Genomic DNA, 57,671 nt, shown 5'->3' on the forward strand with positions numbered 1-57,671 from the left:
CACATGCTGCTGCCAATCCAGCTCCACCACCAAAAGCGGCACCTTGAACCATGGCGATAGTAGGTTTTGGGCTTTGACTGAGGCTATACATTAAATTACCTAATACCAGACTGTCTTCCAGGTTTTCTTCTTCAGTAAAGTTAGCCATGCTTTGCATCCAGGTCAAATCAGCACCAGCTGAAAAATGCTTTCCATTCGCTTTAAGTACTATGACGCGAACGTTAGTATCATTTATTGCGGAGTCAAGTCGTATTCTCATTTCAGTCAGCAGTTGATTATCGAACGCATTATGCTTGCTAATTCGATTCATAGTAAGTAAACCTACTTTATCTTGAATTTCATATAATAAATCACTCATGCCTATTGTTCCTTTCCTTTTACATGCGAAATACACCGAAACGAGTATCCTCAATCGGTGCGTTTAAGGCTGCAGATAATCCAAGTCCGAGTATTTTGCGTGTATCCTGAGGCGCGATGACCCCATCATCCCAAAGCCTGGCACTGGCATAGTAAGGATTTCCCTGAGTTTCATACTGACTTCTCATTTGAGTTTTAAATTGTTCTTCTTCTTCGAGTGACCATTCTTTTCCTTGCTTTGCATATTTCTCTCTGGTGATTTGCGCGAGAACATTCGCTGCTTGTTCACCGCCCATAACTGAGATGCGTGCATTAGGCCAGGCCCATAGGAAACGAGGAGCATATGCCCGGCCACACATGGCATAATTACCTGCTCCAAAACTTCCACCAACAATGATGGTAAATTTGGGTACATTAGCATTGGCAACTGCTGTCACCATTTTGGCTCCATGTTTTGCAATACCTGATGCTTCGTATTTGGAGCCCACCATAAATCCTGTAATATTTTGCAGGAATACAAGTGGTATTTTACGTTGACAGCACAGCTCTATGAAATGGCTGCCCTTTTGCGCACTTTCACTAAAAAGTATGCCATTATTAGCAATAATCCCTATAGGATATCCATATAGGCGAGCAAAACCGCAAACCAGGGTTGTTCCAAAAAGTGCTTTGAATTCATCAAACTCTGAACCATCTACCACTCGAGCAATAATTTCTCTTATATCAAAAGGCTTTCTAGGGTCAGTGGGAATTATTCCGGTAAGATCTTCGCTATCATAAAGAGGAGGAACTGTATCCACTCTATGAATGGAATCTGGTTTTTTACGATTTAAATTGCTAATGGCGACTCGCGCTAAATAAAGCGCGTGAGCGTCATTTTCCGCATAATGATCAGATACTCCTGAGTGGCGACAGTGAACTTCGGCTCCTCCTAATTCTTCCGCACTGATTACTTCTCCTGTTGCTGCTTTAACGAGAGGAGGGCCTCCAAGGAATATGGTTGCCTGATTCTTGACCATAATAGATTCATCAGCCATGGCTGGTACATAGGCTCCTCCCGCCGTACAAGATCCCATAACCACGGCTATTTGAGGAATATTTAATGCTGACATTTGCGCTTGATTATAAAAAACACGTCCAAAATGTTCTTTATCGGCAAAGACCTGATCTTGAAGCGGTAGAAAGGCACCTCCTGAATCCACCAGATAGATGCATGGAAGATGGTTTATCAATGCAATTTCTTGTGCCCTTAAGTGTTTTTTTACGGTCAGAGGATAATATGTTCCACCTTTAACAGTGGCATCGTTGACCACAATCACACATTCGTTTCCTGCCACTCTTCCAATGCCAGTGATTATTCCTGCAGCGGGTATTGTGTCTTCATAGACTTGGTAGGCAGCAAGTTGAGATAGCTCAAGAAAAGGACTACCTGGATCCAGCAACTGGTGTAAGCGTTCTCTCGGAAGTAGTTTGCCTTGTTGTTGATGTTTGGTACGTGCTTTTTCATCTCCACCCAGAGAGATTTGATGTATTTTTTCTCTTAAATCAGTAACCAATGCTTGCATATTCGCCTGATTATTTTTGAATTCCTGACTGCTGGTATTGATTTGAGTAGTTAACTTAGCCATTTTTTATCCTTACCGAATCAAAATATCACTCAAGACTATGATGGTCCATATTATCCAGACAATCGCAATAAAATGGGGCATGTCTTTTCCTTTGAGTGCCCGGTAAATTAGCGCTGGGATTCCTGCGATGATTATGGGTAATAACATAAGGACTAGAATTTTCCTGATAATCAGTCCCCAACCTGTTTGGCTGAATATAGGTGTTAATTTTAAATTAACGTAAGTGAAAAACATATCGATGTAAACTACGATAAGATGGGCATATTTTGCAAATACGACAATAAGAATACTTAGTAGAAGGTAAATGAGACTATGTCTTAGCATGTACATCCTTTATTATTGTTATAACCAAGTTGGTTTTGATAGGTAAAACATTATCTGGTCGCAAATAAAAATAGCAACCAGTTTTAATATAAAAACCTGGGTAAAAATAAAGGTTTTACCCAGGTCATCTTTAACCGTTAAATTAGCTCAATTGCCATAGCTGTTGCTTCACCACCGCCTATACATAAAGAAGCTATTCCGCGTTTTTTACCCTGGTGTTTTAGCGCATGCATTAAAGTAACCAGAATGCGAGCTCCCGAAGCACCAATGGGATGCCCTAAAGCGCATGCCCCGCCATGTATATTGACTTGTTCCGGGTTCAATTCAAGCTGAGTAATTGCTGCCATCGCTACTACTGCAAACGCTTCATTAATCTCAAAAAGATCCACATCATCTTGTTTCCATGACGCTTTGTTCATTACCTTACGGATTGCATCAACAGGAGCGGTTGTGAACCATTGTGGGGCTTGGGAATGGCTGGCATGTGCTATGATTTTTGCCAAGGGCTTAATGCCACGTTTTTCTGCGTTTGAGGCACTCATTAAAATTAAACTGGCCGCGCCATCTGAAATAGAACTTGAATTGGCTGCTGTGACTGTACCATCTGCTTGAAAGGCTGGTTTTAACTGAGGTATTTTGGCAAGTTTGGCTGTCTCAGGCCCTTCATCGACGTCAACCGTGATATCTCCTTTGCGGGTAGTTAAGGTGACAGGCGCGATTTCTTCTCGAAAGGCACCATTCTCTATTGCTTTTAGCGCTTTGGTCATTGAGCGTAAGGCATATTCGTCTTGTTGTTCTCTGCTGAAATTAAAGTGTTTTGCAGTTGTTTCAGCGAAACACCCCATTAATTGTCCTTTATCATAGGCATCTTCTAATCCATCAAGGAACATATGATCTTTCAGTTCACCATGACCCAGTCTATATCCTGCTCGTGCTTTGGATAATAAATAGGGGGCATTGCTCATACTTTCCATACCGCTAGCCAAAATTACATTAGCTGTACCTGCCTTAATTAAATCATGCGCAAGCATCACAGCCTTCATGCCCGAACCACACATTTTATTAATGGTCGTGGCTCCTGTCGAATTAGGTATGCCTGCTTTTATTGCTGCCTGTCTGGCAGGAGCTTGACCAATACCAGCTTGTAATACACAACCACTGATCACTTCATCGATTTCTGCCGGAGCAATACCTGATTGAGACAACGCTGCCATATGCGCTACTGCCCCTAACTCTGGGGAGGAAAGTGCAGATAAATTGCCTAGCATAGCTCCCATTGGTGTTCTTTTTGCTGCGACTATCACGACATCATTATGTTCCATTGTCTCATTCCTTATGCTGTTTCTTTAAAAAGTTCACGACCAATTAGCATTCTTCTTATTTCAGAAGTGCCTGCCCCAATTTCATACAACTTCGCATCCCTTAATAAACGTCCTGTAGGATATTCATTAATATAACCATTTCCTCCAAGAATCTGTATTGACTGTAAAGCCATTTGTGTTGCTTTTTCTGCAGTATATAAAATAACTCCTGCAGCATCTTTACGACTAACCCTACCGTTGTCACAAGCCTTGGCAACGGCATACAGATAAGCTCTGCAAGCATTCAAATCAGTGTACATATCAGCAAGTTTGCCTTGAATAAATTGAAACTCACCTATCGCCTGATTAAATTGCTTGCGTTCATGGACATAGGGTAATACAACATCCATACAAGCTTGCATAATTCCAACTGGTCCGGCAGCAAGGATTGTGCGTTCATAATCCAAGCCGCTCATTAATACCTTGACCCCTTGATTTACTGTTCCCAGAACATTTTCAGAAGGCACTTCACATTGATCAAATACCAATTCACATGTGTTTGACCCACGCATACCAAGCTTGTCTAGTTTTTGTGCTGTTTTAAATCCGGACATTCCTTTTTCGATAATAAAGGCAGTAATCCCTTTGCTTCCAGCCTGCTTGTCTGTTTTAGCATAGACAACCAAAACATTCGCGTCAGGACCATTGGTTATCCACATTTTTGTGCCGTCAAGAATATATTTGTCTCCAGCAGTACGGGCTTGTAATTGCATACTGACTACATCGGACCCTGAGTTGGACTCACTCATTGCCAAAGCACCAATATATTCACCGCTTATAAGTTTAGGCAAATATTTTTGCTTTTGCTCATTATTTCCGTTTAAAAAGATTTGATTGACACACAAATTAGAGTGCGCGCCATAACTTAAACCAACTGATGCAGAGGCTCTGGAAATTTCTTCCATTGCTATGGCATGCGCGAGGTATCCCATATTGGCACCACCATATTCTTCACTTACTGTGATGCCAAGTAATCCCATTTCTCCCAGTTTTCTCCAGAGATGGTTAGGAAAAGTATTTTTCTCATCGATTTGTGCAGCTAAAGGAGCTATTTCAGTTTGGGCAAATTGGTTGACGCTGTCTCGTAACATGTCATACGTTTCGCCCAGTTGAAAGTCTAAGCCTGTGTACATGAGTGACATCCTGTTATGTTGATAAATACGCTAGACTATACCCAAATGAAGCGTACTTGTCACCTTCCTGTTTATTTCCAAGACAATCTTTTTAACCCACTGATACATTTGATAATATACGGATGTCTTATTGCGAAAAATTGAAAGAATTTGAATGGTAAATATTCATTTGTTCAATCGCAAGGTGGCTTTTCTCTCCAAACTTTTTAAATTTTTGTCTTAAAAACACCTTTAGCCCGGCCAGTGGTTAAAATGATTCTTTACCTGGGTAAAAAAATCACCTAATCTTTAGCCATAGTGTAATCCAAATGGATTTAGAAGAGGAGTATTTCTAATGAGAAAACTGGTATTATGGGGGCATGGAATTGAAGACTATCGTGAGATGTTTGATTTACCCCAGGGAGTAGAGAATTTACGACTATTAGAATACGGTTGCGGTCCTAGCGCTGTTAATTACCAGCAAACTCAAGTGAAAAAAAAAGGAGTAGTGAGTTGTGACCCTTTATTCGTATTGGATAAAGATACGCTGCTTGCCAAAGCAAAAATGATTTTTGCGAATATGGCTGAAGAGGTTAGGCAGCATCAGGATCAATTTGACTTTAGCCGTAATGGTAGTTTGGACAAATTGCTTCAGGAAAGACAAGAAGGAATGAAGCAGTTTTTTGCGGATTATGAACAAGGCAAGGCTGATGGAAGGTACCTCGGGCTTACCGATTATCATTTACCGTTTGCCGATTTTACCTTTGATTTTGCTCTGAGTTCTCATTATTTTTTTGCAGATCTTGACGATCAAACGGTTGATTTTCACCTGATTGCAATTCGTGAATTAGCAAGGGTAGCTAAAGAAGTAAGAATTTTTCCATTGATTGATAGAGAAGGTAACACTTCACAATTTCTAGGGCCGGTTTTATTAGGCTTGCAACAGGAGAACTATGGAGTGGAGGTTAGGGAGGCTGCTTTTCATTTGCATAAATCAGGTAATGCAATGCTCAGAGTTTGGGCGCAACAATGTGTTGTTTAATTGAGACTTTTTTAAAGTAAGTGACAGGTATACAGGGAGGAAAAAATGGCAGTATCAAACAAGAAAAACAGTGAGTTTACACCTTCCTTAAGATCTCACATGATTGCTGCGTTATTAAGTGTGGGAGCAGCTGCAATTATCTTATGGTTGGCCTCGGGGATGACATTAGCTGCTGTTATCGTTGACTCCTTCAGTTTGGGTTTTTACATAGGGTTTATGCTCCTTATGAGCGCCGCCCCGGCTGTGTTGACTTCACCAGTTATTTTACCTGGTTTACTGCTTGTTGTATCAGGGTTGTTTCTTGGAGGGGTTGCTGCAACGTTTGCACATCGGTTAAAAAATAATCCCAGTTTGCCACAAAACAATAATGGAAATGGTCTGATCAATGAATTAACAAAAGATAAATCTGAGTTGCTGATTAGCCATGATGATTTACGGTGTCAATCCAACTCTTTGGAAGGTGGAAACACTTTATCACAACAGAATGAGGATAATGTTCCCGGGAAAAAATTTGGTTTCATGAAATTTTGGGGGAGCTTGGGTTTGACTTCGTTTGCTAGTTCAGGAGCGACTGCTTTATTGGGTTGGTTTGCTACAGATTTTGTAGTTTCTCTCTCTATAATTCCTGTGTTTTTGCTAGGAATGACTCTAGCCATCGTTTTAGTTCCATTGTCAATTGGATTATCCGGGATTTTTGCGTTACCTGCGGCTACTGCGCTTATGTTTGCATTGGGAGGCTTTGCTACAGGAGTGTTTGCTGCTACCCTGGCTGCATATGTTATATCTGATAATCAGGTGCAAGATCATCCTGTTGAGCCAATAATCGGAAGCTCGATGGAGAAGCAATGCGAAGATCAGGGTTCTCATCAAAAAATTCTAAATGGATTAAAAAAAGATAAATTGAGTGCTAATGAAGAAGTGACTAATTCTGATTTAAACGATCAAAAATCAAGAGGCCCAAAAATATCAAAGAGTGATACTGGTGTTAAGGAAGAACATATTAATACAGCAGAGGAATACAGTTTTTGTGGTTTAAGATTCTAACTTTATTATGATTGAACCAATGATTAATAGAGACGCGCCTATGATTTTCCCTTTTAGACAGGGAGAATAGCCTATCAGCAGAATAATCTCGTTTATGTAACAGGACTATTTGCAATCGTAATGAGCAAGTCATTTCGCTATTTATCTGGGCAGATGCATAAAAAATTATTTGAATTAATTTTATTTCGCTTCCTATTAATCGTCACTACGAAAGTCACCGCGAAAAATGTTATCATACCTCAATTGTTCTTTATTAATGTTTCTCCCTGCTTTAGGAGTAATTTTATGTATTCACTGCTGCGCCCTTTACTTTTCAGATTGGATGCAGAAAAAGCCCATTCATTAACATTATCCTTGTTGCATTACCTCCCTGATTTTTATTTTCGGAAAATGGCCGGCCAACCTGTTCATGCTATGGGTCTTGTATTCCCTCATCAAGTTGGACTGGCTGCTGGTTTAGATAAAAATGGCGAACATTTGGATGCATTAGCCAAATTGGGATTTTCATTCATTGAATTAGGGACAGTAACACCTAGGGGGCAAGCAGGTAATCCCAAACCAAGGCTTTTTCGTATTGCAGAGGCAAATGCGATTATCAACAGGATGGGTTTTAACAATTCGGGAGTTGATGTACTGGTAGAAAATGTAAAAAGTGCAAATTATAAAGGAATATTAGGGATAAATATTGGAAAAAATAAAGAAACTAATTTAAATCAAGCTGCAGAGGACTATCTTTATTGCTTCCGTAAAGTATATGCTCATGCTTCCTATGTCACTATCAATATTTCCTCTCCCAATACCCCTGATTTACGCCAGTTACAACAAGGAGATTATTTTGCTGAATTACTCACCCAGTTACAAAAAGAACAGATAAAATTAGCAGATCAATATGGACGCCATGTGCCTTTAGTGGTGAAAGTATCTCCGGATGAAACAGATGAAACACTAAAACAAATGACAGATATCATTTTACAGTATGGAATCGAGGGTATTATTGCAACGAATACCACCTGTTCTCGGGAAATGGTAAAAAATTTGCCTTGTTCTGAAGAACAGGGCGGATTAAGTGGTAGGCCACTGATGGAGTTATCTACTCGCTGCTTGCGCTTGTTGAAACAATATGTTGGTAATGATGTGACATTGATAGGAGTGGGTGGTATTGACAGTTTGGAGAGTGCCAAAGACAAGATCAATGCAGGAGCTTCGTTATTACAAGTATACAGTGGTTTAGTTTATAAGGGACCGGAGTTGATTCACGATATTGTTTCAGGTTTAAATGCTATCTGATCCTGGTGGTGAGGAAATCGATGTATATTACTAAGGAATTGGCTGTTCGCATGGAAGGGTGTATCAAGCAGAGTCACATTGAGGTGACAAAGCGGTACTCACAAGGAAAAATTCTGGAAATCAACGGCGGAGCAGCTTGTTTTTCTGGTTTTGAGTCATTTCTATCCCAGGTAGTAGGCTGGGGATTTAAAACAGAGCCTAACCAATATAAAGCTGAAATAGAAGCTATAGAAAATTTTTATAAATCGTTAGGCCATAATCGTGTCGATATTGAGTTATGTCCTTTTGTGGGAAATCATTTAATTAATTTTTTAAGCCAAAGAGGTTACTACATAACTGAGTTAAATAATGTTTCAGTTCTTGATTTAAAGAGTTACCATCTGGTTGCTCACTCCAAGGATGATGGGTTTATTATAAGAGAAGTGAAGCAGTCTGAATTGGAAGAGTGGGCAAAAAGAGTAGCTATTGGATTTGGTTTTCTTGAGGCTCAGGAACAATTTTACCAATATGCCAGTGCAAAAGGAGTTTTAGCATTTGCAGCATATGATCATGGTAATTTGGTTGCTGGCGCCACAATAGCAATTCATGGTGATGCTTGTGATTTGGGCGTTACCAGCACATTACCTCTTTATCGAGGGAAAGGCCTTCAGAAAAAATTATTGTTTGCTCGTCTGAATCTGGCCAAGCAGTATGGTTTGGAATTCGCCACCGTAACTACTCAACCAGGTACAGTTTCAGATTTGAACGTTCAAAAGGCTGGATTTCGTTGTGCCTACACCAGAATAAAACTAACTATGGAATAGGTGGACTTCATGATAGAACATTGGCGCTTAGACAGAATAAGAGTTACAATTCATAACATTTGCGTACAAGATTAACTTCTAAATTAATGAAAAATAACCTCCCTATTAAATCCCGTCTGCTATACAAACGCTTGTTAAGCTATGTAAAACCTTTTTGGCCAGTTTTATTATTAGGAGTATTGGCGAATATCCTATATTCGGGCATTGACGCCGGCTTTACCTATATGACCAAGCTTTTTTTGGATAAAAGCTTTATTACTATTGATCTGAATTTTGTTAAACAAATCCCGCTGATTGTTTTAATCGGTATTACTCTGAGAGGATTGGTCAGTTCTTTAGGCAGTTATTGTATGACATGGGTGGCTCGCTCAGTAGTTAAAGTATTAAGGCAGACCGTATTTTCTCATATTATTCACTTACCGGCGGATTATTATGACGAAGCCACATCAGGTCAGCTTCTTTCAAAAATTTTGTACGATGTTGAGCAAGTGGCACAAGTCAGTGCGGATGCCCTAACAGATTTTATTCAAAATATATGTCTGGTCATCGGTTTGCTGACCGTTATGATGGTTATATGTTGGCAGCTGTCTTTGATGTTTTTATTAACTATCCCCTTTGTGGGAATCATTGTTAATTATACTAATAAAAGAGTAAGACGAATTAGTCACAAAGTCCAAAAAACCATGGGCGAAGTCACAGAAATTGCCAGTGAGGCAATCGAGGGTTATCGAGTGGTTCGCATCTTTGGTGGTGAACGGTATGAAATAACAAAATTTAATAAAGCAACAGAATATTCACGCAAAAACGATATGAAAGTTGCCATAAGCAAGGCGATTAATGTTTCAGGCGTTCAATTGGTGATCGCTATCGGGATTGCCACGATTATTATGGCTGCCATTCATTTATCTACTGTCATTACTATCAGTGCCGGTTCTTTTTTGGCAATTATCGCAGCCATGTTGCAATTAATAAAACCTATGAAAACTCTGACTACTCTTAACGCAACCATACAAAGAGGCTTGGCTGGTGCAGAAAGTGTATTTAATTTGCTTGATTTGCCTTTGGAAAGAAACAATGGTTTGATATTAAAAGAAAAGATACGTGGTGAAATTGAGTTTAAGCATGTATACCACGCATACCGACAGGGTCAAAATATTTTACATGATGTCAATTTTGTAATTGAAGCAGGAACGTCTGTTGCTCTGGTTGGGCATTCAGGAAGTGGTAAAACGACCATAGCCAGTTTATTACCCCGCTTTTATGAATTGAGTCAAGGTATGATTACTTTAGATGGCATGCCCATTCAACAGCTTAGTCTGGAAAGTTTACGCAAGCAGATGTCCTTGGTCAGTCAAAACGTGACACTTTTTAATGATACTTTGGCTAACAACATAGCCTATGGTCGTTTTGATGCGAGCCGAGAGCAAATTATTACTGCGGCTAAACTGGCCTATGCTGATGAGTTTATTAAGCAATTACCTGATGGCTATGATACCAGGGTCGGAGAAAATGGGGTGTTGTTGTCAGGCGGACAAAGGCAAAGAATAGCGATAGCCAGGGCAATTTTGAAAGATGCTCCAATTTTAATACTCGATGAGGCGACTTCAGCTCTGGATAGTGAGTCTGAGCATTATATTCAGGCGGCTTTGGAGCAAGTGATGAAAGGTAGAACTACTTTAATCATTGCGCACCGATTGTCGACTATTAAGCATGCTCACAAGATTATCGTATTGCAACATGGTCGTATTGTTGAGCAAGGTAGTCATCAAGAATTACTTGATATGGATGGTCATTACGCTCAGTTGTATAAAGTGCAACAATTTGGCAGGATTAATGAGGAAGTGGTAGCTTAATGTCATTTTTTGTGAACAGGATATGGTATGGTAACCATTTTTTACAGTGGATACTGGTTCCATTTTCCTGGTTATACAGAATTGTTATACGAACCAGACGATGGTATTTACAGCGTTTCTGCCAACAGCTGTACCCTATACCAATTATTGTAGTGGGAAACGTGACCGTAGGAGGAGTAGGCAAGACGCCTCTGGTCATTGAAATTGCTAAAAAAATACAGCAAAAAGGCTTAAAAGTAGGGATTGTAAGCCGTGGTTACAAAGCAGCAATAAAACATTTTCCATACGAAGTAAAATTAAATGATTCAGCTGAATTAGTAGGCGATGAGCCGCTCATGATGGCAAGAAAAATTAATTGCCCAGTGGTTATTGCGCCTAAGCGCAATGAAGCAGTAAGGTACCTTTTAGACAAGCACTCGGTTGAAATTATTATCAGTGATGATGGCTTGCAACATTATAAAATGGGGCGATCTATTGAAATTGTAGTAATAGATGGGATGCGAAAACTGGGTAATGGTTTTTGTCTACCCGCTGGACCATTAAGGGAACCTGATTCACGATTAAAACAAGTTGATTTTGTTATTGTTAATCAAGGTGCTGCAGAAGGTACTTATTCTATGGAATTAATTCCTAAAAACATAGTTCGATTGTCAACTCAGGAAGAAGTCAGTAATGATTTGTTTACTTCTGAAGTAGCAGCTGTAGCAGGAATTGGTAACCCGCAACGATTCTATTCTACTTTAAGTCAATTAGGTATAAAATTTAATCCATATTCTTATCCCGATCATCATCAATTTAAACCTCATGATTTAAATGATATCGATCTACCAGTTATAATGACAGAAAAGGATGCTGTAAAATGTTATTCATTTAGTTCAGATAAATTATATTATTTACCCGTTGAAGCAAAGTTGAATGATTCCTTTTGGGAAGCATTTTGGTCACATCAACAATTACAAGGTTATTACTAATATGATGCCAAAACGAATTTGGTTATTGCTATTATCCATGTTTTTATTTTTAAGTGGCAGTGTTTTTGCAGTGGAAGAGCCAGAGGAAGACAAAGTAGCCCAAACGAATGAACCAACCGTTGGAAGTTGGGTATTTACAGGTATGGTCACCAATGAAAGCGGTGATCGATACGGCTATTTTTTTCAGATGCAAAGGCAAGGTACTGATTTTTATGCTAAAACCGCATTAATTGACGGCCAAACCAACCAGTTAATTCTGTTTTATGAGGCCAACGAAAAAATAGATAGCTCCACTCAGTTGAACTGGCAAGTTGGGCGCTCATTTTTGCGCTACAATCCGATCAATGACAGTTGGATTTTTGGCGTGAAAGTCGAAAATGCAAAAGGATTTAATTTTAAAGTAGATATGTTAAAACAGGATAATAAAGATGTTGAAACACAGGTATTAAGACCTGGGGTAGAGTTGCAAGCGGTACAGACCAGTCGATTAAATGGGCACGTGCAAACGGGAGTAGATAATAAAGAACAGTTTGTAACAGGTAATAAGGCATGGTTCAGCAAATTATGGTTTAGCAAGGATCAAAATTCCCCTCATGATATAAGCACTATTTTTTGCAGATTAAGTAATGATAATGGTTTTTATTCTGCAAATCTCAAGGAACCTGATGCAACGGGGGCTGCGGTAGCAGGTTGGCGAGACCCTTCAGGAAATAATGTCAAAATGTCTCAATTTGTTTCCATTAAAACCCTAACCGATAATCAATGTTTACTTAGCGTGGGTTTGCCCAGGTTGAAGTTAAAATTAGTCAATACCATAAAACAAGAGGATGATTTTCCTCTAACAGTTGCAGGCTTTTCTGAAGAAAATCCAAAAGGATTTTGTTTTATATCCAAACAAACTTTTAAGCAAATCAAGGAGTCAGCAGTACAAGCGGTTACTAATTTGGGATAGTCTAATTTGATTTTTCTGGCAGGAGGCAAGTAAATAAGCTTGCCAATAGCATGGCAAAAGGAACAATCAAAAGGGCCAGTTGGTAGTCAGCCAGGCTGTATTGGCTTTTATGGTTACTGAGTACATCTAAAAAAAATCCAACGAGTGGTTGAAGTAAGGGAGCCGAGAGCATTGCCAAGGTATTGGTGAAGCCAGTACAAGTGGACAAGAATTCAGGTGGGGCCAATTCATTAGAAATTGAATAGGCTAGCATATAAGCACCACAGGTTAACCCCATAGAAAACATTAAAATACCTATCAATAGCTTATTTTGAGTTGGTAAATATAAAACAAGTATTAATAATAACGCAGTTGACAGACAAGAAGCATGAATCAGCGGTTTTCGTCTATTGAGATGTACCGAAATTTGACCCAATAAAGGACAGCTTAAGCCAGCACCCAGTAAGACCATTGAAGTTAGTATACTGGCTGTTTTGATAGTGCAATCCAGTTTTAATTGTAAAAAAGGAACAGCCCACATGGCGGCAAAGACAGTAATGACTGAGAATTCCAGACAAACAAAAAGGCCATTAAACCAGGCTAATTTATTTTTTAGAATGGGGATAATTTGTTGTTTATATTGATGTGGAAAAGAAACGACTGGCTTGCTATTGGGGATACACAACCAGCATAAACTGGCGATCAGGAATCCAATGATTCCTGCTATGTTAATAAAATAACGCCATCCAAAATGGCTGATCACAGAACCCATGCCAATCATTCCTAATACTGTAACAGTAAATCCCAACGTTTCTGATAGGCCTATCATAAAAGCGTATTGTTTTAAGGGAAAATGTTGGCGTAACAAATGGCTTAAACCAATAAAGGCAAAGGCTGAGCCAGCGCCAATAATTAACCGCCCAAGGAAAAGAGTCGGGAGGTTATGTCCCGAGGCAAATACAAAACATCCGATGGCACAAAGAGTTGCATTGACCGATAACAAATATCGGGTATTGTAGCGATCAAAAAGAATCCCGACAGGAATTTGAAAAGAAGTATAGACATAGTAAAAGGCGCTACTTAAAAGTCCTGCGCTGAGTGCGGAAATATGTTCTTCGTGCATTATTGCGCCTACAATGATCCCCGAGGATAGTTGCAAGAAGAATTGGAATAATAAAAAAAATACTCCTACCAACCAAATGGTGATTTTTGATTTCTTAATAGCCGATAAATTGTTCAAAGTAGTTTGTATTATGTTGAAATTGATGGAATATATAGCATTGTTATGTTTGTGTAAATTTATAATCTGCAATACCTTTTATTTCTTCATGAATTATATTTGCTATTACATTGGAATCAATAATTCTGTATGTATTTTGTAAAATTTGAAAAATGATTTCTATACTGCAGATTTGTAATTTATGTCACAATAGATTTTTTATTATTGAGAAATTATGAATTTAAGAGATTTACATTATTTTGTCATCCTGGCAGATGTAAAGCATTTTGGTGAAGCCGCTAAGAGGTGTTTTGTAAGTCAACCCACTTTGAGTATGCAAATAAAAAAGCTGGAAGAAGAATTAGGTGTTGTGTTATTTGAGCGTACCAACAAACAGGTTTTACTGACTGATCAAGGCTCCAAATTATTAGATCGAACTAGAAAAATATTAATCCTGATTGATGAAATGAAAGAACTTGCTCGTCAGTCGGAAGATCTATTTACAGGTGAATTGCGTTTGGGGGTTATACCTACCGTATCGCCTTACATGTTGCCCTTGGTAATGCCCGAACTTAAAAATGAGTACCCTCGCCTGAAAGTTTGGTTAATAGAGGATCAAACTCATAGGCTAATTACTAAATTGGAGCAAGGAGAACTGGATGTTGCTATCATGGCACTTCCAATAGATAAGCGTTTTTCATGTCAAACTTTATATGAAGAAAAGTTCTATTTTGCTTGCGCAAATACTCATCCTTTGGCCCAAGCCAAATCAGTTAATATCAATGATTTAAAAAATCAGCCGATTATGTTGCTAGAAGAAGGGCATTGCCTGAGGGAGCAAGCCATGGCCGTATGCCAATCAGCGAAAGCTGACGACATTGCAGATTTTACTGCCACCAGTTTGGAAACCTTGAGATTAATGGTACAAGCTGGAATGGGCGTCACTTTACTGCCCGCTTTGTCTACACTAACTGCCTCAACTAATCATTTAAAATGTATTCCTTTTTCTGAGCCGGCACCCTCTCGTATCTTGGGGTTATTTTGGCGAGCAGGAACGCCGCGACAAGTTTGTTTTAATGCAATTGCTGAATTAATAACAAAAAATGTTCAATCCAAATTAGCATAGAAATTATTATAAATTATACGTAAATTCCTGCTTAGCTGGATGAGCTTTCATGAAGCTATTTTATGAATTTTAACTAGCATTCCTAACTGAGGATGATCAAGATAATAAATTGTGCTTCCTTTTAAGCGTTGTTTTTGCGAAACAGTAAAAGAAGTCTCCTGATTACCTGGAGACAAACACTGCAGGTCAGCATCAAATAGATAGTAATTACTTTGACGCACTTTGAGGGTACCTTGAATTTGCCATCCATTATGGTTGATTTTAGGTAGCGCAACCAAACTGTCACTTTTCGCTGGTTGTCTCCAGGAATAATGACCCAGGATTTGAAATTGGGATTTACGGCTTAAAAGATAATGTTGATCACTTAGTTTTGATTGCGATCGCGGTAGAAGAGTGTAAGGCATATGTTTTTTATTATTATCCGAATGCAGTTGAATAGCATTTGGACTGACAGGAATGAGGGGAACAGGCGAATCTGATTTTATGCTTTTAACACCGTTTTGTGGTTGTGCAAAGAGTATTAAATCAATTTGGTAACTTGATTTGGCTATCGTAAGTCCCGAACATAATACACTGATTGTTATTATTAATAATCTAATCATGACATTTTTATTTTTGTTTTTTGTGAGCTTGGTTATCTTTGAGGTGGCAAACTCAATTTTTATGTATTATATACTCATCTGAAGGGAATAATACATAGTAGAGAAGCTATTACTTCTATTCCACAACTATCTTTGGAAATCTGTCAGCATAGTTTATGGGTTTCTTGCTGAGCTCAATTGCAGTTCGCATCGCTGTTTTAATAAAGGTGTCAGTTAATTGATTTGATGAATGTGTTGCCGTGGGAACTCCCTCATCGCAATGTCTACGTACATGGCTGTCCAGCGGCAGTTGACCTAATAATGTACATTGATATGCGTCACACAGCGCAGCTGCACCACCTCTACCAAAGATTGCTTCTTGATGACCACAATGGCTACAAATGTGGGTGGACATATTTTCTATTATTCCAAGTACGTCAATGCCTGTTCTGGAAAACATGGTTATTGCCTTTTGGGCATCTAAAGTTGCGACATTTTGAGGAGTAGTAACTACTATGGCAGAGGTTAAAGGAATTTTTTGTACCAAAGTGAGTTGAATATCTCCAGTGCCAGGTGGTAGATCTATGAATAAATAATCCAATTCATTCCAAAGAGTGATGTCTAACATTTGGATTAAAGACTTGGCGAGCATAGGACCTCTCCAAATTAATGCCTGGTTTGTATCGGTCAAGTAGCCAATAGACATGGCCTGCATGCCATGAGCTTCAACCGGTATGTAGCAATTATCTTTTACTTGTACAGGTTTTGTTTCACCAAGCATCAATGGTATGCTTGGTCCATAAATATCCGCATCCAAAATGCCGACTCGAGCGCCCAGTTTTGCCAATGCTGCTGCAAGATTTACTGTGACAGTAGACTTTCCGACCCCTCCTTTGCCAGAGGCCACTGCGATAGTATTCTTTACTCCTCGCAGGGCTTTGCCTGTCAACTGAGTTTTATGCGCTTTTATGAACTGCTGAATAGAAATAGTAACTTGGTAATTGGGGAATTCATCTTGAACTATTTTCTGTACTATTGGTTTATAGCTCGTTTCTAACAAAGAGGTAGGATATCCGGCAGTCAAGACAACATGCATAGCCTGGTTGCTAGTTGTTATTTTGTACTGTAGATTCATTTCTTTGCCAGTAAGATCAAGCAAAGGATCCTTTAATGAGCCAATTAACTTAATTACTGTATCTTCAATAGTCATTTTTTAGCCTGGTATGAAAATAAATAGGTAATGATAACTTAGGTCTCGGCTAATCACTAGTACCATTACTATTCGTTTTTGCTGGGTTGATGAATGCATCTACTTGAGAGAAATGTATTTTGGGTATAGCTTTTCTGATGAGTAAGACGAATAGCTTAAGATAATGTCATTTGATTTTATTGGGCAATTGCATAGCTGCTGTGTTTTTAAGCGCTCATTTTATACTGCCAATCAATCCAATGTCCATTTGCAAGATAATACAATCCACATCGAATTGGGAATTTTGTGCAATCTGACAGATAGCGCCCGTACTCATTTAATTGTTGGCGATGCTTCTGTAAGGTGTTTATATCTTCTTTCCCGGTTTTAAAATCAATGATCCATTGTGTGCCATTTTCAGTAAAAGTACGATCGATAATACGGGTAACCAATTTATTTTCATACTCAACCAGAAGCTCATATTCATTTTGTTCATTTTCATGTCTGGATAAAATCCAGAGGCCAATTTTATTTTCATACATTTGAGAAATTTGGATTTTTATCATTGATAGAGCAGTTTGTTGGGCTTCCTGGTTTAATCCTAATGCTTTAAGTTCATTATGTACCAAGTTCCATGGCACATGATTAATTGTTTGGGGATGGTTATCACAAATCCATTGTAATAGTTGATGGGACACAATGCCTATTAGCCGAGGAATACCCGAAGATATCTCTGGGCATGAACTCTCTTGAGATTGAACTAAACTGGGAATCTGTTTTTGATAATACTCTATAGGTAGTTTGACTAATTTCGGCAGAGGGAATTCTTGTTCTTCATGTTGGGCTTCGTCAGGATCTGCAATGAATTCCTGGTATTTTAATAAGTTTCGAAAGGAAGATTTATAGGATTTTGCCGAATGATCAAGCAAATATAATCTTGATTTTGCCCGGGTAACAGCAACATAAAGTAATCTTTGCGCCTCATAGGCGGATTTTTCTTCATCCAATTGATCCAGATAATCGTACAAAGGGCAATTATCCTGGTTTGCACTTTTTATGGGTGATACCAGTAACAAGTTGCCATGGTCTTGGGTAGGCAGCTTAAGCCAGCGCAACATGGGAGATTCACCACGATTTGCTTGTGACCCAAGGCCAGGTAGAATAACCGTATCGAATTCCAGTCCTTTGGATTTATGAATAGTCATGATTTGTAACCGGGAAGGGGTGGTTTGTTGGGCATACAATTTATTGAATTCATTTAAAAATTCGTTCATATCAGGAATTCGACCTTCTTTTTCATATTGGTCTAATAACATCCATAATTGCTCCAGATCATTTAACTGAGCTTTATCAAGGATCTTTTCTACATGAAGATTTTTTAAGGTATCCGCTATCCAATCAGATAGACGACTATGTGATCGACATAACAAAGCCTGGTTCATGATTTGAATAAAAAAATTGGCTCTAATCCTGCCTTCTTCACTTATATCCTGAATTTTATCTAAATGGAGCAAATTGTGATAAATTGATTTTCTTGAATTATATTGGGCTATGCAGTGGATGTCAGATAATCCCAATCCAACATAAGGGCTGTGGAGTATCGATAACCAGGACAATCGATTTCCTGGGAAAAGCAGGGCATGAGCAAGTGACCAGACGTCACGTAAATGCACTAAATTGGCTAGTAAATCGATGTCTGTTCCCTGATAAGGGATATTATTTTGGCGAAGTAGGCTAATGATTTCAGGGAGTTGCGTTCTTGTCCTCACTAAAACTGCGATAGTTTGTTCAGGGTTGCGGTTTAATTCACTATTAATTATTTCAATTAAATGCCTTGCTTCCTGTTCACGATTTTTAAATTGCACGGCCTGAATAGTGCTTGATTCATTCTTCTCGATGACATGAACAGAAGGATGGAAAGATACTGCTCCTGATTCGATATCAACTTGTTGAGAAAATATTTTACTGAAATGATCATTTACCCAATTAACTATTGTTTCTGTCGAACGGAAATTACATCTTAGTTCCAATGATTTGAGGCGAACTGGTCCTATGCCATGCTCTTTCGCCTGAAAAAACAATCCAACTTCAGCCTGTCTGAAACGGTAGATGGATTGCATAGGATCGCCTACAAGGAATAAGGTTTTTCCCTCTCCAGGTAACCATCCTTGGACTAACTTGGTAAGTAATTCAAATTGTGTAATGGAGGTATCTTGAAACTCATCTATTAGAAGATGATGAATTGAATGATCCAGATAGAGTGCCAAATCAGTCGGATTATCCAAATCACCCAAAGCTGCCAAGGCTTGTTGAGAGATGGCAGTAAAATCAACTTCGTTATGTTCACCAAATGAAACTTGTAAATGTCCAACCAATAATGGCAGTAACAAAAAGAGTGCTTGCAAAACGTCCCATTGCTCTTTGTCGTATTCAGGAGTTGGTAATTGATTGACCTTAAGGAGCGCGTCCAGGAAATCAGGACAATCTTGAAGTTTAGCAAACAAATCTGAACTGGCTGTTTTTATTCTGGTAAATTCATTTGGTGCACAATTTTTTTTAACTAATCCCACATGATGATCAAACGATTTACGCAATTGATTGTCACTAGTTAAGAGTAATTTGCTTAAAGCACCTGCAATTTGCTGATCGCATTTTTGAAACTCATACCATTCTCTTAATATAAATCGTGGTGAATCAGGTTTGTTTTCTATAACGGCTAATTCACGCGACAAAAGCACTAGTTCTTGAGCCAAGTCCGATGGCAGGCTATTTCTTAGACGAGAGAGTTCATGCTGTTCAATAAGGCGTAAAGCTTGCTCAAAAGTTGACTTTTCTTGTTCACGTGCCAGAAATAATGTCGGCAACCATTGATCTCTTTGGCTAAGAAGTGCCTGGAATAATTGAATTAATCGTTCCTGTTTATTATCAACATGAAGAAGCAAGGTTTTAATTGCTTCCTGGTACTCTGGCGTAGCAATAGCATACTGGATACAACAACGTGCAGCACTAATATAATGAGAATCGGGTGTCTCGGAAATGTCTGGATAAGCCACCTGTTTTTCCAATAAAGGAATTGCCCTGTTAATGCTTTGGCACAATGAATCAATGGTTATGATTTTTAAGCGATTTGGTTGCTCAAGTAAATCCCACTGATATTGATTATTTCGCTGTAAAGCCTGTTTTGCAAAATTTAAAGTGCTTTGTTGATGAGCGCTGACAGCCGGTTGATTTGACGCGGCCATATGTAATGCCTGAACGATTCGTTCTCTCATTTCACTTGCTGCTTTGCGGGTAAAAGTCAAGGCGATAATTTGTTCAGGAGACTGCACAGTGCTTAGCAAACGTAAAAAGCGTTGGGTAAGAATCTCTGTTTTTCCTGACCCGGCAGGAGCCTGGACTATAAATGATTCAGCAGGATCTGTCGCTTGGCTCCTTTGTTCACTATCAATTAACCGCATGCCATTATTCCAGAACTATTTCCTGAGCAGGTGGTCTTAAATTGTAGTGTGAACTCATACAGTGACCATAGGCTCCAGTGTTTGCAATTAATATCACATCGCCTTCTCTGGTAACTGGTAATAAGCGGTCATAACCCAATGTATCTCCCGACTCACAGATTGGGCCAACTATATGAGCAAACCCGGCCTTTTCTTCATGTAGTCGAGTTAAATTGACAATTTCATGATACGCACCATATAAGGAAGGCCTTATCAATGAGTTCATTCCTGTTTCAATACCAATAAATTTTACTTTTCCTTTTTCTTTGCATTGCGTTACTTTGGCAAGAATGACACCACTTTCAGCTACAAAGAAGCGACCTGGTTCAAGCCAGATTGCTAATCCTGGATATTGAGATTTTACTGCCATTAATTGCGCGTCAAGCGCAGCAAAATCAATGGGATGTTGGCCCGGTTTTTCTACAATACCTAGACCGCCACCTAAATTAATTGAACGCACTTCAGGAAATTGATCGGTTAGGGAGGCAAGCATCACGGCAGTTTGTTGCCATAAATCCGTTGAGAGTATGCCGCTACCAGAATGAGCATGTAAGCCTATGACCTTAATGTGGTTGACTTTGGTAAGTGATAGAATCTTGCTTATGTCATTTTGTGTTATACCAAATTTGGATTCATTTCCACCAGTAGAAACGTGCTTGTGATGGCCAGCTCCTGTACCAGGATCTATGCGAACGATTACTTCGCGGTCTTTAAACAAGTCAGGCCAATTTTCCAAAGGGTATAAGCTATCAATAGTCACATAACAGCCCGTTTGCAAAGCAAATTCATACTCGGATTTGGGAGCGAAATTGGGTGTGAATAAAATTCTTTCTTTTTTAATATTGGGAAACAGTTTTAACACCAATTCCAATTCCTGAATAGAAACGCATTCAAAACCTATCCCTTCTTTTTCCAGAGTTTTTAAAATGGTTGGGAATGGATTCGCTTTAATAGCGTAAAACAAGCTATCAATTGATTCCAGAGCAGATAATTGTCTTGCACGAGTTGCCTGGGTGGGACTATGGTAAACATAACAAGGAGAATGTATTGCGCTGGTTGTAAGCAAGCGGTCTCTTTCAATTTCCCACCAAGGTGTTGGGCGAACATTGGGTTTGCCAAATTCTTCATGCCAGCTTTTGGAGTAATAAAAGATTTGAGGATTACTTTCGATTAGTAGATGATGCAATCTTTGGCATAATTTATCGGCATGTGATTCATCAACAACAAAAGTCAAATTAAGGTCATTCGAGGCCAGAGACATCAGGTATACTTGTTTTGCCTCAAATACTTCCAAAGCCGGGCCAAGATGAGGTAATACAGTTCGGATGTGATGTCCTACCAAACTGACAGCACTACAGGGTTCTATCAGTTTGGCGCGTCCAAATTGGTTTAAATCGTCGAGCAAGGCATTAATTGCTGGTCTATCATGTATTTTGGCATTAACATCCAGGGATAGGGTGACATTGAATTCAGAAGAAGAAAGCAAATCAACTGAAAACCCATGCTTTTTAAAGGCGGCAAATACATCAGCCAGAAATCCTACTTGTTGCCACATATTCAAAGTGTCTATAGAAATTAGCAGTATGCTGTGCTTAACCTGGATGGATTTTATTAAGGGTGCCGATTCATCAATGTCTTTGGTAATCAATGTTCCTGAATGTTCAGGCAGGTGAGTGTATTTGACTACCATAGGGATATTGGCTTTTCGAACAGGTGGTATGCAATTGGGGTGTAAAACTTTGGCCCCCATTGAGGCAATTTCCTGAGCTTCATCATAATTTAATTGCTTTAATAATCGGGCGTGGGGTAATTGATGCGGGTTGGCGGTATAAATGCCTGGGACATCAGTCCATATTTCACAAGAAGCGGCCTGTAGTTTTCCCGCAAGTAGTGCTGCTGAAGTATCAGAGCCTCCTCGACCAAGCAAAACGGTTTCACCATGAGGATTGGCAGCAAAAAAACCTTGGGTAATAATGGCTTGAGCCCCACTGGAGAGAAATTTTTCTACCAATGCCGAGTCGTATTCACTCTCACAACGGGCAGAGAGATAGTTCATTGTTTCTCCACCAAGGGTTGGTGTGCTTGTTAACAATTCTCTGGCATCATACCATTTTACTTTAATCCCTTGTTTTTCAAGAAAGGCATGGCCCAGGCGGGTCATCATCAGCTCACCCAAACTTAAAATTTGCGCATGTGTTTTTGCAGGTGCTTGTTTGAGTAAGGAGATCCCGGTTAGCCATTGCTGTAATTGGTGCAAATCATTAGCAATTAATTGATGGTTTACTTCTAATTGTTCTGCCAGATTCAGGTGACTGCTCTGAATGTCATTGAAAAGGCTATGATGCTCGTCAAGAAGGGCTGCCTCTATGGCTTTTTCAAGTTTGTTGGAAATTTGAGTTAAAGCAGAACAGACTATAACGGGCTGAACACCTGTGTTCAGATGTTTTTGGGTAATTGCAGCAATATTATTCCAAGTGGCTCTGGTTGAAACACTAGTGCCGCCAAATTTGATGACTACTTGTTGCATGATTAGTATTCCGCTCAAAATTAATACACCTTAGCATGGACTAAAGTATTTGTACAAGTAGATTAAGCCCCAATTTAAAAAAGATTTTTCTCAAGACAACCCAAGTCACGAGTTGAGTCTACAAAGCATGGGTTGGGAAAGGTAGGCTCGAATAAAAATTTATCATATGCCTTTGATTTTACCATAATTAACTTGATTAACTCATTATGATTAAAACTTTTATAAAAATTTAAGAAAATAGGAAATAATTTTTTTTTACCGTTTTAAATCATTATAAATTCATTTATTATCATTTTTATTACCATGAATTGGGATGTTATTAAACGAAAGGAGTGTGGAGTGAAAATTAGGCACAAACCCTTAAGAACGCTAGTGAGTACTGCTGTTCTCGGAGTTCTAGCTACTGGTACATTAAACGCAGGTGGATTTTCTTTGTATACCGAAGGAGCTGGATATACAACAGGTAACTTCGCTGCCGGTGTGGCTGCTGAAGCAGCGGATGCTTCTACAGGTTGGTATAATCCAGCAGGTTTGGTATTAATCCGCGATCAGCAAGCTGTATTTGCAGGTGTCGGTGTATTCCCAACTGCCAAGTTAAGCGGAGTTAGTACTTACTCAACAATTAATCCGCCCCCTTTCCCTTCTTTTGTTTATTCTGAGGTTTTCAATAATATCAATGGGGCTGAGGATGCTTTTGTGCCCTCGTTTCATTATGCCTTGCCATTGGGTGAAAATGCTACGTTTGGGTTAAGTGTTGTATCACCATTTGGATTGGCAACAGATTGGGGCCCAGATTCTCCAGTGCGCTATCAAGCCACTTTTACTGAGTTAATTACCACCAATATATCACCCGAAATTGGTGGTAGATTAACAGAGCACGTTGCTTTGGGGGCTGGTTTGGATTTGCAATATGCTAGAGTTAAATACAATCGTATACTTGGAGTACCTAACATACTGAATGTTTTGCCACCTTTTAACCCCATGTTAGCCGATTCACTGACTTACAATAAAGGACACTCTTTTGGAGTAGGTTTTCATGTGGGTGTTCTGGGCATGTTTAACGATAATCATACTCGTCTCGGTGCAAACTATCAGTCATCAATGCGGCATGAATTCTATGGCTACAGTCGTCTAACAGGGCCATTGGCAAGTCCAGGTAATATATTAGCGCCATTTTTGTTCCCGGCACCTGGCATATTTCAAAGCGATGATTTATTTAGTAACTCAATTGATTTTCCTGATGTAGTGACTATTAGTGCTTATCATGATGTCAATGACAAACTTGCACTGTTAGGCTCTTTAGTTTATACTGCATGGAGTAGTTATAAAACAGTACAACTCTCTAATGCAGCTGCCGGAAGACCAGCGGATAATGGAAATGTTTCCCAAGCCAAGGCGATAAGCATATCACCGCAGAATTATAACGATACTTTGCGGGTAGCGATTGGTGCCAATTATCATGTTAATGATAAATTAATGCTTCGTGTGGGCGGTGGTTATGATCCAACACCTACGAACAATATTGACAGAGACGTGCGTTTACCGGATACAGATCGTTGGGCTTTATCTGCTGGCGCTCATTATCAGGCAACGAATAATATCGGTCTCGATATCGGATATACCCATTTATTTACTTCAAGTGATCCAGTTATTAACAGGACTGATGCGTTTACTGCAACAACCAGATATAACGTTACAGCATCTGGAACTGCAGGTGCCAATTTAGTAGGTGTGCAAGCAACTTGGACTATTGATAAAGAACCTCCAGCACCGACTAAATAAAGCTTTCTCTTGACCTTGTTAGAAGCCACGTGATATGCGTGGCTTTTTTATTAGTCAGAACTTATGAAAAATCCCAATCTCTTCGCTAAAATTAGGAAATATTTTTTGCACTGACCTTGGGGTTTTGTATAAGCCCTGTTAGTTTTATGTGTGTCGGGATAAATAACGTTTAGATAATCGTGTGCTGAGATAATTAATCTTAATTAAGATAAACGTAAGTATTTACATGTATTGATTATGTAGGTTGTATTAGCGTTCAACCTACATAAGCTATTCAAAACAAATGGAGACAATTGACTAGTTTTTAGTAATTTCAGCCTCTCCAGGTCCTATTACTCTCAGCGAATAGCCTTTAGCCGATAGCGTCTTGGGAGTAATATCGCCAGTATTCAGATCCATGGTAACGTATCCGATATCAATTGGGTTAGCTGTATTGGTTGCCATTTTAATTAAGGCAGGGCATTGACCATTAGTTGTATGTCCATAGCAAGCCAATCTCACTAAATTCCAATACACTTGATTGGTAGAGTAAGCTGCTGTTGGGTAAAGAGAGGGGATGCTGCCTGCTATGTAGGCATTGGATTCTTCACCAGTTCTGTTATGGGTTGTTAAATAAGCTGGAGCTGCAAAAGTTGTTGCAGCACCGAGACTAATTGCTAAGGCCGATAAACCTTTAAGCATTAAATTCATTGATTTCTCCTTCTAGATTGTAGTTGATTAGGCAATGCCAATCCCATTTACTATATGAGATTTGTTATAGATGAGGCAAGTCTTTCTCTTTATATAGTCGTTTTATAGTTCTTGATTTGATTTATTTGACTCATAATTAAATAAAATTTTGAGAGTTTAATAACTCAGCCATGCCTTTAGCAAAATAAGAAATAATAAAATCAGCGCCAGCACGTTTAATCGCAATGAGACTTTCAGTCATTGCTTGTTCTTCATTGATTAGATTATTTTTTGCTGCATTTTTTATCATCGAATATTCACCGCTGACCTGATAGGCACAAAGCGGTACATCAGCAAAATGTTGTTTAAGTTTATAAATAATATCAAGATAAAAACCGGCTGGTTTAACCATAATCATATCTGCGCCTTCTTCCAGATCTAATCGGGTTTCCCTTACAGCTTCCTCACTATTTGCCGGATCCATTTGATACGCTTTCCTATCGCCAAACTGTGGTGCACCCTGCGCTGCCTCTCTAAAAGGCCCATAAAGGCACGAGCAATATTTGGCACTGTAACTTAAAATAGGAATATCATGAAATGAGGCAGTATCCAATGCCTGGCGTATAGCCAAAACCATTCCGTCTGTCATGCCACTGGGAGCAACCCAGTCAGCACCTGCTTCAGCATGACTTACCGCTTGTTTTCCTAATAATTCTAAGGTAGCAGCAATATTAATTTGAGTACCATCCAGAATCCCGCAATGACCATGATCGGTATATTCGCAAAAACAAAGATCAGTAATCACTAACATGTCACTATTCACTGATTTAATTTTTTTAATAGCTTGTTGGATGATTCCATTATTATTCATTGATTCACTGCCACAAGCATCTTTTTGCTTAGGGATGCCGAATAAGAGGACTGCAGGGATGCCTAATTTTGATAAAGCTTCAATTTCCTCAGGTATACAATTGAGGCCTAGTTGAAATTGGCCTGGCATAGCGCTGATTTCTTTTGCTTCAGTTAAATATTCGCTAATAAACAATGGAGCAATTAGTTGTTGTGTATGCAGCCTCGTCTCTCTTACTAATGCTCTTGACATGGCATTTTTTCTTAAACGAGATAATCTTAAAGGCAAATTATATTCATTCATTTATTACATCCTTCGACAGTATGGATTAAGATTTTATTTGTCAGGTTTTGCTTTTTCTGGTGATGATGTGCTTTTAGTATATAGAATATCGACGCCATTACCCGAATCACTGCTGCTTACCTGAATGCTTAAAAATTTATTTAGTATATATTTTAATGTTAATACGTTAGGGTCAGTTTGAGACAAACCGACGTTATAACTTAAATAAATTCGATCTGAAAGAGATTTTCCAACCACAACACCAGTTGATTCACTAATTTTATTGGTTTGTTGATTAAAATTAGTGGTTGTCTGTACGTTAAAATCGAATCCTAATTTTTGCTTTAATTGCTCCAACAGTTGGGTTCCATTAGTTCCTGTACCTAAATTCATCGAGGAGATAGCTGTTAAAAGTAATTGGCCTTTTGCCTTATCTGCTTGATTGGCTGGGCGGCCTATTACAAGAAAAGATAGGATATCTGCTTGAGAAAGTGTTGGAGGATTAGAGAATAATTGAATTTTAGGTGATTGTAATCGTCCAGTTACTTCGACTCCAACATTAAAATTGTTACCAACGTTGAGGTTATTATAATTGTTAAAATTAAACAGTTCGGATGAGCCTGATACACTCCCAAATGAATTGGATATGTTCTTGGATGCCTTTAAATTAATTCCAGGATTATCAATTCGGCCGCCTGTAAAAATTAATTGTCCTTGTTCAATAGATAAATCTTGCCCATAGGCTTTATATTCTCCTTTTTTGACGGTTAACTCACCATTTGCCGTTATGGGTCCTTGTGATAATTGATTGATTGTAACTATACCCGCCAAATAAGCATGCAATCCTTTAAAGGTCAGCTCAACTTCTTCTCCCATTTCAACTCGTACTGACATATTGGTATTAAATAAGGGGGTTATAGGTTGGGCATTCTTACTCGCAAATACAATATCATCTGTAGCCACAAGACTATTGGTAAATGTTTGGGGTTTTATATGAGCATTAGGAATTTGGATAATTCCAGTGATTTGACATAGCGATGGAGTGAAGCGCACCTGTAACTGTGGAGATATATTAACCTGGAATTCCTTATTATTTGCAATGGGAAAATTGGAACCTTCTATTGAAACAGTCCCACCAAGCTCTTTATTGAAAATCCCTTGTCCTTTTAAGGTCAGTTTTTTTTCAGATGAATGAATAGAGCCAGTCGCTTCCCATCCATCTTTTTTGCTAAAAACCGCTAATACCATATCAGTTATATTGAGACCTAAAGCGGGGATATTAAATGAGCCTTTGTTTAAAGCGAGTTTACTTTCAATTATTGGTTTATTTAAAGTGCCCTTTGCATGAATGGAGGCGAGAAATTGTCCCTTGGGATTTATTAAATAAGGACTGGCATTTTGCAAAAAATCCAGAGAGTTAAAAAGAATGGATAGTTTCGCATCAATTGTTTGTTGTGCTATATCTTGGTAGACATTAAACTCCGGGAATTTAAAATTAAAATTCACTTTTTTATATGCATCCAGAAAGAGAACTCCTTGTCCACTGAATTGTTTTTGGGAAAGAGAGCCTTTAATATTGCCGCCAGTAAACTGAATTAACGGCATCAGATTGTTTTCTGTTATTTGATAATGACCTGGAGCAATGGTGATCAGAAAGTCGGCATGATGGTCATTTTGAGTTTCCATTTTCAAAGCAAATTTTGTATATAAACCATCAAGTTTTGATGAGAAATCTAATGGTTGAGAGAACGTAGCATCGACATTCCATTGCCAAGGCAGCTTGCCCTTAATCGAAGCGTTCATTTGCCAATTTTTTAATTGATCTATGTCAAGTTTGGATTTTAAGTCGATAGCTAAATTTGGAATTGTTCCCGATACTTCAATTCTTCCTTGCGAGCTTTTTAAATTGTTATTTTTATTGTCTTGCCAATGTAAGTCGCGCCATTTTATGACTTGCTTTATTTGTTTTAACTGTTGAAGACTGCCGTTAATTGTTATTTTTCCAGGACCTTCAAATTCTCCTCCCCATTGAATTTGATTCCGATTACCACCAATGTCTATCCCTCCTGAGAATATATTCTTATTTGTAGAATGTGGGTTTAAACGAATTTTTCCTGAAAATACATGAGGAAATGAGTTGCTAAGTTCTAATTGGCTGGTAATCAATTGATTCCAATAATTAAATTGCAGTGTATTCAGTTTAATTGATTGTTGATTTAAATAACCGCTTAATTTGATATTTTTTAGTATCAGCATGGGCGTCTTTTGATTTATTTCAATCATTTCAGCACTCATGCTATCAATAGGCAATTTTTTGTGAAGCAATGAGCTGAAACGCCAGTTAACCGCCAGGTTAAAAATTTTTATTTTAGTGCCTTGATGTTGATATTCCATTTCACCAATAGAAAATTGATCAAGTAATTGTCCTTTAAGATGGTGTATTTTAAGAGTGCCAGGAAGATATAAATGAGTTAATTTAATTACTGCATATAGCCCCGGGGTAGTTGAAATCAAAAAGATAACCAAACTAACCAGACATATTGCTGTTATTAAGCAGTAGTAAAATCCTTTTTTGATAAATTTTAATATCATCATAAGTCTGGTCCCATACTGATAACCAATCTTGGATTGTGTCCTATTCTCTCCATCTTATTATCGACTGATTGGGCTAATCCAACTTTAATTGGCCCAATAGGGGAAACCCACATCAGACCGCCTCCAATATCGTATTGAATGTTTTTAACGGATGGATTGTAAACATCTCCAGCATCGTAAAATCCAACAAGATACCAGTTTTTTTTGAATTCTTTTTGAATTTCAAAGCCACCATAAGTGATAATTTTTCCTGGTCCGATAGAGTTAAAACTATAGGCTTTAAGGTTGTCAGTTCCTCCCAGAAGTAATGCCAGGGAAAGCGGTAATTCATTGATATCATTGATTGCTGTAATACCTTGGATGGTATGCCCATACAGGCGCAAATGCAGTGAATCCAATGTGAGCGCGGCTTTGGCATCCAGTGAAAGTTGTCCAAAGTTCAGATGGGAGAGGACAGCCTTATTCGCCCCAAGCGCGTTAAAAGTAATATTATACCCTGATGGCGAAAACAAGAGATTTTTAGTTTTACTGAAAGTGATATTGGCTTTGGGGTAGAGCAAAAACTGATCCGTATTGGGTTGTAGAGAGTAATGAAAACTTTCATACAGAGCATTCAGTGAAAGCGCTCTTTGAAATTGATTCACATTATGCAATTGGCTCAGGGATAAGAGAGTAGCATTACTATAACCTGCATTATAGTTTAAATTTGAAAAATTACCGGTCAAGGCATATTGATCGGTAACAGGGTTTTTTCCGGGGATTACATATTGGGCTTGTAAGGCGTTTTGCCTGAAAGAGCCTTGCGCTACGGCATTAAACTTATGTCCTTGGCGATTGACTGGAATCACATGAAGAGCTGCTTTTCCACGCACTCCTGTGTCTGTTCCATAGCCAAGGCCAAATGAATAGGAATATTTAGGTACAGGTTGCAAATGAACAATGACCGGTACTGTTTGGGCGTCAGTAATTTGGGGTTTTACCAGTACAGAACTAAAGTAACCGCTGTTCGATAAATAATCATTCAATTTCAAAACTTGATCTGTGGCATAAGGTTGGCCAGGATCAAATGGTACGAAACGATGTAATAGCTGAGGAGAAATATAGGTTGGGTCAAATTGCACCTGGCCAAAATAGTATTGGGGCCCCGTATCAAAAATCAGGGTGATTTGAGCCGATTTTTTGTGTTCATCTATCAATATTTCAGCTTTTTTAAATACGCCGTGTAAATATCCCATATTTTCTGCGGTATTTATAATATTTTGTTTTGCTTTTTCGTATTGTTCTGAAAACAGAGGATCTCCAATATGCAGAGGTAACTCTTTCAGAGTTTTTCGTAATAATGGATTTTGTGCTCCCTCTCCTGTTAGCATCGCTTTAATGGAGGCAATACGAATTTGAGACCCAGGTTGAACTTTTATTATTATTTTATTGTTGAGGTTATTAATACTGGTTTCCGCATTGAAATATCCAAATGGTTGAATGGCTTTATTAATTTGGTCTTGAAGTTCAGTTGGGGTAAATTGGCTTAAAGGTTTAATTTGGCTCAATTCACCTAAACGAGTTTCCACATTAGCAAGAACTTTTCCTTTTATACCATCAATCTCAAGCAGCCCGGCCTTTTTGTCCTGAGCAAACAATGGAAAATACAAAATGATTAGTATGATTAAATATGCAAACCTATTCATGTAATAACTACATCAATTGATGCTCTCGGCACACTCCAGGTGTTTTAACTTATAAATTAAATCCAACGCTTCTTTGGCAGTTAATCTATCTGGATCAATTTTTTTTAGTTCAGTTAAAACTGGAGATGTGGGAGGCTTTATAATTTGAGTCTGGACCAGGATAGATTGAGTATCTTGTATCTGATTCAGATGTTCATGAGCCAGCTTTAGCACTTCTTTAGGTATGCCAGCTAATTCTGCGACTTCTAATCCGTAACTACGATTTGCGCAACCTTCTTCGACACGGTACAAGAAAACAATTTGTCCTGTCTTGATGGATGCTTGCAAATGCACGTTGCGAATACAAGAGAATTCTTTGGGTAATTCAGTCAACTCCAGGTAATGAGTAGAAAACAAAGTATAGGCTTTTATTGTTGACGCAAGAAAGGCACAGCTTGCATAAGCTAATGCCATTCCATCATAGGTACTGGTACCACGACCAATTTCATCGATTAATACGAGGCTTTGGCTGGTTGCCTGCCTTAATATTTGAGCTGTTTCAGTCATTTCCACCATAAAAGTGGAACGTCCAGAGGATAAATCATCACTGGCCCCAATGCGAGTAAAGATTCGGTCTAATGGACCTAATGTCACTTTATCAGCAGGTACAAAACTTCCAATATGTGCCAACAGAACGATTAAGGCGGTTTGCCTCATGTAGGTCGATTTGCCGCCCATGTTGGGCCCAGTGATTAGTAACATATTTTGATTTGGTTTAAGTTCCAAATCATTAGCGATAAACCGTTCTTGTAATAATGGCTCAATGACAGGATGTCGTCCGGCTTGTATCATAATGCCTGATTCAGGAACGAGATTCGGGCAATTCCAATTTAAACTTTGTGCTCTTTCAGCAAGAGTGACCAATACGTCCAATTGCGCCAGAGATTTTGCAAGATCCGATAACTCAGGTATGTATTGCTGAATTTCTTCAAGCAAATTGTCATATAGCCATTTTTCGCGAGCCAATGCTTTGGATTGAGCTGAAAGCACCTTGTCTTCGAACAGCTTTAGTTCGGGAGTAATATAACGTTCCACATTTTTTAAAGTTTGCTTTCTGTGAAAATGGGGCGGCGCATTTTGAGCTTGTGCCTTTGACAGTTCAATATAAAATCCCTGAACGCTATTGTAACCTAGTTTTAGAGTGGATAATCCTGTGCGATTTTTTTCTTCCTGTTCAAGTTTTACTAATGTTTCATGAGCATTGCTACTTAAATTACGCAACTCATCCAGTTCTTCATCAAATCCTGGAGCAATGACTCCACCATCCCTAATTAGCATTGGCGGGTTGTCTATAATGGCTGTTTCAAGCAGTTGCTGCAGCAGTGGGAGAGGGCTTATTTCTTTCTTGATTTCATTGATTAACAAGCTCTTGTTTTCTTGTAATTCGTCATGGATTGCTGGAAGCAGTGTCAGAGTTTGCAATAAGGAAACCAAATCACGTGGGCGCGCTGATTTTAAAGCAATACGTGATACTATGCGCTCCACATCGGCGCATTGTTTAATCAGCTGATGAAGTGAAACGTCTTGTTGAAGAAAAATAATTTCCTTAATGGCTTGTTGTCTTGTTTGAATGATTGCATGTTGTTTTAATGGTTTTCCCAGCCAACGTTTGAGTAAACGGCTTCCCATCGCACAAGCTGTTTTATCTAATATGGAAAGCAAACAGTGCTCACCACCACCATGTATATTTTCAAAAAGCTCCAAGTGCTTTTGAGTCGATGCGTCCAGTTGCAGGTAATCCTCGGATTGCTCAAGAGTAAGTGTTGTAAGATGTGGTAATGACTGTTTTTGAGTGGTTTTTAAATAAGCTAATAAAGCGCCTGCTGCAATCAAGGCAGTGGGGTAATTTTGTTCGCCAAAGGCCGAAAGATCAGTCACGGAGAATTGTTCACACAATAATTTATGTGCGTTGCTTGCATCAAACTCCCATCCTGGTCTGAATTTAACAGCAAAGTTAGAACAAAATGAAGGAAGCGGCGTGGATTCTTTGCAGAGGAGTTCTGCTGGTTGCAGGCGCACTAACTCTGCATTTAACTGATGTTCTTCTGTTAATTCCTGCAAATGAAAACGACCGCCACCTAAATCAACCCATGCAATACCAATTTTTTGTTTTTGGGTGTGTATGGCCAACAAAATATTATCTTTTCTGGCATCTAATAATGCTTCATCTGTTACTGTACCAGGAGTAATGATTCGCGTTACTTGTCTTTCTACTGGTCCTTTGCTGGTAGCTGGATCTCCGATTTGTTCACAGATGGCTACGGATTCCCCTTTTTTTAATAATCGTGCCAAATAGTTTTCTACCGCATGATAAGGAACGCCGGCCATGGGAATAGGTTTGTCAGCAGATTGTCCTCTATGTGTCAGAGTTAAATCCAAAAGTTGTGACGCGCGTTTGGCATCATCAAAAAACAACTCATAAAAATCACCCATGCGATAAAATAAGAGCATGTCGGGATAGTCTGTTTTAATGCGCAAATATTGCTGCATCATTGGTGTGTGAGAGCTAGACATAGTGATTGAGCCGATTGAAATGCCTCAATTTTAACAAAAGTGTTGTGTGAAGTCAGTAAGGCATGTTGGTGGTATTGGTTTTTATGAAAACAATAAAGACAATGTGATCAAAAAACCTTAAGTATAACCTTGATGTGTCTAAAAAATAAGTATGATTTTTAAAATCTGCAAATTACTATAGAATTTGCCAAAATGATTACTAAGGCATGGTTTATGTCATTTAATTTAACATACTGCAATAAAATATAAATTTTATTTTTTAAGTTCAGGAGATAAGTTCTTCACTTAATGAGAATATTTGCTAGAATTAACGTGATATTACAAAAAATAAATAGGGAGAGTGATTATGAATCGTTTAGCTATGATTGCTGCTGCTAGTTGTCTAGCGTTATTTTTAACTGGATGCGGTGAGGGCTCGAAGCCTGCAGATACAAAGACTGATCAACAACAGCAGCAACAACAACCAACTGATCAGCAACAACAAGGTGGTGAAAATACTGGAAATAACCAAGCCCAACCTTCTACTGAAGGCCAAGGCCAGTAAGATTAATTTCAGTGTTATTTATAAATTATCAAAAAACCCCATAGATGTTTTATGGGGTTTTTTATAGGTGAAAGGTATGGGTCATTTCTCAATACTGGTTGAAGAAATAGCTGCCTATTTAAAAAAAGCAAAATGGCAATTAGTGACTGCGGAATCTTGTACAGGAGGTTTAATTGCTGCTTGCCTTACGGAAATACCTGGAAGCTCAAATTGGTTTGAGCGTGGTTTTGTTACTTATAGTAATTTAGCTAAAGAGGAAATGCTTTCTGTTGCTCACGAGCTAATACAAACTCATGGGGCAGTCAGTGAAGAAGTGGCTTTGGCTATGGCTGCTGGTGCGTTACAACATAGTATGGGTAATATCGCTGTATCAGTTACTGGCATCGCAGGTCCAGAAGGAGGCAGTATTGAAAAACCAGTAGGTACTGTATGCTTTGCCTGGGCAGTTCACCATCAATTTCAACAAACATCAAGACAACAATTCACTGGAAGTCGGCAAGAAATACGTTTGTCTGCCTGTCAATATGCTTTAAATGGAGTTCTTTCTACTCTTAAAAAAGTCTGTGGCTAACCGAATGGTTTTTTAAAAACATAGTTTAATAAAACATCAATAGTCTATATTTTTTCAATTCTATTATTTGGTCTCAAATTCTTGTTTTTACCACTCAGCTAATAAAAATTACAATAAACCTCTTGCATAAACAGTGTCTTTTGTTTTATAGCTGTAACGCAAATAGTTCGTAGAATGGATTTATACAATGAAAATCTACGGATCCTCGAAAATGTGTTTCTTGTTTTAAACTGAATAACAAAAGTTGCACAAGAAGTATAATAATTTATTTGATTTAAAAAATAGGAAAAAATATGAGTCAATATACAAGGTTGTTTGAGTTTTTATGTGATCTGATTGATATCCAGATTAAAAAATATGTTGAGCTCGCAAAACTTAAAGTAGGTGAAGATGCGATAATAAACGCCGCTCTCATATACGAAGAAGTGAATGAATTATTAGGATTCGCGGAGAAGTTATTAAAGGAAATAGAAGCCAATTCAAAATCTGACTCAATGGATATGACCATTTTTGATCATGTTTTTGAGCAAGTAAAATTTTATGTGGAGCAAGAATATCTGAGATCCTATGCAGAATGGCTGCTTATTGAAAATAACTCTAAAGACACAGTCTACAATAGAACAAAAGAGCAATTACTCAGGCTTTCAGAAATTAAGAGTTTTGATGATAAAGGTTTTTCACAACCAAGCACTGAAATTCAACAGCAATGTCAACATGATAGTGTTCAGATAGTTTATTCCATTTTAAATTTGGCAAGAGAGGTAAGAAAAAATCCGGATATGGGGTTTGATGATAGCATCCCACATAACAAGCTCAATGTATTAAGAAGAAATGCAACTACCAGATATGTTGAATTCGGAAATGAAATAGACAAATTGCATCAGCATAGTGAAGAATTTTTGCAACAGTCGAGTCTTGGAGTTTTCGACGCCGAATTAGCCTATGAATCGGCACTATCAAAGGCAAAAGACCATGATCTTAAATTAAATACTTTGTTTGGTCGTTATAAAGAAAATAAGGAAACCGCTTCTGTTCCTCAATCTCTCTCTTTGGTCAATAAGGTAGATGAGGAAAATATTATGACAGAAAAAAAACCTTCAACTGAAGTGTCTGATAATAAGACCCCTTTCTTTTCAACAAGCAATTTATTATTTTTCGGTGGTATAGTTTTAGCTGCTGTTATTTTTGTTCCCAGGTTGCTTACTCATCTCAAGGTCAATAAATTATGACACAGCATTATGAGTAGTTAACATTTTCGTTATTTTGATTGTAAAACCTTGGTTTTTATGTCGGATTGTCTATATATTTTTATATTGCCCCGTTATCAAGCTAAAAATCAAGGTTTGAAGTTCAAACTGACAACACCTTCACTTTTGAACAAATGGTTATTCCACGTAGCTTATAATAAAAGACTAATCATCAGCCACCGTATGCTACTTTTATTTAGTAATACACTAAGATTACTGTTTGCTGCTCGCTCACATCTGTGTGATAATTTTGTTCTTGCACACATTATAATCTGGAATAAATTATGGAAGAGAATAAACAAAAAGCACTATCAGCGGCGCTTTCGCAAATTGAACGCCAATTTGGTAAAGGGTCTGTAATGCGTATGGGAGATAGCACGGTATCACGGGATATTGAAGCAATCTCTACAGGTTCATTAGGTCTTGATATTGCCTTAGGGATAGGCGGTTTGCCAAAAGGCCGTATTGTTGAAATTTATGGCCCTGAGTCTTCTGGTAAAACCACGCTCACTCTTCAAGTGATCGCTGAATGTCAAAAAATGGGTGGTACAGCAGCATTTATCGATGCGGAACATGCTCTGGATCCAAGCTATGCTCAGAAACTTGGTGTGAAGGTGGATGAGCTTTTGGTTTCTCAGCCGGATACAGGCGAGCAAGCTCTGGAAATTACTGATATGCTGGTGCGTTCTGCAGCAGTTGATGTCGTAATAATTGACTCGGTTGCTGCCTTGACTCCCAAAGCAGAAATTGAGGGAGAAATGGGCGATTCCCATGTTGGTTTACAGGCAAGATTGATGTCGCAAGCCCTGCGTAAATTGACCGCTAACATTAAACGCTCGAACACACTGGTTATTTTTATTAATCAAATACGTATGAAAATTGGCGTGATGTTTGGTAGCCCTGAAACCACTACAGGGGGTAATGCTTTGAAATTTTATGCTTCGGTTCGTTTGGATATTCGCCGTATTGGTTCAATTAAAAAGGGCGAAGAAATATTAGGCAGTGAAACCCGAGTTAAAGTAGTTAAAAATAAGGTGGCGCCACCGTTTAAAATGACTGAGTTTGATATTTTATATAACGAGGGTATATCTCGTGAGAGTGAAATTATTAATCTGGGTGTTCAATTGAATTTAATTGAAAAATCAGGTGCCTGGTATAGCTACAAACAGGAAAAAATCGGGCAGGGCAAAGAAAATGTCAGATTATATTTGAAAGAAAATCCCCAAGTCGCTGCAGAGCTTGAACAACAAATCCGTACTGAGCTCTTGGAAAAAAAGTTGTCTGTGTTGGCTAGTTCATCAGAAGATCTTTTTGAGACTATAGATGACTAAAGCATTCGATAGCGCCTTGCGTCTGTTAACCAGGCGCGAGTATAGCGCTATGGAGTTATGTGATAAACTGAAGCAGAAAGGATTTAGCACCAATGATGTTCAAAATGCTTTGTATGAATGCCAACGTCTTGGGTATCAAAGCGATGTGCGTTTTGTAGAAAATTATATCAGAGTACGAATTCATCAAGGCTATGGCCCTTTAAAGATCAGGCAGGAATTAAAAAACAAGGGAATAGATCCAGATCTCATTCAAAGTGTGCTGCATCAAGAAAAAGACAATTGGGTCAATTATGCTTTGCGGGCATGGGAGAAAAAATTTAAGAGACAGGATGATTTCTCTTATAGTGAAATACAAAAACAGCAACGGTTTTTGCTGTATCGAGGGTTTGATAGGGATGTTATTTCAAAGGTATTTAAAGAGGTTAAATCTTCTTACTTAATTTAACTGGTAAATATTAAAAAATGAAAAGTTCTGAAATTAGACAAGCATTCCTTAACTATTTTGTTCAACGCGGTCATCAAATAGTAGCTTCTAGCTCATTGGTCCCTTCAAATGATCCCACTTTACTATTTACCAATGCAGGTATGGTGCAATTCAAGGATCTTTTTTTAGGTCTTGAAACTCGTTCATATCAGCGTGCTGCTACAGCACAGCGCTGTGTGCGTGCAGGTGGTAAACATAATGATCTGGAAAATGTTGGTTATACGGCGAGACATCATACATTTTTTGAAATGTTGGGTAATTTTAGTTTTGGTGATTATTTTAAACGCGAAGCTATTCAATATGCTTGGGAATTCCTAACAGAAGTTTTACACATACCGGCAGAACGGCTATGGGTTACTGTCTATAAAGAGGATTTGGAAGCAGAAGACATATGGCTAAAGGAAATGAAGGTATCTCCCGAGCGATTCTCTCGATGTGGGGAAAAAGATAATTTCTGGTCAATGGGGGATACGGGTCCATGTGGTCCTTGCACAGAAATTTTTTATGATCATGGTCCTGAAGTAGCAGGCGGTCCCCCGGGCAGTCCAGATGAAGATGGAGATCGTTATATAGAAATATGGAATCTGGTATTCATGCAGTTTAACAGGGACAGAGAGGGACATTTACACCTCTTGCCAAAGCCTTCTGTGGATACCGGTATGGGATTGGAACGATTAGCCGCGGTTATCCAAGGTGTCCATAGTAATTATGAAATTGATAGTTTTCAGTATTTGATTAAAGCAATAGCACAATTGGGCCAGAATATTGATTTAAATCATACTTCCTTAAAAGTGATCGCAGATCATATTCGTTCCTGCTCTTTTTTGATAGTTGATGGAGTTTTGCCTAGTAATGAAGGCAGAGGATATGTATTAAGAAGGATTATCCGCAGAGCAGTCAGGCATGGGAATAAATTAGGTTTACCCAGTCCATTTTTTTTCAAACTTGTTCAGCCTTTGATTGATGTCATGGGAGATGCTTATCCCGAGCTAATCAATTCGAAAGCGCATATCGAAAGGATCTTGCAACAAGAAGAAAATCAGTTTACCCGTACTTTGGAACAAGGATTGCGTTTATTACAAGATCATATTAAAAATTTGAAAGGCCAGGAACTATCAGGAGAAGTGGCATTCAAGTTGTATGATACTTATGGTTTCCCTATCGATTTGACAGCAGACATCATTCGTGAACAAGGTTTACATATTGATATGGAAGCATTTAATCAATTGATGCAACAGCAAAGAGAACAGTCTCAAGCCGCCAGTCAGTTTACTACAGATTATCATGCCGTGTCTCAATTGGATCATCAGTCTGAATTTCATGGGTATGAAAAAGAATCCATGGAAGCAAAGATTATTGGATTACTTCAAGAAGGTAATGAAGTGAAATCTATTAATAAGGGAGCAAAAGGGGCTGTAATTCTTGACCATACCCCATTTTATGCTGAAAGTGGTGGTCAGGTAGGAGATAAAGGATTACTCATAGGAAAAAACTGTTCTTTTCAAGTTGATGATACACAAAAAGTAGGGCAAGCCGTCGTACATTATGGAGAAGTAATTAAAGGTGAGCTCACTTTAGATTTATCAATCCATGCGCAGGTAGATCACATAAGACGGGATGCAATTCGACTGAATCATACCGCAACTCATTTGTTACATGCTGCTCTTAAAAAAATTGTAGGACAACATGTTCAACAGCGAGGATCTCTGGTGGATGCTGAACGGGCACGTTTTGACTTTTCTCATTTCGAGGCATTGAATCCTCAACAAATCCAGCAAATTGAAGAGGTAGTTAATGCACAGATCCGGGCTAATAATGAAGTAATAACTCAAGTAATGGACATTGAATCAGCCAAGCAAAGTGGTGCTGTTGCTTTATTCGGGGAAAAATACTCCGACGCAGTACGCGTATTATCCATGGGCGATTTTTCCAAGGAGCTTTGTGGAGGAACTCATGCACGACGTACTGGTGATATAGGTCTTTTCAAAATCGTAGCAGAATATGGTATTGCTAGCGGTATTAGGCGGATTGAGATGGTTACGGGTCGTTATGCGTTAGCCTGGGTCAATGAACAGCTGGGATTTATGAATAATCTGGCAGCTACCCTTAAAACAACACCTAATAGTCTACAGGAAAAAATTTCTCAATTATTGCTTGATAATAAAAATCAAGAAAAAATGATTGCAAAACTTTTAAGTGAAAAAGCACAAAAATCTGGAGCAGATATTCTTGGTGAGATCGAGGAGATCAAGGGTATTAATTTATTGATTAAGCAGTTAGAGGGTATGGATAGCCAAACCATGCGCCATACCATGGATCAATTAAAATCAAGAATTGATTCAGCGGTGATCATATTATTTACTATTGAACAGAATAAAATGAATGTCATTGCCGGGGTAAGTAAGAATATTATTGGCAAAACGCCAAGTGCTGCTCAATTAGTAAGACATCTTTGTGGTAAAGGAGGTGGCCGAGATGATATGGCTCAAGGTGGTGGGAACGTTCCTGAAGATTTGAACAGTAAGATCAAAGAAATAAGGGAAATGATTGAAAAAATTTAATATTTCCAGATTTTTCTTTTCGACTGCAGAAAAGCAAGTTGTTTTTGGATTTGCTATAATATAGACACTGGTTTACTAATGAGCACTATTATGAATGACTTGCTGAATTTAATCGCAGTGATAGTGGTTTTTGGTGTAGGCCTATGGTTAATTAATGTCTTTATACCTATGCCCGGGGCTATTAAAAGTCTGTTAAATGTATTGGTATTAATTATTTTAATCATTTATATTTTGCAATTTTTTGGGGTAATAAAAACAATATTGCCAATGATTAAAATTTTAAAGTGATTTTTGCTTCCTCAAATTAATCAGGAACGGCCTATTCTATTAGGCCGTTCCTGATTAGACAATCATGATTTTATTCTGGAACATAAATTTCATCGCAAGTAACACTTGAGATGAATTCAATTAATCCAAAAGACATTAATGTGGCTGGAAAAATTCAGGTTCGTATTTCATTAACAATAATTGATTTAGTTTTGATCCCATGATATTTTGTTCAAAATTTAATCGGGGAATTTGTTATGCCACCACCATATAGTACTCATGTGATTGTCAATGTATTTCGATGTGTTGCCCAATTAGTGTCACAAAACCCAGAGCTATTAAACTGGCCAGGAGTATTTCGACTGGCCGGATCAAGAGAAGAATCTGAAAAGTTGCTTGAGAAAATCATTGATGAGAATTTTAATGTACAGAATTTGGCGGATTATATCGTAGAAGATCGCCAGATAAATAATTTACATCTGAATAATGTTTTGGGAATGTTACCTCTAGTTCTTAAAGAAAGTGTATTGTTGAAAACCGGAGATCCATTGCTCAAGCATTTTACGACAGAATTAAAAAATCTATTGGGTTCTGACAAGAGTGATGTTGAAAATACTGATGTAATAGTACAGTTGCTGGATAATTTTATTGATTCTTTATTACTTTCAAAAATACTTGACCATCAACGGGTTGGAGAAATTCTTTATCATTATTGTTACCTAATGCATACGGCAGGAGGCTTTCATGAAACCAATCTAATGACATGGGAAAATCTTGCAATTATTATGGCTCCTCATTTCACCAACGAGTTTGGTTTATACCCTGCAGAAGATTTGTTGGGATTAATACAATTTACTAATCAGTTGAAACCCATCCTGGAATGTTTTATTGCGCATCCTGATAGCGGAGTTCCTTTTAAAGAAAGGCATGCTGACAAGTTAGAGCACTTGGCTAATACTCGACATAATATCATTGAAAAATTAACGCATATGGGAAGTGAATCCAGAAGAATAGTTGTCGTTCCTATGAAAAGTTTGATGCTGCAAGCATCTATGTTGAGATCTCAGATTGATGCTGTAGAAACTCAATTGAAGGACTCCTCTCTTAAAAAGAAGAATAAAAAAGAATTAAATAAACAGTTAGGGGAATTAACAGAAGAATTAGAAAAACTGAACATAGAAATTTCTGAATTAACAAGCAAAATTAAAAAAATGAACCATGGTCATGCGAAGCTAAAAGAAGAAATTAGAGTAATATCGCGCTCTGAAGATGCTGTAAGTACTCATGCTACCCGACTATCAGGAGCATCATCAAGCAGCAGTAACTCAGTCAGAATTCAGTTAGGAATTTTTGGTAACAATAGTTCTTCATCTGCCTATTTGAAAGAGGAACAGGGAGAAGGCGAAGTTACTGAAAATGAATACAGTGACTTAGATAGACCAATATTTAGCAGTAACTGAGGCTTTTTTTATCTGTGCCAGTACTGCTAATTAACTCATGGCTCAGATAAACCATCTGCCGAACATAAGACAATAATTGTTCTCCTTTATCAGTTAGCTCAGTCCTTAATCCTGAAGAAATAAAAAGTTGGGTATTCCACTCCGACTCAAGTTTTCTAATTCTTTTACTTAAAGCAGGCTGAGTAATATGCAATTTTTTGGCAGCTAAAGAGATAGAGTGGAGTTCTAAAACTGCAAGAAAAGATTGCAAATCGGCAATATTCATTATTTTAAAACCAATCATAATATTACTTAAATTAATACTAGGATAGTTTTTATCATAATACAAAAGCCTATAACCGTGCGTTATAACGTATAAAAACAAATCATTGCGATAATAATACTTATATTTTTCCCATTCTTTTATAAATAAAAAAAGGGAGTTTTGTAATAATAGCCATGACCACTCTCCAGAAATAAGGATAGTAAAATAATCTTTTATTATGATTTATTTTTTCCCAACATGCCTTTGCACAGTCTTGAGGTTGAGCTGCGTAAAAAACTCCAGGTAGTCCATACGTTTGTTTTGTATCAATGTATCCAAGGCGAACGATTAAGATATGTTGATGTGGAGTTGCTTTTTGTTGCAGACCTTCGAGAAATATTTCAATTGCTGCTTTACTGGCACCATAAAGACTATTTTTGGCACGGCCGCGGCAGGAAGCAACGGAGCTTAAATAAACGATACGATGTTTTTCTTGTTGTGATTGTAAATAGGTATTAATCAGGATTACTGTAGATGAGATATTGGTATCAATTAAATGTTTAATCGATTGCGGATTTAAATGGTTATTATCGGTAAAATCACAATGCGCAATAAATAAATCCAATTCTCTTTCTCTGGTTTCTAAAATGGTAAGCAATTGCTCGTTAGACTCGGATAAATTGATAGTTATCGCGTCACAAGGGATTTTATATCGCAATTGAATATCTTTTGAGATTAAGGCTAATTGTTCGGAATTGCGTGCTACCAAACATAAATGGTTACCGGCATGCGCAGCAAGATGTGCGAATTGTTCGGCAATAACTGAAGTAGCTCCTAAAACAACCCATTTCCTCTGCATCATTTTATGATTCCTAAACGTGTCGCAAGATCTGAACGCATGGGGCATCGATATTTTGTAAGTATTTGAGCAAATTTCGATTGATTTTTGTACATTGTAAAATATTGTTCTGGATTTAGTAATAAATCCTTAGCCAAATAAACACATCCATCGTTTTCTGAAATGAATTGATTCATCGCGCTTATTGCTTTTTTGGCGTGAGGATTATTAATAAAATCAATAGCCAGAGTAAATCCAGGCCGACAAAACGAAAGCAAACCTAATCCAGGCTGTGTAAATACTTTAAGGACAGTGAGGGTTGGAGTAGCACTATGAGCCCTAATAATCTCCAATATATGATTAATAATTTGCCTGGCCTTATCTTTATCAAATACGGCTTGAAACTGTATTAGTCCTCTAGGTCCGTAGAGTCGGTTCCAATGTGATATTTTATCCAGAGGGTTATTGTATTGGGTGAGACTCATCATTTCATTTTCTTTTTGTCTGGAATAAAAATATTGATTAAATACTTTCATGTTCCATTTTTTGATAAGTCCAAATGGTAATTTAGGCAGGCTATCAATTTTTAATTTTTTATCAGGATAGTTTGGAGATTCACAATAATTTGCTGTTGATAAAATGGCTCTGGGTTCTGAGTATAACAAGTCTAACCAGGCTACTTGGTAATCTTGCTGAAGACCATAAGTCGCCATTTCAGCAATTAATTCCTGGATAGATGGAAATGGTTTATTTTTTATTGTCAGATGGCGTGGTGCTTTTTTAAGACGAATAGCGACTTGTGTAATAATGCCTGTTAAACCTAAACCCGCTATAGTTGCGAAAAATAGATCACTGTTTTTTTCGCGGCTACAATGCATGATTTGATCACCTATCAATAAATCAAACCAAGAAATATGATGTCCAAAGCTTCCCGCTGAATGGTTATTTTTACCATGAACATCATGGGCTACTCCACCTGCTACAGTGGCAAATGCTGTGCCTGGGAGAACTGGGGGAATGAATTCATCATGAAGTAAAAACAGATCCTTAAATGGTGTTCCACCCTGACATACTACGATGCCTGTTTCGGCATCAAAATCGATGAAATGATTAAAGCGACTAGTATCAATTACCAGGCCGTCTTGATTTAGACAGCTATCACTGTAACTCAATCCTGCACCCCTGGTTAGCATGTTTTTAGGCTGATTTTGTGCAATATAGTGAATAAGTTCTTTTTCTGTGTCTGGCCTTATACAACAGGACTCACTATAAATTGCACGGGTAAAATTAGTTAATAAGATTCTTTTGCTACGCATATCAGAAATTTTTAAATAGACAGATGAGTGAGTGTCGCATGATTTTTTTATTATGGAAACAGGAACAAAGGCTATAGGATGTCTATAATTAAATCAAATATCAATGGAAGGTATTCTAATGAACAAAACATTCAATCTTGCCAGCATAGCCTGCTTTTTATTTTTTTCCTTGGTAGCATTTGCCGCGGATATTCCTGGTCTGGATGATGGTACTGATAAATTAAACTTGGAAGAATGTGTTGGGGAAAATTATCAGCAATGTCTGGATGATGTGTGTTTAACCTCTGATGAAATAGATTGTAACTCTAATTGTCAAAGTTTAGCAGAAGATAAATGCGAGCAACAAGCAGTAGATTAAATGGGAGATTTTCTAAGCATTTGTTTTTGAAGTGATTACACTACCATTAAGGAATACTCACAATTTCAGATATTGTGCACAAGACTTACGAAAAATCCCAATCTCTATGTTAAAAAATGTTTTTAATTCAGTTAGTTAGTTAGTTTATCTAAATTCCCTCACCAAAACATTTTTTACCTCGACCTTGGAGTTTTTCGTAAGCCCTATCAATATAAACCGTATGATTTTTTATGCCAAAACATTGACAGAGTCGAATTAAAAGAGCTAATCAATGGTTGATTATTACACTATCTATTTGATTTATTCATATATTTCCTGGATGGCACGGGCTTTGCATAAACATAACCATTCTATAGTTGTTACTGATTAATTGGTCTAATTTTAAACTAATCAACACTTCAATTTTAAAATAACTTTGAAAATCTGGTTGAGATGCGAATGGATTGCTTATGACTGAGAAAGATGTGTTATCACAAGAAGAGATCGATGCATTACTGGATTCAGTAGATGAGTCAATTGATGATGAAACGAATGATGAAGAATTGAATTCAAGGGAGCAGCCAGCTCGTAAAAAACCAGAAGATACTACCAGCCAGGAATTAAACTCCACTTTTGATTCTGATAAAAATGTAGCGGAAGAAAGAGTCAAAACACTTAATTTTACCGGACAAGAGCGTATTGTTAAAGGACAGCTTCCGGTATTAGACAAAATTTATGACAGGGCAGTTCGTCTGTTTGCAGCAGATATTTATCATTTAACGGCTAGAGATTTTGAAATTAAACAAGATCCGCTACTTATTACAAAGCATAAGGAGTTTATGAAGAGTTTACCTAATCCTAGCCTGATAGGTATCTACAAATTCAAACCTCTTCGTGGTAAAGGAATTATTTTGTTTGATAGTACCTTTGTGTATGACTTGGTCGATTATTATTTTGGCGGAAATAGCCAATTTGGTGCTCAAAAGGATAAAACAGATTTTACTGCAACTGAACTTCGTGTTATGGAAGTCGTCACTAAAAAACTGGTAGCTAATTTAATCCATGCCTGGGAACCAATAATTCAACTGGATATAACAAAATTCAATGACGAAACAAACCCCCAATTAGTTAATATTGCTGAGCCAGAAGAAATGTTGCTTGTGGCGCAGTTCATCTTGAATTTTGGTAAGGAAACAGGGGCTTTTTACTTTATTTTACCATACTCCATGCTTGAACCTATCAAGCAGCAATTGGAGCTAGGGGCATCAAGACCTGATGATGAAATTGATCCTAACTGGATTAATTCTCTGAAAGAAGAGCTCATGGATGTTGAATTGTCAGTGAGTGCTTCAATGGCGGAAACAGTCAGTACTCTGGGTCAGGTAATGTCATGGAAAGTAGGAGATTTTGTGCCTTTGGAAATAAATGAAGAAGTAACCTTGGACATAGAAGGGACACCAAGCTTTACTGCAACCTTAGGCAGTACCAATGAAAAGCGAGCTTTGAAAATTATTAAAATAATACGTTATTAGGGGATAAGGATGACTCAAGTGAACGAAACCAGCGCAGAGCAATTAAATCAAAATCAAGGGAATCCACAGAATCCAGACTCTGGCAATGAGAAACTGGAGTTAATTTTAGATATTCCTGTGTCAGTTACTGTTGAAATCGGTCGTACCAAAATGACTATTCGTAATTTACTGCAATTAAATCAGGGAGGAATCGTAGCTCTTGATAGGCTGGCTGGTGATCCCCTTGATGTGCTAGTCAATGGTACTTTAGTCGCACATGGTGAAGTCGTTGTAGTTAACGATAAATTTGGTGTCAGATTAACTGATATCGTTAGCAAGGCTGAACGAATAAAACGTCTCAAATGAAAAGCAAAGTACTCTGTCTGGCATTTTTGGGTCTTTCTCTAATCAGTTCGGTCGGTTGGTCATCTACTTTAAGCCCAAACGCGATCAGCCATGGCGAACTAATTAGAATCATTTCGGGACTCTTATTTGTATTATTCATTATTATTTTTTTATCTTGGATAGTGAAACGTATGCATAGAGTAAGCTTTACTGTATCTAAAGGATTCCAAACTGTTGCAAGTATTATTTTAGGTCCAAAGGAAAAGATTGTATTGCTGAAAATTGGGGAAAGATATTTATTAGTAGGTGTAGGGTCATATTCCATTAATCTCATATGTGATTTTGGCAATCAACTTCCTGAAGGGTTTGATGCTGATCAAAAATCGTCTTTTGCTGATGTGCTGAAATCAGCAATAGGGAAGTCATAAATGAAAATTAAAAGTTGGTTACTGATTTTGATATTACTTCTTTTATTACCCGTTGCAGGTTACACAGACCCTTTATCTTTTCCCGTTGTTACAATGCAACCTGGAACTAATGGTTCGCAATCTTATAGCATCAATCTGCAAATTTTAATTTTTATGACTTTATTGACCGTATTGCCAGGGTTGCTGATGGCAATGACGTCATTTACAAGGATAATTATTGTTCTGTCAATTTTACGGCAGGCAATAGGGATGGCTCAGACGCCTACCAATCAAATATTAATAGGAATTGCTCTATTTATGACTTATTTTGTTATGTCACCTGTATTCAACAAAATTAATGAAACAGCAATACAGCCCTATATGAATGAAAGGATTGATTTTTCTCTGGCATTATCCAATGCGCAAAAGCCGCTTCGTCAGTTTATGCTAAATCAAACGAGAAAAAATGATTTATCTTTATTTGAAAAATTTGCTCACAATGTACCAAAAACTTTAGATGAGATTCCTATGAGTGTTCTCATTCCGGCTTTCATTACTAGCGAGTTAAAAACCGCATTTCAAATAGGCTTTATTCTTTTTTTACCCTTTTTAATTATTGATCTTGTTGTGTCCAGCCTTTTGATGGCTATGGGGATGATGATGCTTTCACCCTTGATTATTTCACTACCTTTTAAAATCATGTTGTTTGTGATGGTTGATGGATGGACTTTGGTTTTGGGTTCACTTGCTTCAAGTTTTGCTCTTGCCTAGGAGGCTATATGACCCCTGAATCAGTCGTTTCGTTGTTTAGTGATAGTGTTTATATCATTCTGCTATTACTGTCAGTGTTGATATTGCCGGGATTAATTGTTGGACTAATTATATCGATGTTTCAGGCTGCGACTCAAATTAATGAGGCAAGTTTAAGTTTTATACCCAAGTTATTCGTTACCTTTTTGGTTCTAATTTTAGCAGGGCCTTGGTTATTAAAGACATTGATAAATTATACAGATACTTTGATAAACAATATTCCTTATTTGATTGGATAAAAAATGAGTCTCGATTATCAAACTATGATTCGCTTAATGAGCCAATTTATTTGGCCCATGGTGCGTATTGGTGGTTTGATGCTTACGGTGCCAGTTTTATCGTCAGCACTATTGCCAGCTCGCATTAAAATTCTCTTTGTTTTTACTTTAAGCTGTGTGTGTTTTACCTATGTGCCTTATAACTTGTCTTTCGAAAATTTTAATGGTCTTTATCCTGTTTATCTCGTACAAGAATTATTATTGGGTTTGTTAATGGGATTTGTGTTGCAAATAGTATTTCAAGTATTCATTCTTGGGGGGCAAATTATATCCATGCAGGCGGGTTTGGGATTTGCAGTAATGGTTGATCCAACCAGCAATGCCAGTGTGCCTTTAATCAGTCAATTGTATTTAATGGTGACCACATTAATATTTTTGGCATTGAATGGCCATTTAGCTATTCTTGAAACTCTAATCGAGAGTTTTAGAATAATGCCAATCGGTAAATCTTCTCTGGATCCATCAATTGTCTGGAGTACGATTATGTTTTCAGGTTGGATGTTCAAAGAAGCGGTATTGATTTCAATTCCTGCGATTTTATCTTTGCTTATTGTAAGCTTGTCTTTTGGAGTTATGGCTCGGGTTGCTCCGCAATTAAACCTTTTCTCTTTAGGTTTTCCGATTACGCTATTGATGGGGTTTGTCATCATTAAAATAGGTTTGCCCACTGTCGGGACAGAAATGGTAGAGAGCATTAAGCATGGAATCCAATTTATAACAGGAATATTGCGCTAATGGCCGATGAAGAACAATCACAAGAAAAAACGGAACAGCCTTCTTCCAAGCGATTAAAAGAATCACGAAAAAAAGGGCAGGTTGCACGTTCTAAAGATTTTAATGCAACGGTCATTTTATTATTTACCGGACTTGGTTTCTTTATTTTTGGGAAACAATTATCACTGCAAATTACCAGTATAATGCAACAGGCGTTTGATTTCGATCGTGACATTCTTGTTACCGGGAATAATTCTTTAGAAAATTTGTTTCAATTGACAAAATCCGGGCTTTGGTCTGTTGTTCCACTTTTGCTCGTTATTTTTATTTTATCTTTGCTAGCACCATTGCTTATGGGGGGATGGGTTTTTAGTGGACAGTCTATACAGCCAAAATTTTCTCGATTAAATATACTTAAAGGTTTTAAGCGCATGATTTCTCTCAAAGGATTTGTTGAGATGCTTAAGGCTTTTTTAAAATTTGTCCTGGTGGCGAGCGCATCTATTCTAGTGCTTAGATCGCAAGTACCCTTGTTGCTTGAATTGGGGAAAGCACCATTAGAAATAGCAATCACTAGTGGGGTAATGATCCTTTTAAAATCTTTTGTGCTGATTACTGCGAGTCTGATATTAATTGCGGCAATAGATGTTCCATTCCAATTATATGAACATAGCAAATCGATTAAGATGACTAAACAGGAATTAAAAGATGAATACAAAGAGACGGAAGGCAAACCTGAGGTAAAAAGTGCTATACGTCGCGCACAGCTGGAGGTTGCAAGACGACGGATGATGAGTGAAGTACCTAAAGCCGACGTTATATTGACTAATCCTACGCACTATGCAGTTGCTCTTAGTTACCAAAAGAAAGGAAAAAAGGCTCCAGTGGTGATTGCCAAGGGTAAAAACCTGGTTGCTTTTCAGATATCCAAGGTTGCTAAAGAATATAAGATCCCTATTATTTCAGTTCCTGCGTTAGCTCGCGCTATTTATTTTTCAACAAAACTGAATGCAGAAATTCCCAGAGGGTTATATGTTGCTGTGGCTCAGGTGCTAGCCTATATTTTTCAGCTACGTGACAGGCAACGTTATGATTATAAGCCTGAAATTTTACAAAATGTCCCTATTCCACCTGAACTGGCTCGCGAAGCAGAGGAGGAGATTGAATGAACAATGTTATGAATTATATAGAATATTGGATGCGCCAAGGGTTTGGTACTCCATTAATACTGATTGTCATGATCAGCATGATGATGTTACCTCTGCCTCCTTTCCTACTGGATATATTTTTTACTTTTAATATCGCTCTTTCTTTAGTTGTTTTGTTGGCAGTTATTTATAGTGAAAGACCCCTGGATTTTGCGGTGTTTCCCACAGTGATACTTGTGGCAACTTTGTTAAGATTAGCCCTCAATGTAGCTTCTACACGAGTAGTCTTACTCAATGGTCATAATGGTACAGATGCTGCCGGTCAGGTCATAAAATCTTTTGGTGAAGTGGTGATTGGAGGTAATTACACAGTAGGTATAGTGGTATTTATTATCCTTGTCGTTATTAACTTTGTTGTAGTGACAAAAGGGGCGGGGAGAGTATCTGAAGTAAGTGCGCGGTTTACTTTGGATGCTTTACCCGGAAAGCAAATGGCTATAGATGCTGATCTCAATGCAGGTCTAATCAATCAGGAACAGGCAATCAAGCGTCGAACAGAAGTAGCTCAGGAAGCGGATTTTTACGGTTCAATGGATGGTGCCAGCAAATTCGTCCGAGGAGATGCGATAGCAGGAATTTTGGTTTTAATCATTAACATCGTTGGTGGATTAATAATAGGCATATTTCAATATAATATGAATTTTAATGACGCAGTTCATAATTATATTTTATTGACAGTCGGGGATGGTTTGGTCGCTCAAGTTCCTTCTCTCTTATTGTCTACTGCAGCGGCAATCATTGTGACCCGAGTTTCTAGTGCTCAAAATATGGGGCAGGCAGTTATTTCTCAAGTATTTGCAAAACCAAGATCACTTGTCATTGCAGCAGCTATTATTGGTCTAATAGGCATAATTCCTGGTATGCCTCATATTGCATTTATTCTATTATCAGCAGGGTTAGCTGGCATTGCTTATTTATTTATCAATCAGGAAAAAGTTAAGCGTGAAAAGAAGGATGAAGAGCAAAATGAATTTTCGCAAACGAGTGACTCTAAACAGAGTGAGTTATCATGGGATGATGTTAATCCTGTCGATGTCATTGGTTTGGAAGTAGGTTACCGATTGATCCCTATGGTCGATAATGCTCAGGGTGGAATATTACTGTCACGAATTAAAGGTGTCCGAAAGAAAATATCGCAAGAATTGGGTTTCTTAATTCCATCCGTTCATGTTCGTGACAACCTGGATTTAAAGCCTAATCATTACCGATTAAGTTTGGCTGGGGTGATTATGGGAGAATCAATGATTCATCCTGATAAATGGTTAGCGATAAACCCCGGACAGATATTTGGTAATTTAGAGGGAATCCCAACAAGAGATCCGGCTTTTGGAATGGATGCTGTGTGGATAAATGAAAATCAAAAGGAGAAAGCACACACTTTAGGTTATACAGTAGTTGATGCATCAACAGTAGTTGCTACTCATTTAAGCATGATCCTGGAACAAAACAGCCAGCAATTACTTGGCTATGAGGAAACGCAGCAGCTATTGGATAAGTTGGCTATAAGTTCCCCTAAACTGGTTAAAGAGCTTGTACCTGATGGACTTACTTTAGGTATGGTTAGCAAAGTGTTGCAGGGATTATTATCAGAACATATTCCATTAACAGACATACGCACTATAGTCGAAACTTTGGCGGAATATGCGTCAAAATCAAAAGATACTGAATATTTGATTAGCCAAGTGAGAATTGCCTTATCACGATTGATAACTCAGAAAATCAGTGGATTAAACGAGGAATTGCCCATTATTACATTAAAACCAGAGTTGGAACAATTGTTGCACAATACTATACAAAACAGTGGACATGGCGGAGTTAGCTTTGAGCCAGGAATGGCAGATAAAATCCAACAAGCACTGATCCAGTTCGCTGCACAACAACAGGCAAAGCAGGAGAGCTCAGTTTTGGTAGTTCAACCAAGTATACGAACGGTTTTGGCACGATTTGTGCGTACTATATCCAGTGACTTTCATGTTTTGTCTTATCAGGAAATACCTGATAACAAACAAATAAGAATAATTGGAACTGTAGGTTAGTTTTTGGGGTTGCATAGGTGTGTTGAAGGCAGGAGGCATTATGAAATTAAAACGCTTTGTCGCTGCAGATACTCGCAGTGCCATGCAGCAAATAAAGGCTGCTTTTGGCCCTGATGCTGTTATTTTGTCAAGTCATAACATAAAAGATGGTGTTGAAATAGTTGCTGCTATTGATTTTGACGAAACAGTGATATCAACTCAAGCCGCTGTAGCTATAGCAGAACCCCCAAGCCGAACAGAAAAATATTCAGCACAAACGCCATTAGACGACATGCGGCAAGAAATTTTGACACTGAGAGGAATGCTTGAAGCACAGCTGCGTGGAAATGTTGGTATTCATGAGCCTTTACATACAGTTATGCTGCAAAAACTCTTGTATTTAGGTGTTAGTCCCAATACGGCGACAATTTGGGCTCGCTCAGTAAAGCCTGATTTGAATCAACAAAGAGCCTGGCAATTCATTTTGTCACAAATGACAGAGCAATTGCCAATTCGCGATTCTAGTAGAATAGAAGAAGGTGGTATCTACGCGTTTGTTGGTCCAACTGGAGTTGGTAAGACAACAACTCTAGCAAAAATTGCAGCACGCTTTGCTTTACGTTTTGGCGCTGACAAGTTGGGTTTGGTCACTATGGATACCTACCGAATAGCAGCTCAGGAACAGCTAATTCTCTATGGGAAGATTTTGGGAGTTAAAGTATGTATTGCGCAGGATGAAGTCTCCTTGGCAAGAGTATTGCGTCAATTAAATGACAAAAAATTAATTTTGATTGATACAGCCGGAATGAATCCTTCTGATGAACGTGTAACCAAACAAATGACTGTTTTAAGTAATTATCTGCAATCTATAGAAAAAGTATTGGTATTACCAGCTACCAGTCATTACCAGGTATTAATCGATGCGATTAAGCGTTACCAGGCAAATCGTGTGGATCAATGCATTATTACGAAATTGGATGAATCTCTTGCAGTAGGTGGAGCCATAAGTGCTGTTATTGAATCAAATTTAGCTTTGGGTTATTTAACCGATGGACAACGAGTCCCTGAGGATATCAAAATTGCTACGCGTCACCAGCTTGTTGAGTTATTTGCGCAACAAGAACTTCAGTTATTTCAGGAGGCAAGGGACATCAGCAAAATAAATCCGAATGTTAGGAGAGAGAATTATGTCGAAGCTTAGCAAAGGTATAAAAGATCAGGCTTCTGGTCTTAGGAGTTTGTCCCGAAACAAACCTGTTAAAGTGATTGCTGTTTCGGCAGGGAAAGGTGGTGTAGGCAAAAGTAATATCTCGGTCAATTTAGCTATAGCGTTATCTCAACTAAATTATAGTGTCATGCTTCTGGATGCCGATTTAGGATTGGCAAATGTGGATATTATGCTGGGGTTGCATACCAAATACAATTTATCTCATGTTCTTCAGGGCATATGTCATTTAAGTGATATTATTTTACATGGCCCCGCTGGCGTCAGGGTTATTCCTGCTGCTTCCGGAACAGAGTTTATGACGCAATTGAGTCCTGCGGAACATGCGGGAATCATTGATTCATTTAACGAACTAACTGATGATTTGGACTATATGATTATCGATACCGCAGCAGGGATTTCCGAGACCGTATTGAGTTTTACTCGTTCATCGCAAGAGTTGATTGTTGTTGTCTGTGATGAACCTACCTCTTTGACAGATGCTTATGCACTAATTAAAGTGATGAGCAAACGTTATGAGTGGACGCATTTCCACATTCTGGCTAATATGGTTAGAAATGTTAAGGATGGTCGTGACTTGTTTAATAAACTGTTTCGGGTCTCAGGACAGTTTCTGGATGTGCAGCTAGATTACCTTGGCGCGATTCCTTTTGACGAAAACATCCATAAATCAGTAAAAAAACAAAATCCTATTTTAATCGCTTATCCCGACTCACCTGCTGCTAAAGCCTTGAGAGAATTAGCTGAATCGGTGAGTAATTGGTCATTTAAACCGTCTTTAGGTGGAAACACCAGTTTCTTTTTGGAGCGTTTGGTTGCGGGACAATTTTAAATTATTCGCTATACTTAAAATTAGCTGTACTCTGTTTGTTTTAGATTTACCAAATTACTAATAACTACAATCTGCTGTTATGGTAAGGAGAGTATCGTGGATGCTTTGGCTGCATACAGCAAAGTAAATCAACAAACCCAGGAAGCTCTGGTAAAAACACATGCCACATTGGTAAAACGCATTGCATATCATCTGCTCGGGCGATTACCGCAGAGTGTACAACTGGATGACTTAATACAATCAGGGATGCTTGGTCTGCTTGAAGCAGCAAGGCATTATGATTCATCCAAGGGGGCATCCTTTGAAACTTATGCAGGAATACGTATAAGGGGACATATGCTTGATGAAGTAAGACGTAACGATTGGGTGCCACGTTCTGTTTATCGCAATTCCAGAATGATTTCTGATGCTGTGCGCATATTGGAGCATAAGTTTGGGCGTGAGGCTAAGGATAATGAAATTGCTGAAGAGCTAGGTGTGTCATTAGATGATTATCATGATATGTTGCAAGACTCCATTAGCAGTCATTTATATGGTTTTGATGACTTGGGAATAACCGATGATGTCTTATTTGATCATGAAGGGAATGGCTCAACTGAACCGCACAGGAATGTTATGCGAAGTGATATGATGAATCGATTAACCCAAGTGATTGATAGTCTCCCTCGTAAAGAGAGGCTGGTGCTTTCTTTGTATTATGAGCAGGATTTGAATTTGAAGGAAATCGGGGAAATACTGGAGGTTAGTGAGTCACGAATTTCACAGATTTTAAGTCAAGCAACGCACCGTATTAGATCAAGATTACCGGAATAAAAAATAAGTATGGATACTTTGACATTAATAGGATTGTTGACAGGTTTTCTCGCCATTATCGTAGGCCAAATTTTTGAGGGGGGAGATTTAAATTCCTTACTTAATTTTCCGGCCTTACTGATTGTCATGGGTGGAACATTAGGGGCTGTTATGGTGCAAACTCCTTTAACCACTTTTAAAAGGGCGTTTAGAATATTGCCTTGGGTAGTGAAACCTCCTCATCATAATTTTGAAGAATGCAGAACGACTCTCATAGAGTTATCTAGAAAAGCTCGCCAACTTGGCCTTCTCTCCCTAGAAGATCGTTTGGATGTCGAAACCAATCCTTTAATTTATAAGGGGTTGGAATTACTGGTTACAGGAGTGGACAAGCTTACCTTACGACAAGTTTTGGAAGCAGAAATAGATCGAACGGAGCATCAGGATTTGCGTGCTGCGCATGTCTTTGAAAGCATGGGCGGCTATAGCCCCACCATAGGAATTTTAGGTGCGGTGTTGGGTTTAATTCAAGTCATGAGGAATCTCGCTGATCCCAGTCAATTAGGTTTAGGCATTGCGGTTGCTTTTGTTGCAACTATTTATGGTGTTGGGTTCGCGAATCTGTTTTTTTTACCTGTTGCTAATAAATTAAAAAGTTGTATTTCTCATAAGGTGCATTTTGATGAAATGGTCGTTGAAGGCCTGGTCGCCATGGCGAGTGGTGAGAGTCCCAATATGCTGCAGTTAAAGTTAAACAACTATGGGCAACACAAGCAAGATGAAATCAAGACAAAAGAAAACTGAAGAACATCAGGATAGTCATCGATGGGTCGTATCTTATGCTGATTTCATTACCTTATTATTTGCTTTTTTTGTTGTGATGTATGCTATTTCTTCAGTAAATGTTTCAAAATATAAATCTCTTTCTGAAGGAATGAAGTCGGCATTTAATCAAAAGGATCAAAATAAAGCGACTCAATCGACAGATAACATTAAAGATGGTCCTGAAGAAAAGAAGACCAAGGGAACTTTTAAAGATGGTTTGGATGAACTGAATAAATCACTATCTGAACTTGAAGATGGTGATTTCAAATTAAACAGACAAGAGGGATGGGTTGAGATAGATATAAAAGCAGGCTCATTATTTGATTCTGGTAGTGCTGATATTAAACCAGAAGCATTGATTAAACTAATGAAGCTGGCGGAGAAAATTAAGAATCTACCTTTTACAGTGGTTGTTGAGGGATACACTGATAATGTGCCTATTGAAACGCCCCAATACCCTTCAAATTGGGAATTATCAGCTGCAAGAGCAGCTACTGTTGGTCGCATTTTAAATGGTTTTGGAATTGCCAATCATCGTATTTTGGTTACAGGATATGGTGATCAATACCCCATAACGGACAATTACACTGAAGCTGGAAGAAGCCAGAATCGAAGAGTGAATATTCTTATCACTAAAAATAGAAAAGTGGACAGAATTCTCAATCCAGATTTAAGTAGAGTCCATTTTAGTGTTATAAGTAATACAAATTCAGTAGAGTTAAATAAAAAGGATACTAAAATTAAGGATAAAAAATGACACATATCTTTCTGTATTTGCATGCGATAATTTTTTTACTCTTGGGTAATTATTTATTAAATCAACGAAAAAACATCAATAAATTACAGAACAAAATAGATTCTTTGGAAAAATTGGCTACTCAAGTAGTAAAAGATCATCCTATGCTGATCAATGCGGATTTATTATTTGCGAAACAACTTAATGAAATTAATCAGCAATTAATTAGTATTGAGACTCAATTGCAAGAATTGGAAAACATAAGACATAACGATGGCAGTTATCAACATGCCTTGAGAATCCTGGAAATGGGTGGCACTCGTGAGGAAATTATCAGTAGTTGTCATTTATCAAATGCTGAAGCAGAGTTACTAATGAATCTTCAGGCGTATAGAACCGCATTAAAACATCAGAATTAGTATAGATAGAATCTTACTTTCGCTGTAAAATCTCCTATTTATTTTTAAAAGAGACACTGATGCTAGAAGTGAATCAAATTAATTTAAGTTTAATCGATCTTAATGAGCGCATAGAATCGCTTAGGGGGTATCTTTGACTTCGAAGGTAAAAGTGAGCGCTTGGAAGAAGTAATTCGCGAATTGGAATCATCCAATGTGTGGGACAATCCGGAACAGGCTCAGGCATTGGGACGTGAAAGAACTCAGCTGGAAACTATAGTCCACTCATTAAGCCAATTAAGCCAATCAATTAGTGATCAGAGAGAACTGTTTGAATTGGCTCGAGAAGAAGATGATGAGCAAACCATCATCGACATTGGTGATGAATTAAAATCAATTGAGCAACAAGTCGCCAGTTTGGAATTTAGAAGAATGTTTTCTGGCAAAATGGACCACTCCAATGCTTATCTTGATATTCAAGCAGGTTCTGGCGGCACTGAAGCGCAAGATTGGGCTGAAATGTTATTACGAATGTATTTACGTTGGGGAGAACATCACGGATTTACCACCGAGTTGATAGAATGCTCTCCTGGTGAAGTGGCAGGAATTAAAAGTGCGACTATTCATTTTACAGGTGAATATGCGTTTGGTTGGTTAAGGACTGAAACAGGTGTCCATCGTTTAGTGAGAAAGTCGCCATTTGATTCTGGCAACAGGAGACACACTTCGTTTGCAGCTGTTTTTGTCTCTCCTGAAATTGACGATGATATCGAAATTGAAATTAATCCAGCTGATTTGCGGATTGATACTTACAGAGCTTCCGGGGCTGGCGGGCAGCATGTTAACCGTACTGATTCTGCCGTAAGGATTACACATATCCCTAGTGGGATAGTCGTTCAATGCCAGAATGATCGAAGCCAGCATAAAAACAAAGACCAGGCAATGAAGCAATTGAGGGCGAAGCTTTATGAGTTGGAAATGCAAAAGAAAAATGCAGAGCAGCAAGCATTGGAAGCTACCAAATCTGACATTGGTTGGGGATCACAAATTCGTTCTTACGTATTAGACCAATCTCGTATAAAAGATTTGCGCACCGGTGTTGAAACC

The 57,671-nt window shown here is 38.1% G+C and carries 50 protein-coding genes and 1 pseudogene (2 of these 51 running past the window's edge); 33 read left to right on the plus strand and 18 right to left on the minus strand.

What is annotated here, in order from left to right:
* The 5 genes from OQI99_RS03445 to OQI99_RS03465 all read right to left on the minus strand — a co-directional run.
* Positions 1-358 carry the start of an enoyl-CoA hydratase-related protein gene (locus OQI99_RS03445; RefSeq protein ID WP_031285504.1) on the minus strand. Its footprint begins 437 nt before the window's first position, so the window shows 358 of its 795 coding nt (coding positions 1-358); the start codon lies at positions 356-358; its stop codon lies beyond the left edge, outside the window.
* A gap of 19 nt (positions 359-377) precedes the next feature.
* Positions 378-1,985: a carboxyl transferase domain-containing protein gene (locus OQI99_RS03450; protein ID WP_011214082.1), complete on the minus strand. Its 1,608-nt coding sequence runs from the start codon at positions 1,983-1,985 to the stop codon at positions 378-380.
* Between the two features lie 9 nt (positions 1,986-1,994).
* A complete protein-coding gene (locus tag OQI99_RS03455; RefSeq protein ID WP_011946750.1) occupies positions 1,995-2,309 on the minus strand; it encodes a hypothetical protein in 315 nt (104 codons plus the stop codon).
* Between the two features lie 137 nt (positions 2,310-2,446).
* Entirely contained in the window at positions 2,447-3,631 is a 1,185-nt protein-coding gene (locus OQI99_RS03460) for an acetyl-CoA C-acyltransferase (protein ID WP_010947551.1), read from the minus strand.
* A gap of 11 nt (positions 3,632-3,642) precedes the next feature.
* Entirely contained in the window at positions 3,643-4,803 is a 1,161-nt protein-coding gene (locus OQI99_RS03465) for an isovaleryl-CoA dehydrogenase (RefSeq protein ID WP_197715628.1), read from the minus strand.
* A 334-nt stretch (positions 4,804-5,137) separates the two neighbouring features.
* On the opposite strand from OQI99_RS03465, the gene OQI99_RS03470 reads away from it, so the two are divergent.
* From OQI99_RS03470 to OQI99_RS03500, 7 genes are all read left to right on the plus strand, one after another.
* Entirely contained in the window at positions 5,138-5,824 is a 687-nt protein-coding gene (locus OQI99_RS03470; RefSeq protein WP_011214081.1) for a hypothetical protein, read from the plus strand.
* Between the two features lie 45 nt (positions 5,825-5,869).
* Positions 5,870-6,868 (plus strand): hypothetical protein, encoded by a 999-nt coding sequence (locus tag OQI99_RS03475; protein WP_021437077.1) that lies wholly within the window; start codon positions 5,870-5,872, stop codon positions 6,866-6,868.
* 285 nt (positions 6,869-7,153) lie between these two features.
* Positions 7,154-8,155, plus strand: a complete 1,002-nt coding sequence (locus tag OQI99_RS03480) for a quinone-dependent dihydroorotate dehydrogenase (protein ID WP_021437076.1) — start codon at positions 7,154-7,156, stop codon at positions 8,153-8,155.
* 20 nt (positions 8,156-8,175) lie between these two features.
* Complete coding sequence (locus OQI99_RS03485; RefSeq protein WP_061512533.1) at positions 8,176-8,958, plus strand: GNAT family N-acetyltransferase; 783 nt, start codon at positions 8,176-8,178, stop codon at positions 8,956-8,958.
* A gap of 86 nt (positions 8,959-9,044) precedes the next feature.
* A complete protein-coding gene (msbA, locus tag OQI99_RS03490) occupies positions 9,045-10,811 on the plus strand; it encodes a lipid A export permease/ATP-binding protein MsbA (protein WP_011946747.1) in 1,767 nt (588 codons plus the stop codon).
* On the plus strand, positions 10,811-11,782 hold the full coding sequence (gene lpxK, locus OQI99_RS03495) for a tetraacyldisaccharide 4'-kinase (RefSeq protein ID WP_010947544.1): 972 nt from the start codon (positions 10,811-10,813) through the stop codon (positions 11,780-11,782). Before msbA ends, lpxK begins: the two co-directional genes overlap by 1 nt.
* Before the next feature lies 1 nt (position 11,783).
* Positions 11,784-12,734, plus strand: coding sequence for a hypothetical protein (locus OQI99_RS03500; protein ID WP_011946746.1), 951 nt, complete (start codon positions 11,784-11,786; stop codon positions 12,732-12,734).
* 1 nt (position 12,735) lies between these two features.
* Here OQI99_RS03500 and OQI99_RS03505 read toward each other — a convergent pair whose 3' ends face one another.
* Entirely contained in the window at positions 12,736-14,025 is a 1,290-nt protein-coding gene (locus OQI99_RS03505; RefSeq protein WP_010947542.1) for an MFS transporter, read from the minus strand.
* Positions 14,026-14,167: 142 nt separating this feature from the next.
* Here OQI99_RS03505 and OQI99_RS03510 point away from each other — a divergent pair, with 142 nt between their 5' ends.
* Positions 14,168-15,058, plus strand: coding sequence for a LysR substrate-binding domain-containing protein (locus OQI99_RS03510; protein WP_010947541.1), 891 nt, complete (start codon positions 14,168-14,170; stop codon positions 15,056-15,058).
* Positions 15,059-15,105: 47 nt separating this feature from the next.
* Here OQI99_RS03510 and OQI99_RS03515 read toward each other — a convergent pair whose 3' ends face one another.
* The 4 genes from OQI99_RS03515 to OQI99_RS03530 form a co-directional block, all read right to left on the minus strand.
* Positions 15,106-15,660, minus strand: a complete 555-nt coding sequence (locus OQI99_RS03515; RefSeq protein ID WP_010947540.1) for a CsiV family protein — start codon at positions 15,658-15,660, stop codon at positions 15,106-15,108.
* Positions 15,661-15,775: 115 nt separating this feature from the next.
* A complete protein-coding gene (apbC, locus tag OQI99_RS03520) occupies positions 15,776-16,849 on the minus strand; it encodes an iron-sulfur cluster carrier protein ApbC (protein WP_010947539.1) in 1,074 nt (357 codons plus the stop codon).
* A 206-nt stretch (positions 16,850-17,055) separates the two neighbouring features.
* Positions 17,056-20,286: a UvrD-helicase domain-containing protein gene (locus OQI99_RS03525; RefSeq protein ID WP_010947538.1), complete on the minus strand. Its 3,231-nt coding sequence runs from the start codon at positions 20,284-20,286 to the stop codon at positions 17,056-17,058.
* Positions 20,287-20,290: 4 nt separating this feature from the next.
* Positions 20,291-22,852: a bifunctional aspartate kinase/diaminopimelate decarboxylase gene (locus tag OQI99_RS03530; protein WP_011946744.1), complete on the minus strand. Its 2,562-nt coding sequence runs from the start codon at positions 22,850-22,852 to the stop codon at positions 20,291-20,293.
* A gap of 339 nt (positions 22,853-23,191) precedes the next feature.
* On the opposite strand from OQI99_RS03530, the gene OQI99_RS03535 reads away from it, so the two are divergent.
* Entirely contained in the window at positions 23,192-24,634 is a 1,443-nt protein-coding gene (locus OQI99_RS03535) for an OmpP1/FadL family transporter (RefSeq protein WP_011946743.1), read from the plus strand.
* Positions 24,635-24,931: 297 nt separating this feature from the next.
* Here the strand turns inward: OQI99_RS03535 and OQI99_RS03540 are convergent, their stop codons facing one another.
* From OQI99_RS03540 to mutS, 5 genes are all read right to left on the minus strand, one after another.
* On the minus strand, positions 24,932-25,324 hold the full coding sequence (locus OQI99_RS03540) for a hypothetical protein (protein WP_010947535.1): 393 nt from the start codon (positions 25,322-25,324) through the stop codon (positions 24,932-24,934).
* 136 nt (positions 25,325-25,460) lie between these two features.
* Positions 25,461-26,456, minus strand: a complete 996-nt coding sequence (gene hemB / locus OQI99_RS03545) for a porphobilinogen synthase (RefSeq protein ID WP_011946742.1) — start codon at positions 26,454-26,456, stop codon at positions 25,461-25,463.
* Between the two features lie 33 nt (positions 26,457-26,489).
* Positions 26,490-29,030 carry a translocation/assembly module TamB domain-containing protein gene (locus OQI99_RS03550; RefSeq protein WP_011946741.1) on the minus strand — a complete coding sequence of 847 codons (2,541 nt, stop codon included), beginning with the start codon at positions 29,028-29,030 and terminating at the stop codon, positions 26,490-26,492.
* Positions 29,027-30,715, minus strand: coding sequence for an autotransporter assembly complex protein TamA (locus OQI99_RS03555; protein WP_010947532.1), 1,689 nt, complete (start codon positions 30,713-30,715; stop codon positions 29,027-29,029). The genes OQI99_RS03550 and OQI99_RS03555 overlap by 4 nt, the downstream gene beginning before the upstream one ends.
* A gap of 12 nt (positions 30,716-30,727) precedes the next feature.
* On the minus strand, positions 30,728-33,268 hold the full coding sequence (mutS, locus tag OQI99_RS03560) for a DNA mismatch repair protein MutS (RefSeq protein ID WP_061512534.1): 2,541 nt from the start codon (positions 33,266-33,268) through the stop codon (positions 30,728-30,730).
* A gap of 346 nt (positions 33,269-33,614) precedes the next feature.
* Between mutS and OQI99_RS03565 the strand changes: the two genes are divergently transcribed.
* The 8 genes from OQI99_RS03565 (at position 33,615) to OQI99_RS03600 (ending at position 41,733) form a co-directional block, all read left to right on the plus strand.
* Positions 33,615-33,812, plus strand: coding sequence for a hypothetical protein (locus OQI99_RS03565; RefSeq protein WP_011215777.1), 198 nt, complete (start codon positions 33,615-33,617; stop codon positions 33,810-33,812).
* A 76-nt stretch (positions 33,813-33,888) separates the two neighbouring features.
* Complete coding sequence (locus OQI99_RS03570; protein ID WP_061512535.1) at positions 33,889-34,383, plus strand: CinA family protein; 495 nt, start codon at positions 33,889-33,891, stop codon at positions 34,381-34,383.
* Between the two features lie 293 nt (positions 34,384-34,676).
* Complete coding sequence (locus OQI99_RS03575) at positions 34,677-35,612, plus strand: lpg1803 family Dot/Icm T4SS effector (protein ID WP_061512536.1); 936 nt, start codon at positions 34,677-34,679, stop codon at positions 35,610-35,612.
* Positions 35,613-35,914: 302 nt separating this feature from the next.
* Positions 35,915-36,961 (plus strand): recombinase RecA, encoded by a 1,047-nt coding sequence (recA, locus tag OQI99_RS03580; protein WP_010947527.1) that lies wholly within the window; start codon positions 35,915-35,917, stop codon positions 36,959-36,961.
* A complete protein-coding gene (gene recX, locus OQI99_RS03585) occupies positions 36,954-37,406 on the plus strand; it encodes a recombination regulator RecX (RefSeq protein ID WP_010947526.1) in 453 nt (150 codons plus the stop codon). Before recA ends, recX begins: the two co-directional genes overlap by 8 nt.
* 17 nt (positions 37,407-37,423) lie before the next feature.
* A complete protein-coding gene (gene alaS / locus OQI99_RS03590; protein ID WP_011214060.1) occupies positions 37,424-40,006 on the plus strand; it encodes an alanine--tRNA ligase in 2,583 nt (860 codons plus the stop codon).
* Between the two features lie 90 nt (positions 40,007-40,096).
* Positions 40,097-40,294, plus strand: coding sequence for a Thivi_2564 family membrane protein (locus tag OQI99_RS03595; protein WP_011946738.1), 198 nt, complete (start codon positions 40,097-40,099; stop codon positions 40,292-40,294).
* Between the two features lie 236 nt (positions 40,295-40,530).
* The gene (locus tag OQI99_RS03600) at positions 40,531-41,733 is read left to right on the plus strand and encodes a hypothetical protein (protein WP_061512537.1); all 1,203 of its coding nucleotides are present in this window, start codon (positions 40,531-40,533) and stop codon (positions 41,731-41,733) included.
* Here OQI99_RS03600 and OQI99_RS03605 read toward each other — a convergent pair.
* From OQI99_RS03605 to OQI99_RS03615, 3 genes and pseudogenes are all read right to left on the minus strand, one after another.
* A pseudogene (locus tag OQI99_RS03605) lies at positions 41,712-41,998 on the minus strand (LysR family transcriptional regulator); the annotation flags it as partial. The gene OQI99_RS03600 and the pseudogene OQI99_RS03605 overlap by 22 nt on opposite strands.
* A gap of 118 nt (positions 41,999-42,116) precedes the next feature.
* Complete coding sequence (locus OQI99_RS03610) at positions 42,117-42,839, minus strand: SDR family NAD(P)-dependent oxidoreductase (RefSeq protein ID WP_061512538.1); 723 nt, start codon at positions 42,837-42,839, stop codon at positions 42,117-42,119.
* Positions 42,836-44,131, minus strand: coding sequence for an FAD-binding oxidoreductase (locus tag OQI99_RS03615; RefSeq protein WP_061512539.1), 1,296 nt, complete (start codon positions 44,129-44,131; stop codon positions 42,836-42,838). Before OQI99_RS03615 ends, OQI99_RS03610 begins: the two co-directional genes overlap by 4 nt.
* A 118-nt stretch (positions 44,132-44,249) precedes the next feature.
* Between OQI99_RS03615 and OQI99_RS03620 the strand changes: the two genes are divergently transcribed.
* From OQI99_RS03620 to prfB, 16 genes are all read left to right on the plus strand, one after another.
* The gene (locus OQI99_RS03620; protein WP_061512540.1) at positions 44,250-44,489 is read left to right on the plus strand and encodes a hypothetical protein; all 240 of its coding nucleotides are present in this window, start codon (positions 44,250-44,252) and stop codon (positions 44,487-44,489) included.
* A 449-nt stretch (positions 44,490-44,938) separates the two neighbouring features.
* On the plus strand, positions 44,939-46,000 hold the full coding sequence (gene fliM, locus OQI99_RS03625; RefSeq protein ID WP_061512541.1) for a flagellar motor switch protein FliM: 1,062 nt from the start codon (positions 44,939-44,941) through the stop codon (positions 45,998-46,000).
* Positions 46,001-46,009: 9 nt separating this feature from the next.
* Positions 46,010-46,345, plus strand: coding sequence for a flagellar motor switch protein FliN (gene fliN, locus OQI99_RS03630; protein WP_061512542.1), 336 nt, complete (start codon positions 46,010-46,012; stop codon positions 46,343-46,345).
* Positions 46,342-46,752, plus strand: coding sequence for a flagellar biosynthetic protein FliO (gene fliO / locus OQI99_RS03635; RefSeq protein WP_061512543.1), 411 nt, complete (start codon positions 46,342-46,344; stop codon positions 46,750-46,752). Before fliN ends, fliO begins: the two co-directional genes overlap by 4 nt.
* Positions 46,753-47,502, plus strand: a complete 750-nt coding sequence (gene fliP, locus OQI99_RS03640; RefSeq protein ID WP_265731318.1) for a flagellar type III secretion system pore protein FliP — start codon at positions 46,753-46,755, stop codon at positions 47,500-47,502. It abuts the gene before it with no gap.
* 8 nt (positions 47,503-47,510) lie between these two features.
* On the plus strand, positions 47,511-47,780 hold the full coding sequence (gene fliQ / locus OQI99_RS03645) for a flagellar biosynthesis protein FliQ (RefSeq protein ID WP_061512544.1): 270 nt from the start codon (positions 47,511-47,513) through the stop codon (positions 47,778-47,780).
* A 3-nt stretch (positions 47,781-47,783) separates the two neighbouring features.
* Positions 47,784-48,554, plus strand: coding sequence for a flagellar biosynthetic protein FliR (gene fliR / locus OQI99_RS03650; RefSeq protein WP_061512545.1), 771 nt, complete (start codon positions 47,784-47,786; stop codon positions 48,552-48,554).
* On the plus strand, positions 48,554-49,702 hold the full coding sequence (gene flhB, locus OQI99_RS03655) for a flagellar biosynthesis protein FlhB (protein WP_061512546.1): 1,149 nt from the start codon (positions 48,554-48,556) through the stop codon (positions 49,700-49,702). Before fliR ends, flhB begins: the two co-directional genes overlap by 1 nt.
* Positions 49,699-51,777: a flagellar biosynthesis protein FlhA gene (gene flhA, locus OQI99_RS03660; RefSeq protein WP_061512547.1), complete on the plus strand. Its 2,079-nt coding sequence runs from the start codon at positions 49,699-49,701 to the stop codon at positions 51,775-51,777. Before flhB ends, flhA begins: the two co-directional genes overlap by 4 nt.
* Before the next feature lie 40 nt (positions 51,778-51,817).
* A complete protein-coding gene (gene flhF, locus OQI99_RS03665) occupies positions 51,818-52,957 on the plus strand; it encodes a flagellar biosynthesis protein FlhF (RefSeq protein ID WP_061512548.1) in 1,140 nt (379 codons plus the stop codon).
* Positions 52,944-53,813, plus strand: coding sequence for a MinD/ParA family protein (locus tag OQI99_RS03670; protein WP_061512549.1), 870 nt, complete (start codon positions 52,944-52,946; stop codon positions 53,811-53,813). The genes flhF and OQI99_RS03670 overlap by 14 nt, the downstream gene beginning before the upstream one ends.
* A 96-nt stretch (positions 53,814-53,909) precedes the next feature.
* The gene (locus OQI99_RS03675) at positions 53,910-54,626 is read left to right on the plus strand and encodes an RNA polymerase sigma factor FliA (RefSeq protein WP_061512550.1); all 717 of its coding nucleotides are present in this window, start codon (positions 53,910-53,912) and stop codon (positions 54,624-54,626) included.
* A 9-nt stretch (positions 54,627-54,635) separates the two neighbouring features.
* Positions 54,636-55,409, plus strand: a complete 774-nt coding sequence (locus tag OQI99_RS03680; RefSeq protein WP_010947507.1) for a flagellar motor protein — start codon at positions 54,636-54,638, stop codon at positions 55,407-55,409.
* Positions 55,384-56,187, plus strand: coding sequence for a flagellar motor protein MotD (gene motD / locus OQI99_RS03685; protein WP_029345193.1), 804 nt, complete (start codon positions 55,384-55,386; stop codon positions 56,185-56,187). Before OQI99_RS03680 ends, motD begins: the two co-directional genes overlap by 26 nt.
* A complete protein-coding gene (locus OQI99_RS03690) occupies positions 56,184-56,585 on the plus strand; it encodes a DUF2802 domain-containing protein (RefSeq protein WP_010947505.1) in 402 nt (133 codons plus the stop codon). Before motD ends, OQI99_RS03690 begins: the two co-directional genes overlap by 4 nt.
* A 59-nt stretch (positions 56,586-56,644) precedes the next feature.
* A protein-coding gene (gene prfB, locus OQI99_RS03695) for a peptide chain release factor 2 (RefSeq protein ID WP_104411370.1) occupies positions 56,645-57,671 on the plus strand; the annotation gives its coding sequence in 2 pieces (ribosomal slippage) (positions 56,645-56,719 and positions 56,721-57,671; 1,107 coding nt in all); it runs 81 nt beyond the window's last position.

The sequence above is a fragment of the Legionella sp. PATHC039 genome (assembly GCF_026191275.1).
In the GTDB taxonomy this organism is placed as follows: domain Bacteria; phylum Pseudomonadota; class Gammaproteobacteria; order Legionellales; family Legionellaceae; genus Legionella; species Legionella pneumophila.

Bases quoted from the DNA above. Each gene is read 5' to 3' on its own strand.
- flhF (WP_061512548.1), top strand. From the start codon at position 51,818: ATGAAATTAAAACGCTTTGTCGCTGCAGATACTCGCAGTGCCATGCAG.
- recA (WP_010947527.1), top strand. From the start codon at position 35,915: ATGGAAGAGAATAAACAAAAAGCACTATCAGCGGCGCTTTCGCAAATT.
- OQI99_RS03530 (WP_011946744.1), bottom strand. From the start codon at position 22,852: ATGCAACAAGTAGTCATCAAATTTGGCGGCACTAGTGTTTCAACCAGA.
- flhA (WP_061512547.1), top strand. From the start codon at position 49,699: ATGAACAATGTTATGAATTATATAGAATATTGGATGCGCCAAGGGTTT.
- OQI99_RS03465 (WP_197715628.1), bottom strand. From the start codon at position 4,803: ATGTACACAGGCTTAGACTTTCAACTGGGCGAAACGTATGACATGTTA.
- OQI99_RS03475 (WP_021437077.1), top strand. From the start codon at position 5,870: ATGGCAGTATCAAACAAGAAAAACAGTGAGTTTACACCTTCCTTAAGA.
- OQI99_RS03510 (WP_010947541.1), top strand. From the start codon at position 14,168: ATGAATTTAAGAGATTTACATTATTTTGTCATCCTGGCAGATGTAAAG.
- OQI99_RS03460 (WP_010947551.1), bottom strand. From the start codon at position 3,631: ATGGAACATAATGATGTCGTGATAGTCGCAGCAAAAAGAACACCAATG.
- OQI99_RS03485 (WP_061512533.1), top strand. From the start codon at position 8,176: ATGTATATTACTAAGGAATTGGCTGTTCGCATGGAAGGGTGTATCAAG.
- OQI99_RS03550 (WP_011946741.1), bottom strand. From the start codon at position 29,030: ATGATGATATTAAAATTTATCAAAAAAGGATTTTACTACTGCTTAATA.
- msbA (WP_011946747.1), top strand. From the start codon at position 9,045: ATGAAAAATAACCTCCCTATTAAATCCCGTCTGCTATACAAACGCTTG.
- flhB (WP_061512546.1), top strand. From the start codon at position 48,554: ATGGCCGATGAAGAACAATCACAAGAAAAAACGGAACAGCCTTCTTCC.
- OQI99_RS03450 (WP_011214082.1), bottom strand. From the start codon at position 1,985: ATGGCTAAGTTAACTACTCAAATCAATACCAGCAGTCAGGAATTCAAA.
- fliM (WP_061512541.1), top strand. From the start codon at position 44,939: ATGACTGAGAAAGATGTGTTATCACAAGAAGAGATCGATGCATTACTG.
- OQI99_RS03680 (WP_010947507.1), top strand. From the start codon at position 54,636: ATGGATACTTTGACATTAATAGGATTGTTGACAGGTTTTCTCGCCATT.
- recX (WP_010947526.1), top strand. From the start codon at position 36,954: ATGACTAAAGCATTCGATAGCGCCTTGCGTCTGTTAACCAGGCGCGAG.
- OQI99_RS03600 (WP_061512537.1), top strand. From the start codon at position 40,531: ATGCCACCACCATATAGTACTCATGTGATTGTCAATGTATTTCGATGT.
- fliQ (WP_061512544.1), top strand. From the start codon at position 47,511: ATGACCCCTGAATCAGTCGTTTCGTTGTTTAGTGATAGTGTTTATATC.
- mutS (WP_061512534.1), bottom strand. From the start codon at position 33,268: ATGTCTAGCTCTCACACACCAATGATGCAGCAATATTTGCGCATTAAA.
- hemB (WP_011946742.1), bottom strand. From the start codon at position 26,456: ATGAATGAATATAATTTGCCTTTAAGATTATCTCGTTTAAGAAAAAAT.
- OQI99_RS03615 (WP_061512539.1), bottom strand. From the start codon at position 44,131: ATGCGTAGCAAAAGAATCTTATTAACTAATTTTACCCGTGCAATTTAT.
- OQI99_RS03540 (WP_010947535.1), bottom strand. From the start codon at position 25,324: ATGAATTTAATGCTTAAAGGTTTATCGGCCTTAGCAATTAGTCTCGGT.
- OQI99_RS03515 (WP_010947540.1), bottom strand. From the start codon at position 15,660: ATGATTAGATTATTAATAATAACAATCAGTGTATTATGTTCGGGACTT.
- apbC (WP_010947539.1), bottom strand. From the start codon at position 16,849: ATGACTATTGAAGATACAGTAATTAAGTTAATTGGCTCATTAAAGGAT.
- OQI99_RS03575 (WP_061512536.1), top strand. From the start codon at position 34,677: ATGAGTCAATATACAAGGTTGTTTGAGTTTTTATGTGATCTGATTGAT.
- OQI99_RS03620 (WP_061512540.1), top strand. From the start codon at position 44,250: ATGAACAAAACATTCAATCTTGCCAGCATAGCCTGCTTTTTATTTTTT.
- OQI99_RS03595 (WP_011946738.1), top strand. From the start codon at position 40,097: ATGAATGACTTGCTGAATTTAATCGCAGTGATAGTGGTTTTTGGTGTA.
- fliR (WP_061512545.1), top strand. From the start codon at position 47,784: ATGAGTCTCGATTATCAAACTATGATTCGCTTAATGAGCCAATTTATT.
- motD (WP_029345193.1), top strand. From the start codon at position 55,384: ATGAAATCAAGACAAAAGAAAACTGAAGAACATCAGGATAGTCATCGA.
- fliP (WP_265731318.1), top strand. From the start codon at position 46,753: ATGAAAATTAAAAGTTGGTTACTGATTTTGATATTACTTCTTTTATTA.
- fliO (WP_061512543.1), top strand. From the start codon at position 46,342: ATGAAAAGCAAAGTACTCTGTCTGGCATTTTTGGGTCTTTCTCTAATC.
- OQI99_RS03500 (WP_011946746.1), top strand. From the start codon at position 11,784: ATGATGCCAAAACGAATTTGGTTATTGCTATTATCCATGTTTTTATTT.
- OQI99_RS03690 (WP_010947505.1), top strand. From the start codon at position 56,184: ATGACACATATCTTTCTGTATTTGCATGCGATAATTTTTTTACTCTTG.
- OQI99_RS03555 (WP_010947532.1), bottom strand. From the start codon at position 30,715: ATGAATAGGTTTGCATATTTAATCATACTAATCATTTTGTATTTTCCA.
- lpxK (WP_010947544.1), top strand. From the start codon at position 10,811: ATGTCATTTTTTGTGAACAGGATATGGTATGGTAACCATTTTTTACAG.
- OQI99_RS03610 (WP_061512538.1), bottom strand. From the start codon at position 42,839: ATGATGCAGAGGAAATGGGTTGTTTTAGGAGCTACTTCAGTTATTGCC.
- OQI99_RS03470 (WP_011214081.1), top strand. From the start codon at position 5,138: ATGAGAAAACTGGTATTATGGGGGCATGGAATTGAAGACTATCGTGAG.
- alaS (WP_011214060.1), top strand. From the start codon at position 37,424: ATGAAAAGTTCTGAAATTAGACAAGCATTCCTTAACTATTTTGTTCAA.
- OQI99_RS03570 (WP_061512535.1), top strand. From the start codon at position 33,889: ATGGGTCATTTCTCAATACTGGTTGAAGAAATAGCTGCCTATTTAAAA.
- OQI99_RS03455 (WP_011946750.1), bottom strand. From the start codon at position 2,309: ATGCTAAGACATAGTCTCATTTACCTTCTACTAAGTATTCTTATTGTC.
- OQI99_RS03565 (WP_011215777.1), top strand. From the start codon at position 33,615: ATGAATCGTTTAGCTATGATTGCTGCTGCTAGTTGTCTAGCGTTATTT.
- OQI99_RS03525 (WP_010947538.1), bottom strand. From the start codon at position 20,286: ATGCGGTTAATTGATAGTGAACAAAGGAGCCAAGCGACAGATCCTGCT.
- fliN (WP_061512542.1), top strand. From the start codon at position 46,010: ATGACTCAAGTGAACGAAACCAGCGCAGAGCAATTAAATCAAAATCAA.
- OQI99_RS03480 (WP_021437076.1), top strand. From the start codon at position 7,154: ATGTATTCACTGCTGCGCCCTTTACTTTTCAGATTGGATGCAGAAAAA.
- OQI99_RS03670 (WP_061512549.1), top strand. From the start codon at position 52,944: ATGTCGAAGCTTAGCAAAGGTATAAAAGATCAGGCTTCTGGTCTTAGG.